At 34.0% G+C, this 57,671-nt stretch carries 52 protein-coding genes and 1 other RNA gene (2 of these 53 only partly in view); 9 read left to right on the forward strand and 44 right to left on the reverse strand.

The features are described from left to right. The 3 genes from C1638_RS01075 to C1638_RS01085 all read right to left on the reverse strand — a co-directional run. Nucleotides 1-171, reverse strand: the 5' portion of a protein-coding gene (locus C1638_RS01075) for a YybH family protein (protein WP_165826483.1). The gene continues 324 nt to the left of window position 1, outside the view; only the first 171 of its 495 coding nucleotides appear in the window; its start codon is at nt 169-171; the stop codon falls past the left edge of the window. A 10-nt stretch (nt 172-181) separates the two neighbouring features. Next, entirely contained in the window at nt 182-832 is a 651-nt protein-coding gene (locus tag C1638_RS01080; protein ID WP_109617402.1) for an NADPH-dependent F420 reductase, read from the reverse strand. Between the two features lie 136 nt (nt 833-968). Beyond that, complete coding sequence (locus C1638_RS01085; protein ID WP_109617404.1) at nt 969-1,556, reverse strand: Crp/Fnr family transcriptional regulator; 588 nt, start codon at nt 1,554-1,556, stop codon at nt 969-971. A 386-nt stretch (nt 1,557-1,942) separates the two neighbouring features. On the opposite strand from C1638_RS01085, the gene C1638_RS01090 reads away from it, so the two are divergent. Together C1638_RS01090 and C1638_RS01095 are read left to right on the forward strand one after the other, a co-directional pair. Next, the gene (locus C1638_RS01090) at nt 1,943-2,692 is read left to right on the forward strand and encodes a polymer-forming cytoskeletal protein (protein ID WP_123838304.1); all 750 of its coding nucleotides are present in this window, start codon (nt 1,943-1,945) and stop codon (nt 2,690-2,692) included. A 104-nt stretch (nt 2,693-2,796) separates the two neighbouring features. After that, nucleotides 2,797-4,986 (forward strand): B12-binding domain-containing radical SAM protein, encoded by a 2,190-nt coding sequence (locus C1638_RS01095; RefSeq protein ID WP_109617408.1) that lies wholly within the window; start codon nt 2,797-2,799, stop codon nt 4,984-4,986. A gap of 211 nt (nt 4,987-5,197) precedes the next feature. Here the strand turns inward: C1638_RS01095 and C1638_RS01100 are convergent, their stop codons facing one another. From C1638_RS01100 to C1638_RS01115, 4 genes are all read right to left on the reverse strand, one after another. Continuing rightward, nucleotides 5,198-6,016 (reverse strand): hypothetical protein, encoded by an 819-nt coding sequence (locus C1638_RS01100; RefSeq protein WP_109617410.1) that lies wholly within the window; start codon nt 6,014-6,016, stop codon nt 5,198-5,200. Between the two features lie 80 nt (nt 6,017-6,096). Next, nucleotides 6,097-6,378, reverse strand: a complete 282-nt coding sequence (locus C1638_RS01105) for a FoF1 ATP synthase subunit delta/epsilon (RefSeq protein WP_076351811.1) — start codon at nt 6,376-6,378, stop codon at nt 6,097-6,099. 89 nt (nt 6,379-6,467) lie between these two features. Then, on the reverse strand, nt 6,468-7,976 hold the full coding sequence (gene atpD, locus C1638_RS01110; RefSeq protein ID WP_109617412.1) for a F0F1 ATP synthase subunit beta: 1,509 nt from the start codon (nt 7,974-7,976) through the stop codon (nt 6,468-6,470). 179 nt (nt 7,977-8,155) lie between these two features. Next, nucleotides 8,156-8,950 (reverse strand): T9SS-dependent choice-of-anchor J family protein, encoded by a 795-nt coding sequence (locus tag C1638_RS01115; protein ID WP_109617414.1) that lies wholly within the window; start codon nt 8,948-8,950, stop codon nt 8,156-8,158. A gap of 171 nt (nt 8,951-9,121) precedes the next feature. On the opposite strand from C1638_RS01115, the gene C1638_RS01120 reads away from it, so the two are divergent. Further along, the gene (locus C1638_RS01120) at nt 9,122-10,042 is read left to right on the forward strand and encodes a bifunctional riboflavin kinase/FAD synthetase (RefSeq protein ID WP_109617416.1); all 921 of its coding nucleotides are present in this window, start codon (nt 9,122-9,124) and stop codon (nt 10,040-10,042) included. 45 nt (nt 10,043-10,087) lie between these two features. Here the strand turns inward: C1638_RS01120 and C1638_RS01125 are convergent, their stop codons facing one another. The 3 genes from C1638_RS01125 to C1638_RS01135 form a co-directional block, all read right to left on the reverse strand. Beyond that, entirely contained in the window at nt 10,088-10,570 is a 483-nt protein-coding gene (locus C1638_RS01125; protein WP_228427975.1) for a hypothetical protein, read from the reverse strand. A gap of 219 nt (nt 10,571-10,789) precedes the next feature. Then, a complete protein-coding gene (locus C1638_RS01130; protein WP_109617419.1) occupies nt 10,790-14,545 on the reverse strand; it encodes a DUF3857 domain-containing protein in 3,756 nt (1,251 codons plus the stop codon). 18 nt (nt 14,546-14,563) lie between these two features. Then, nucleotides 14,564-14,917, reverse strand: a complete 354-nt coding sequence (locus C1638_RS01135) for an MmcQ/YjbR family DNA-binding protein (protein WP_109617421.1) — start codon at nt 14,915-14,917, stop codon at nt 14,564-14,566. A 175-nt stretch (nt 14,918-15,092) separates the two neighbouring features. Here C1638_RS01135 and C1638_RS01140 point away from each other — a divergent pair, with 175 nt between their 5' ends. Then, nucleotides 15,093-15,752, forward strand: coding sequence for an NAD(P)H-binding protein (locus tag C1638_RS01140; RefSeq protein ID WP_109617423.1), 660 nt, complete (start codon nt 15,093-15,095; stop codon nt 15,750-15,752). A gap of 66 nt (nt 15,753-15,818) precedes the next feature. Here C1638_RS01140 and C1638_RS01145 read toward each other — a convergent pair whose 3' ends face one another. The 10 genes from C1638_RS01145 to C1638_RS01190 form a co-directional block, all read right to left on the reverse strand. After that, a complete protein-coding gene (locus C1638_RS01145; RefSeq protein ID WP_109617425.1) occupies nt 15,819-16,394 on the reverse strand; it encodes a glutathione peroxidase in 576 nt (191 codons plus the stop codon). A 37-nt stretch (nt 16,395-16,431) separates the two neighbouring features. Further along, nucleotides 16,432-17,094: a histidine kinase gene (locus C1638_RS01150; protein ID WP_109617427.1), complete on the reverse strand. Its 663-nt coding sequence runs from the start codon at nt 17,092-17,094 to the stop codon at nt 16,432-16,434. A gap of 114 nt (nt 17,095-17,208) precedes the next feature. Beyond that, nucleotides 17,209-17,931: a 3-deoxy-manno-octulosonate cytidylyltransferase gene (kdsB, locus tag C1638_RS01155; RefSeq protein ID WP_109617429.1), complete on the reverse strand. Its 723-nt coding sequence runs from the start codon at nt 17,929-17,931 to the stop codon at nt 17,209-17,211. Between the two features lie 143 nt (nt 17,932-18,074). After that, nucleotides 18,075-19,061 (reverse strand): phosphatase PAP2 family protein, encoded by a 987-nt coding sequence (locus tag C1638_RS01160; protein ID WP_109617431.1) that lies wholly within the window; start codon nt 19,059-19,061, stop codon nt 18,075-18,077. A 280-nt stretch (nt 19,062-19,341) separates the two neighbouring features. After that, nucleotides 19,342-20,595 carry a pyridoxal phosphate-dependent aminotransferase gene (locus C1638_RS01165; RefSeq protein WP_109617433.1) on the reverse strand — a complete coding sequence of 418 codons (1,254 nt, stop codon included), beginning with the start codon at nt 20,593-20,595 and terminating at the stop codon, nt 19,342-19,344. 27 nt (nt 20,596-20,622) lie between these two features. Then, nucleotides 20,623-21,522, reverse strand: a complete 900-nt coding sequence (locus tag C1638_RS01170) for a hypothetical protein (protein ID WP_109617435.1) — start codon at nt 21,520-21,522, stop codon at nt 20,623-20,625. Between the two features lie 17 nt (nt 21,523-21,539). Next, nucleotides 21,540-23,255: a phospho-sugar mutase gene (locus C1638_RS01175; RefSeq protein ID WP_109617448.1), complete on the reverse strand. Its 1,716-nt coding sequence runs from the start codon at nt 23,253-23,255 to the stop codon at nt 21,540-21,542. Nucleotides 23,256-23,335: 80 nt separating this feature from the next. Next, nucleotides 23,336-24,037: a GIN domain-containing protein gene (locus tag C1638_RS01180; protein ID WP_076351788.1), complete on the reverse strand. Its 702-nt coding sequence runs from the start codon at nt 24,035-24,037 to the stop codon at nt 23,336-23,338. A 417-nt stretch (nt 24,038-24,454) separates the two neighbouring features. Next, nucleotides 24,455-25,405: a glycosyltransferase family 2 protein gene (locus C1638_RS01185; protein ID WP_109617450.1), complete on the reverse strand. Its 951-nt coding sequence runs from the start codon at nt 25,403-25,405 to the stop codon at nt 24,455-24,457. A 16-nt stretch (nt 25,406-25,421) separates the two neighbouring features. Next, on the reverse strand, nt 25,422-26,024 hold the full coding sequence (locus C1638_RS01190; protein ID WP_076351784.1) for a DUF4199 domain-containing protein: 603 nt from the start codon (nt 26,022-26,024) through the stop codon (nt 25,422-25,424). Between the two features lie 131 nt (nt 26,025-26,155). Here C1638_RS01190 and ffs point away from each other — a divergent pair. After that, nucleotides 26,156-26,253: signal recognition particle sRNA small type (gene ffs / locus C1638_RS01195), an RNA gene on the forward strand. Between the two features lie 116 nt (nt 26,254-26,369). Here the strand turns inward: ffs and C1638_RS01200 are convergent. From C1638_RS01200 to gyrA, 6 genes are all read right to left on the reverse strand, one after another. Next, complete coding sequence (locus C1638_RS01200) at nt 26,370-27,056, reverse strand: metal-dependent hydrolase (protein ID WP_109617452.1); 687 nt, start codon at nt 27,054-27,056, stop codon at nt 26,370-26,372. Between the two features lie 136 nt (nt 27,057-27,192). After that, nucleotides 27,193-27,639 carry an SRPBCC family protein gene (locus tag C1638_RS01205; protein ID WP_109617454.1) on the reverse strand — a complete coding sequence of 149 codons (447 nt, stop codon included), beginning with the start codon at nt 27,637-27,639 and terminating at the stop codon, nt 27,193-27,195. Nucleotides 27,640-27,656: 17 nt separating this feature from the next. Further along, nucleotides 27,657-28,586, reverse strand: coding sequence for a 1,4-dihydroxy-2-naphthoate octaprenyltransferase (gene menA / locus C1638_RS01210; protein WP_109617456.1), 930 nt, complete (start codon nt 28,584-28,586; stop codon nt 27,657-27,659). A 99-nt stretch (nt 28,587-28,685) separates the two neighbouring features. After that, nucleotides 28,686-29,522 (reverse strand): 1,4-dihydroxy-2-naphthoyl-CoA synthase, encoded by an 837-nt coding sequence (locus tag C1638_RS01215; RefSeq protein ID WP_109617458.1) that lies wholly within the window; start codon nt 29,520-29,522, stop codon nt 28,686-28,688. 158 nt (nt 29,523-29,680) lie between these two features. After that, the gene (locus tag C1638_RS01220) at nt 29,681-30,706 is read right to left on the reverse strand and encodes a tetratricopeptide repeat protein (RefSeq protein ID WP_109617459.1); all 1,026 of its coding nucleotides are present in this window, start codon (nt 30,704-30,706) and stop codon (nt 29,681-29,683) included. Between the two features lie 27 nt (nt 30,707-30,733). After that, nucleotides 30,734-33,319 carry a DNA gyrase subunit A gene (gene gyrA / locus C1638_RS01225; protein ID WP_109617461.1) on the reverse strand — a complete coding sequence of 862 codons (2,586 nt, stop codon included), beginning with the start codon at nt 33,317-33,319 and terminating at the stop codon, nt 30,734-30,736. Between the two features lie 148 nt (nt 33,320-33,467). Between gyrA and C1638_RS01230 the strand changes: the two genes are divergently transcribed. After that, a complete protein-coding gene (locus C1638_RS01230; RefSeq protein WP_109617463.1) occupies nt 33,468-33,782 on the forward strand; it encodes a DUF4286 family protein in 315 nt (104 codons plus the stop codon). A 59-nt stretch (nt 33,783-33,841) separates the two neighbouring features. On the opposite strand, the gene C1638_RS01235 is transcribed toward C1638_RS01230, so the two are convergent. The 3 genes from C1638_RS01235 to C1638_RS01245 all read right to left on the reverse strand — a co-directional run bounded on the left by C1638_RS01235 (nt 33,842) and on the right by C1638_RS01245 (nt 35,168). Further along, complete coding sequence (locus C1638_RS01235; RefSeq protein WP_109617465.1) at nt 33,842-34,027, reverse strand: quinol oxidase subunit 4; 186 nt, start codon at nt 34,025-34,027, stop codon at nt 33,842-33,844. Nucleotides 34,028-34,158: 131 nt separating this feature from the next. Next, nucleotides 34,159-34,650: a GNAT family N-acetyltransferase gene (locus C1638_RS01240; RefSeq protein ID WP_109617467.1), complete on the reverse strand. Its 492-nt coding sequence runs from the start codon at nt 34,648-34,650 to the stop codon at nt 34,159-34,161. A 5-nt stretch (nt 34,651-34,655) separates the two neighbouring features. Then, nucleotides 34,656-35,168, reverse strand: coding sequence for a DUF421 domain-containing protein (locus C1638_RS01245; RefSeq protein ID WP_109617469.1), 513 nt, complete (start codon nt 35,166-35,168; stop codon nt 34,656-34,658). Nucleotides 35,169-35,310: 142 nt separating this feature from the next. Between C1638_RS01245 and C1638_RS01250 the strand changes: the two genes are divergently transcribed. Further along, nucleotides 35,311-35,859: a DUF3828 domain-containing protein gene (locus C1638_RS01250; RefSeq protein WP_109617471.1), complete on the forward strand. Its 549-nt coding sequence runs from the start codon at nt 35,311-35,313 to the stop codon at nt 35,857-35,859. A 33-nt stretch (nt 35,860-35,892) separates the two neighbouring features. Here C1638_RS01250 and C1638_RS01255 read toward each other — a convergent pair whose 3' ends face one another. The 9 genes from C1638_RS01255 to C1638_RS01295 all read right to left on the reverse strand — a co-directional run bounded on the left by C1638_RS01255 (nt 35,893) and on the right by C1638_RS01295 (nt 48,692). Continuing rightward, nucleotides 35,893-36,027, reverse strand: coding sequence for a bacteriocin-like protein (locus tag C1638_RS01255; protein WP_109617473.1), 135 nt, complete (start codon nt 36,025-36,027; stop codon nt 35,893-35,895). Between the two features lie 171 nt (nt 36,028-36,198). Beyond that, nucleotides 36,199-36,603 (reverse strand): hypothetical protein, encoded by a 405-nt coding sequence (locus C1638_RS01260; RefSeq protein ID WP_109617475.1) that lies wholly within the window; start codon nt 36,601-36,603, stop codon nt 36,199-36,201. Nucleotides 36,604-36,850: 247 nt separating this feature from the next. After that, nucleotides 36,851-37,255: a hypothetical protein gene (locus C1638_RS01265; protein WP_109617477.1), complete on the reverse strand. Its 405-nt coding sequence runs from the start codon at nt 37,253-37,255 to the stop codon at nt 36,851-36,853. A gap of 5 nt (nt 37,256-37,260) precedes the next feature. After that, nucleotides 37,261-40,635, reverse strand: coding sequence for a leucine-rich repeat domain-containing protein (locus C1638_RS01270; protein ID WP_109617479.1), 3,375 nt, complete (start codon nt 40,633-40,635; stop codon nt 37,261-37,263). 75 nt (nt 40,636-40,710) lie between these two features. Next, nucleotides 40,711-43,542, reverse strand: coding sequence for an excinuclease ABC subunit UvrA (uvrA, locus tag C1638_RS01275; RefSeq protein WP_109617481.1), 2,832 nt, complete (start codon nt 43,540-43,542; stop codon nt 40,711-40,713). A gap of 237 nt (nt 43,543-43,779) precedes the next feature. Further along, entirely contained in the window at nt 43,780-44,670 is an 891-nt protein-coding gene (gene bla, locus C1638_RS01280; protein WP_109617483.1) for a class A beta-lactamase, subclass A2, read from the reverse strand. A gap of 91 nt (nt 44,671-44,761) precedes the next feature. Further along, nucleotides 44,762-46,645: a type VI secretion system baseplate subunit TssF gene (locus tag C1638_RS01285; RefSeq protein ID WP_109617484.1), complete on the reverse strand. Its 1,884-nt coding sequence runs from the start codon at nt 46,643-46,645 to the stop codon at nt 44,762-44,764. A gap of 23 nt (nt 46,646-46,668) precedes the next feature. Further along, the gene (locus C1638_RS01290) at nt 46,669-47,109 is read right to left on the reverse strand and encodes a GPW/gp25 family protein (protein WP_045497241.1); all 441 of its coding nucleotides are present in this window, start codon (nt 47,107-47,109) and stop codon (nt 46,669-46,671) included. 170 nt (nt 47,110-47,279) lie between these two features. Further along, nucleotides 47,280-48,692, reverse strand: a complete 1,413-nt coding sequence (locus C1638_RS01295) for an APC family permease (protein ID WP_109617487.1) — start codon at nt 48,690-48,692, stop codon at nt 47,280-47,282. Nucleotides 48,693-48,834: 142 nt separating this feature from the next. On the opposite strand from C1638_RS01295, the gene C1638_RS01300 reads away from it, so the two are divergent. Beyond that, on the forward strand, nt 48,835-49,350 hold the full coding sequence (locus C1638_RS01300; RefSeq protein ID WP_109617489.1) for a DUF4920 domain-containing protein: 516 nt from the start codon (nt 48,835-48,837) through the stop codon (nt 49,348-49,350). A gap of 96 nt (nt 49,351-49,446) precedes the next feature. On the opposite strand, the gene C1638_RS01305 is transcribed toward C1638_RS01300, so the two are convergent. Next, on the reverse strand, nt 49,447-50,556 hold the full coding sequence (locus C1638_RS01305) for a M14 family zinc carboxypeptidase (RefSeq protein WP_109619021.1): 1,110 nt from the start codon (nt 50,554-50,556) through the stop codon (nt 49,447-49,449). 948 nt (nt 50,557-51,504) lie between these two features. Here C1638_RS01305 and C1638_RS01310 point away from each other — a divergent pair. After that, nucleotides 51,505-52,041, forward strand: a complete 537-nt coding sequence (locus tag C1638_RS01310; RefSeq protein ID WP_109617491.1) for a helix-turn-helix domain-containing protein — start codon at nt 51,505-51,507, stop codon at nt 52,039-52,041. 476 nt (nt 52,042-52,517) lie between these two features. Here the strand turns inward: C1638_RS01310 and C1638_RS01315 are convergent, their stop codons facing one another. The 5 genes from C1638_RS01315 to C1638_RS01335 form a co-directional block, all read right to left on the reverse strand. Beyond that, a complete protein-coding gene (locus tag C1638_RS01315; RefSeq protein ID WP_109617492.1) occupies nt 52,518-53,684 on the reverse strand; it encodes a proline dehydrogenase family protein in 1,167 nt (388 codons plus the stop codon). Between the two features lie 63 nt (nt 53,685-53,747). Next, nucleotides 53,748-54,677, reverse strand: a complete 930-nt coding sequence (locus tag C1638_RS01320; RefSeq protein WP_109617495.1) for a UbiA family prenyltransferase — start codon at nt 54,675-54,677, stop codon at nt 53,748-53,750. A gap of 10 nt (nt 54,678-54,687) precedes the next feature. Then, on the reverse strand, nt 54,688-55,614 hold the full coding sequence (locus C1638_RS01325) for a mevalonate kinase family protein (RefSeq protein ID WP_109617497.1): 927 nt from the start codon (nt 55,612-55,614) through the stop codon (nt 54,688-54,690). 202 nt (nt 55,615-55,816) lie between these two features. Continuing rightward, nucleotides 55,817-57,307, reverse strand: coding sequence for an MFS transporter (locus C1638_RS01330; RefSeq protein ID WP_109617499.1), 1,491 nt, complete (start codon nt 57,305-57,307; stop codon nt 55,817-55,819). A 106-nt stretch (nt 57,308-57,413) separates the two neighbouring features. Continuing rightward, nucleotides 57,414-57,671: the final stretch of an acetyl-CoA C-acyltransferase gene (locus C1638_RS01335; protein ID WP_109617502.1), read on the reverse strand. Its footprint extends 921 nt past the window's final position; 258 of the gene's 1,179 nt are visible here — the last part of the coding sequence; its start codon lies off the right edge, out of view; its stop codon occupies nt 57,414-57,416.

The raw sequence follows: 57,671 nt of genomic DNA on the forward strand, positions 1-57,671 counted from the left end.
CTCATTAAGTGCATTTTGATAGGTATAAAGTACCGTTTCTATATCTTTTTTTATCGTTGTTTCCATTGTGTTTTTCTCGTTAGTTATATTGACTGTATTATTTTTTTCCTGCTTTCCCGAACACGACGCTAGTATCGCAAAAGTCTGAATCAGGATGAGAATATTTTTCATCTGTTTTATTTTAAAGTTTTGATTTTGCTTCTGTAAGGTTAACCGTTTTTCCCAACGCTCCGAATTCATGTAAATCTCCAAAAACTTCTATACGGATGGACTGATCAATCCCTCCTACTCTTAGCGGATCAAATCCTGCATTCTTAATAACTTCTTCCACATCATGATTCACTTCCATATCATCTGATGCATAAAATAATACAGATTTCTCAGGACTTCCATTTGATGCTCCTGCAAGAGTTCCTGCCCCAAGTGTACCGAATGCTTTTACCAGTTTAGACCCCTTAGGAAGAATCGCTTTGTTAAGTTCTCCTGCAGATTCTCGCTCTCCAATAATTTTTTTGAATCCGCCATTGCCATCAGGAGCAATAGGATTGGATACATCAATAATAGTTTTGTCTTTCAAAATATCACCATAATCATTAAAGAAATCCTTAAAGGAACCAAACCATATTGCTGGGATAACAAGATCCACCGTATTGATTGCCTCTTTAATACTCATGCTTTGGGCAAGTCCGCCGGATTGCTCAGCAAAGTTACTGGCCTCTTCACTATTTCTTGAAGCAACAATTACTTCATGATTATTTTTAATCAGATCATTAGCAATTGCTTTTCCGATATTTCCTAAGCCAATTACAGCTACTTTTTTCAATGTTTCCATTTCTTTTAATTTTAATATTTATTTAAGTCAAAATTACTTGGAAAGGCCATAAAAAAACAGCAAACTAGTTTAAGAAATCATCTTGATATTTGGTAAGATCAATTCTTAAACTAGTTTCATATGTAAAGGAAGAAAATTAGTTCTTTATTCTTTTTTGACGGATTTTACTAAGGAATTGTGGGGTTATTCCAAGATAGGAAGCAATTTCCACATTAGAAATACGATTAGCCAACTGAGGATATTGTCTGAGAAAAAATTCGTATTTCTCTTCACCTGCTGCACTTATATTCTGCAATACTCTATTTTGAAGTTCAATAAATTTGTTTTCAATAATTACCCTAAAGTTTCTGTCAAACTTTGGATAATAGGTATAAAGGTACCACAAGTCATTTTTTTCAATTTGTAGTACAATAGAGTTTTCCAGGGCAATGATATGTAATTTGCTGGGATTTCTATTATGAAAACTATCAATGTCTACAATCCAGTCATTTTCTGATGCAAACTGAAGATTATGCTCTTCTCCATGCTGATCTATACTGTACATCTTGAAGCATCCGGAAACTACAAATGTATAGTACTGGCATATTTCATTTTCCTGTAAAATAAATTGCTTCCGTTTGATCCTCCTTTCTATGATGCGTTCATCCAATACTTCAATTTCTTCTTTTGAAAGAGGAATGAAACTTTTAAAATAGCTGATAAGTGGAGTCGTTTCTTTTGACATTACAAATAAGATGTGTGTTTTTATTTGGTTTTCAAATTTTCAAAGAAAGCCATGAAAAAATAGATAAGACAAGATATCAAAAAAAACCGAATAAGTATAATTTTCAAGTTGCATAAAACTCTCTTTTCCCAATTCTTATATTAGAGAATAGTGATTAAAAAAGTCTGCAAAGTAATATTCTGGCTAACTATCATCTTAAACAGTGATTAGTTTTTTTCTTGTTATCTGTTGTTGTAAATATTACTCTATTTACTCTAGTAAAAATATTTAAAAATAAATTTAACTTTCTGAGATAGCACGATTTATCTCCTTATATTGCATCTATCTATTTTAAATAATAATACACCTTTTTCTACAGAAATTTATAGGTGCAATATAGTACACAAATGATGAATGAACTGCAACAACTCACAAAAGATCAATTATATAATAAGCTTAAAAACAGGTCTGAAAACTTCAATGCCACTGTTTGTACTGCCTTAGAAAATTCCTTGTTTGATGAGCATACGCTAAATGATGAAGATCTTTCAGAGTTCCTTCAAATGCTGGATGAAGAAACAGCAGAAAAGATAAAAGAAGCTTCAACACAGGTAAATGATGAAGACGATTCTCCCAACATTGTTCTTGCAGAAAGCAAAGGTGTAACAACCTCTCTTGAAGTAACAACAAAAAATGGAGAAGGATATAAGATCGTTCTCATTGAACATGATATTAATCTATCCGGAAACTTATTTATTGAAGAATATGTTGTCCTTATTATAACGGGAAATATAAAAGCTAAAAATATTATAGTCAATGGCTCACTTTACTGCTCAGGAAACATTACCTGTAATGTTTTGTTTGGAGCTTCTTCCAATGACAACGAAACCCATGTTGAAAGAAATATTTCTTCTGTACTTATTGCAGAAAACGGTCACTATACTGTTGCGAAAGGAAACATTCATTCAAAATATTTGGTCAGTTTTCATAACGAAATAGAAGGAAAATCAGGCCGATTTATTGAAAATCCAAGCTTGGAAAGAGCAGATGACATTGAAATGTTAAGTTCTGAAATGATAGATGAACATGGACATTTTGATGAAGATTCTTTCTTAAATCTTATCAATAATCATCCTATAGAAACCTTATTTAAGTAACAACAAATCCATATACTTGAAAGACCTGTTTTCTCTCAGCTTATAATCAATGCAAAAAATTTTTTTCTGAAAAAACTTTAGAATAACTTTGCAAAAAATTTCTGTTGAAAGACCTGCTTCTTATTACCCCGCCTTTTACCCAACTAAACACTCCTTACCCTGCAACTGCTTATATTAAAGGATTTTTAAATACTAAAAATATTTCCAGTTATCAAATAGATTTAGGGATAGATGTTATTTTGGAATTATTTTCAAAAGACGGACTTCAAAAGGTTTTCAATCAAGAAATTGACCTTCAGAATATATCCGAAAATTCCCAAAGAATATTTGCCTTAAGAGAAGAATATTTAAAAACCATAGATCAGGTTATTCCTTTTCTGCAAGGTAAAAATCCTACACTCGCAAGACAGATCTGCAGTATGAATTTTCTTCCGGAAGCTTCCCGTTTTAATCAGTTGGATGACATGGAATTTGCTTTCGGGAATATGGGTTTGCAGGATAAGGCAAAACATTTGGTAACCCTTTATTTAGAAGATCTATCAGATTATATTGTTGAAAATGTAGATTCAGATTTTGGGTTTAGCAGATATGCAGAACGCCTTGGGAAAAGTGCCAATTCCTTTGATGAATTGTACTCAAAATTAGCCGATCAACAGACCTTTATTGATGAATTTACATTGAAAATTCTTCATGAAAAAATAAAGATAGTACAACCGAAATTAGTTTGTTTTTCAATCCCTTTTCCTGGAAATTTATACTCCGCTTTCCGATGTGCACAATTTATAAAAAAGAATTTCCCACACATTAAAATAGCAATGGGCGGTGGATTTCCCAATACAGAATTAAGGGAAATTAAAGATCAGAGAGTATTTGAGTTTTTTGATTTTATCACCCTTGATGATGGTGAATTACCCATTGAACTTCTTTGCCAAAACCTAGGAGTACAGCAGGAAACAGCAGAATATAAAAGAACATTTCTAATTGAAAATAAAGAAGTTACTTATAAAAATAATTCCAAGAGACACGATTACAAACAGGCAGATATCGGAACACCTGATTATACTGATCTACAATTAGATCAATATATTTCTGTAATTGAAATTGCCAATCCCATGCACAGCTTATGGAGCGATGGAAGATGGAATAAACTGACAATGGCTCATGGATGCTACTGGGGAAAATGTACTTTCTGTGATATTTCCTTAGATTACATTAAAATATATGAACCCATTTCAGCAAAAATTCTGGTAGACAGAATGGAAGAACTGATCCAGACAACTGGTGAAACCGGATTCCACTTTGTGGATGAAGCTGCTCCGCCTGCTTTGATGCGTGAAGTTGCGCTGGAAATTCTCCGAAGAAATCTTGTTGTTACCTGGTGGACCAATATTCGTTTTGAAAAAAGCTTCACTAAAGATTTATGCTTTTTATTAAAACTTTCAGGCTGCGTTGCAGTTTCCGGAGGGTTGGAAGTGGCAAGTGATCGTTTATTAAAGTTAATCGATAAAGGAATTTCTGTAGAACAAGTTGCAAAGGTGACAAGAAATTTTACTGAAGCCGGAATTATGATCCATGCTTATTTGATGTATGGCTACCCTACGCAAACCGTTCAGGAAACTATTGATTCTATGGAAATGATTCGTCAGTTATTTGAGATGGGAATTTTACAAAGTGGTTTTTGGCATCAGTTTGCGATGACCGCTCATTCGCCTGTTGGATTGAATCCAGAAGAATTTGGAGTTACTCCAATTAAGCAGGAAATTCTATTTGCCAATAATGACATTGATTTTACAGACAAAACCGGAATCAATCATGGTAAGTTTAGTTCAGGTTTAAAGAAATCCTTGTTTAATTATATGCACGGAATTAATTTCGAACTTCCCCTTCAGGAATGGTTTGATTTTAAAATTCCGAGAACAACTATTCATCCCGATTATATTCACGACAGTTTACTGGAAGATGAAGATTTTAAATTTAAAGGAAATTCAAAAGTTATCTTTTTGACCAAAAATGTAATCGCTGAGAATCGCGTAAAAAATAAAAAGAAATACTCTGGTACATATACGCTTCTTACATTCCACTTAAAAACCAATATTGTAAAGGTTGAACTGGAAGAAGATAAGGCAACATGGCTAATGAATGTTTTAGAGGAAAACGCTATAGAAAATCAGAAAAAACCTACAGTTCAGCAACTTAAGATTCAATTTGAAGAAAATTTCGAGGATTTTGAACTATTTTGGTTCTCAAAACCGATGCAACAATTAAAGGAAAATGGGATCATTTTGAGCTTATAAAAATGTTCTGATTTTTTTCAGAGATTTGAAAGATTCTGATAATTTCTATTAAAAATAAGAAATAACTCTGCATTTTATCATTCCGAAAGAATCTAACTGATGATTTTCCGGAGATGTTACAATACAAAAGAAAACCCTTGAAAAATTATTTCAAGGGTTTTCTTTTTAAGTTTAGGCTAAATTATTCTATTCTTATTGAATATTTTATTTATTAATTAGGAGTATCTTTTGAAACAGGCCCTACTGTTACTTTTTCCTGTATTTTAATAAAATTAGGATCCATCATCGCCATACGTTCAGCAATAGCCTTATAAGTTGGATATTTCAAAATAGATGCTCTTCCAGACATTTCTTTGTACACCACGAAAGATTTACCTCCGGCTGTTTTCAGTTGCTTTGTTGTTGTAATATATCTTCCGATATATTTACTTTTAGCATCATAGATCTCAATATCGATAAAGGTTTTATCTATTATTTTATCATCTGATCCAAAACTGACTGGTAAATTGGTAAAATATCCTACCGGAACACCATTGCTTAAGATTTCTCCAACCTTATTTACCTCAAGATTAAGTTTATCTATCTTTTTTCTGGTTGTATAAGCATCCTTAGTTTTATTATCCAGCTTTCTTTTCGGTGCATTTGAAAATAGTTCATCAAGGGTTTTCACATTGATTCCTTTATTGTCAATGACTTTAAGGCCTTTCACGGAGGTATATACTGCAGATTTTTCTTCACCTGAAAAGGCAGAGGGTGAAATATAATCAAGCTCTATGGTCTTATCTCTGTTATATACTCTGTTAATTTGTATATAGCTGTCTCTCACTGAGTCTACGATACTTTTATCAATAAACTTTATGGTATACAGCGGCGTTTCCTTTAAATCCATAAAAGTATATTCATTAGATTTATTGGAAATTTTGGCAACCGGAATTCCGTCTAAATTGATAATCCCTCTTTTGGTCTTAATATTCTGGGCATTAAGTAAAAGGCCCAGTATTGTAAAGAATATGATTGTACTTCTCTTCATAGAATCAAATTTTTACATGAAATAAAAAAAGTGTAACCAAAGTTACACTTTTTTGAAAATATATTTAGCTTTTCATTTAATTATTCACAAAGGATAATTCCTTTATTATGATTAAATTCTACAACACCGCTTTTAATAGAATAAGAAAAAACAGAGTCTTTATCGTTTTCTTTGGTTAAGTTTTTAGCATAAGCTTCATCTACAGAATTAGCAAATAACTTTACTTTACCACCGATTAAAGAAGAAACGATTCCTGCGTGGTTTTTCATGATGTGGAATTCACCATTTTTTCCAGGCAATAATACAGAGTTTACCTCTCCTTCAAAAACTACGTATTCTGGTGTTAAAATTTTTATATTCATTTTAATTTAGATTTGAAGATTTCAGATTTCAGATTTCAGACAACCTTAAAGTCTCATGTCTAGTATCTGCTATCTTTATGTCTAATTTATTAAGCGTTTTCAGCTAACATTTTTTGTCCTGCTTCGATAGCTTCCTCGATAGTTCCTTTCAAGTTGAAAGCAGCTTCTGGTAAGTGATCTAATTCACCATCCATAATCATTGTAAATCCTTTGATAGTATCTTTGATATCTACCAATGATCCTGGAATACCTGTAAACTGTTCTGCTACGTGGAAAGGCTGAGATAAGAATCTCTGAACTTTTCTTGCACGGTAAACAACAGACTTATCTTCTTCAGAAAGTTCTTCCATACCAAGGATTGCGATGATATCTTGAAGAGCTTTGTATCTTTGAAGAATTTCTTTTACTCTTTGAGCACAGTCATAGTGTTCTTGACCAATAATTTCTGGAGCAAGGATTCTTGAAGTAGAAGCCAATGGATCTACCGCTGGGTAAATACCTAATGAAGCAATCTTTCTGTCAAGTACTGTAGTTGCATCTAAGTGAGCAAACGTAGTTGCAGGAGCCGGGTCAGTTAAGTCATCCGCAGGTACGTATACCGCTTGTACTGAAGTAATTGAACCATTTTTAGTTGAAGTAATTCTTTCCTGCATCGCCCCCATTTCAGAAGCAAGAGTTGGTTGGTAACCTACTGCTGATGGCATACGACCAAGAAGTGCAGATACCTCAGAACCAGCTTGAGTAAAACGGAAGATGTTGTCTACGAAGAAAAGTACGTCTCTACCTTGTCCGCTTTCACCACCATCTCTATAGTACTCCGCTAATGTAAGACCAGAAAGTGCTACTCTCGCTCTTGCACCTGGCGGCTCGTTCATCTGTCCGAAAACGAATGCTGCTTTTGAATCTTTCATAACCTCTAGGTCAACTTTAGAAAGATCCCAACCTCCATTTTCCATAGAGTGCATGAAATCATCACCATACTTGATAATACCTGATTCCAACATCTCTCTCAAAAGGTCATTTCCTTCTCTCGTTCTTTCACCTACTCCGGCGAATACTGAAAGACCTCCGTGTCCTTTTGCAATATTGTTAATCAACTCCTGGATCAATACTGTTTTACCTACACCAGCACCACCGAACAAACCAATTTTACCCCCTTTTGCGTAAGGCTCAACTAAGTCGATTACTTTAATACCTGTAAATAAAACTTCTGCAGAAGTTGAAAGTTGATCAAATTTTGGAGCTGGTCTGTGAATTGGAAGACCACCTTCCTTAGAAATATCTTGAAGTCCGTCGATAGCATCACCAACAACGTTGAATAGTCTTCCGTTTACAGCCTCTCCGATTGGCATAGTAATAGGATTTCCGTATCCGATTACATCTTGACCTCTCTTAAGACCATCAGTAGCGTCCATTGCAATACATCTTACTGTATCTTCGCCAATATGTTGTTCTACCTCTAAAACTACTTTTTCACCGTTTTCTTTTGTAATTTCTAACGCGTCATAGATTGCTGGAATTACTTCCACATCATTGAAGACAACGTCGATTACCGGACCAATAATTTGAGAAATTTTACCTTTAATTTGGTTTGCCATTGCTAAATTTTTTCTTGGTGCAAATATAGTGATTCTTCGTAAACCCGCAATTAGTAAAAAAAAGATTTTTATCATGCTTTTTCACAAAAGAACCAAAGAAGAAAAACTCCTTTGGTTCTAATCTATAAATATCTTTTTATAATAATAACCTGTAATTTTCAGATCACAGAAAATAATTTTTAATTTTTAATAATCTTTATAACTTTTTGCGATCCGTCTTTCATTTCTAGCTTCAACATGTATAATCCTGGACCTAACTCCTTTAAATATAGTTCTGTTGATGGCTTATCAACAGTTTTTAGTAGTTTTCCAGAAATATCAGTAACCGAAACAGATCTTACATCTTCAACCTTATTGATATGAATCATGTCTACAAATGGGTTTGGATATATTTTAACTGCATTATTTCTATTCATCACTTCTGATGTACTCAGTTGTGAAGCTATCACATTAATATCATCAACTTGTAAAAAAAACTGGTCTGCAACAGAATAGCAGTTAAATCCCATATAATATACTCCAGTAGCTGATGGTGTAAATGTAACACTTTCTGTATGAGCTTCTTCATCTATAATATCAGGATAATCTGCCAATTGATTAGTCATAGAGGTGCTGCTGTTACTTGTTCCGTATGCTATCTTTAGCTTTTCCTCAAATCCGCTTCCAGAATACGTATATGTTAACTTATATTCTACTCCACCTGTAAGATTTAAGCCGGGAGTAAAAAACCAAGCATTAGCATCATTTGAAGAATCATACCTGTAAGTCAATGCTTTACTATCAATTCCGGTAAATGCTCCCTGTCTAGTAACCCAGTTACTCCCTGTTCCCGCATTTTGAATTGTAGTACAGGCTGGTAAGGCAGGAGTAGTTACACTTTCAAAATCTTCGGTGTATGGTAAAGTCAAAGAATTGCACTGTGCACTTATTTGGATTCCTAATACAACTGCACAAATAGATAATTTTTTATTCATAATGTTATTTTTCTCTAAAATAGAAAAATAAATAACATTAAGCAACTTTCATTAAAGAATAAATCATAAAATAGCGAAATCGTTTAAATATAAATAATACTACAAATAATTAGATTATATCATTATGAATAATTTTAAAGGTTTTATATTTGCAATCAAATTTTTTCCGTTTTGAAAGTTTTCAAGAATTTTAAAGATTATTCCTCTCAGAAGCCTCTAGCATTGTCTTTAGGTATGTTTGACGGAGTACATCTTGGGCATAAAAGTATTATAGATGAACTCATTAAGGTAGGTACAGAAAACAATCTGGAAACTGCCATTCTTACTTTTTGGCCTCATCCAAGATTTGTTTTTAATCCTAATGAAGATTTAAAACTTCTGAATACCATAGAGGAAAAGAAAGAACTGGTTGAAAAATACAATATTGACAACTTATTCCTGAAAGAATTTGATGAAGAATTCAGGAATTTAACCGGAGAAGAATTTGTTCGCCAGATTTTAATTGATAAACTCAATGTAAAATACCTCATTATAGGCTACGACCATTCTTTTGGAAAAAATAAAAGTGGAAATTTTGAACTTCTTCAAAAGCTTTCTAAGGAACTTGATTTTGAGGTTGAACAAATGGAAGCCATTAATATTCATGAAAATAACATCAGTTCTACCAAGGTTCGTAATGCACTTTTAACCGGAAATATTAAAGAGGCCAATGAAATGTTGGGATATCCTTTCCCTGTTTCAGGCACGGTTGTTCATGGCAAGAAGATAGGAAGAACAATTGGTTATCCAACTGCTAATATTGATACAGAGTCCATTAAACTTTTACCTAAAAAAGGAGCTTATATTGTTGAAGTTGAAGTAAAAGGGCAGCTATATAAAGGAATGCTGAGCATTGGAACCAATCCTACAGTAAATGGAGAAAAATTAACAGTTGAAGTGTATATCCTTGATTTTGATGGAGATATTTATGATGAAAAGATTACAGTAAAATTCAGAGATTTTCTTCATGATGAAATCAAGTTTGAAGGACTTGAAAAACTCATTGAAAGACTAGATGAAGATAAAAGACTCACAGAAGAGTTTAATTTTTAAGATATAAAAAAGGGCTATTCATTTGATGAGTAGCCCTTTTTATGTTTATTTTAATACCTTTAAATAGATCTTCTGTGTTTCAGTGTTCAGTTTCACATTAGGAAATTGCTTGTCATAATCAATAAATATATCTCCTTTTTGATCTGCTTTCCCGTTTCCGTCAGAATCCCAGCTCACAGTAACATAATATTTAACAGGCCCCATAGGTTTAGGTGTGATTTTAGTATCAGCATCTTTGGGTACAGGCAAATCTATGGTAAATGGCACAGATTTTTGCTCGTACTCTTTTTCGGTAATGAGAGTGGCCGGAGCATCTGCCAGTCTTTCATCGGCTCCATATAAACTTACCTTAAGCTTTGGGTTCTTAATCGTAAAGTTTTCTGTTCCGGAAAATTCTATTTTAAGGTTGTCAGAAGAACTGCTATCTGCCACCGAAGTAGAAGCAGGCGCCGTTTTTTGATCTGCCTTATTACAGCTTGATAGCATTAATGTACCCGCTGCCATGAATAATAAAAGGTGATTTCTCATGTGTTCTCTATTATGTTACTATTAATTGATTTATTTCACTCATAATTGATAACAAAATCTATACCCAGATTATTCAGTTATTATTTTATGATGAATAATTTCAATATTTACATCTATTTTGTGCAAAAAAAATAAAGCCAGATTATAGAATCTGACTTTAAGTTTAAGAATTGTATTGATTTTTAAACCTTATCATGATAAAATTTTCAATGTATTTCATTATTTATATCCTAAAATCTGATTTTCTGCATTGATGGCGTCTTCTACAAATTTTTTAAATTCCGGATATTGTTCTTTTTTGATGTTATCCCAAGGTGTTTTAGATTTTCTGGTTATTTTTAATCTATTATTTTTTTCAAGTTCGTAATTGATTGAATAATTAAAATTATTGTACACAAGGGCTTTATTTTCAGGAATTTCAATAAACTTCATTCCGTCAGGGATATTAAGGTATACTTCTTCAAAATACTCATTCTGTCGCTCATACTGCGTGTATAAAATATCTGTATTCCTGTTTTCGGTTGCCACCACATCTTTTGTGAATGGTTTTGTGATAAAAGGAATCTTCATAATTTTCAGACTGCCTACAGACTGTGGTTTATCATTGATATTAAACTGAACTTCATACGATAAAGGATTTACAGTAAGGTCTTTTCCATCCAATAATTTCACTGATTTTACATTAATTACTTTATCTAAAATACCGCCATACTCTTTCTCCATACTTTTTTTACGGTTTTCTTCCGTCTGTGAATTCTGAAAGAAAGTATTATAATAGCTTTTGGTCTCACCCATTGTATATTGTTTGGTCACAAAGTTTTGATCATCGCCGTTAATCTGAACTTCACTCACTGATTTGAACAGATTTTTTGTATTATTATTTGCTAGTATATCAATAAGTTGAACTGTATTTTCATTATTTTTATCTGTATAAATTACCAACCCTTTTGCTTTATAATTTCCTTTCACAATTGCATTAAACGGTAAATATTTGTCTGTCATTTCAAGAAAGGTTTCCTTTCCATCAAGATTTACCTTTACAATACAGTGATTGAAACTTAAATTTGGTAAAAGAAGGCGCTGTGGAGAGTTATCATTGGTTTGTACTAACACAAGATTAGACTTTAACCCTGCCTGATTTCCAAGAATTAAAAATAAGGTTGACAAATCCTTACAATCACCCAATTTTGTCACCAATGTTTTGGATGGTTTTTGAGGAATAAATCCACTTTGGCGAAAGTCTACAGAGCTATAGGTTACATTTTTTTCAATATAATTATAAATTTTCTCGGCTTTTTCAGTATCATTCATTCCTGAAGTTCCATCGGGAAATATTTCTTTGAATGCTTTTTCAACCACTCTGTCTGAAACCAGGCTTTTTCTTGTAAGATCAGAATACCAATTGGAAATTTCCTGCCAGGTTTTTATAGAATTAGCTGTTACTGAAATGGTTGCGTCATAATACGTGGGGCCATAGTTTTCATCCAGATTTACCTCCGGAAGATTATTAAGTTTCCATGTTTGAAAAAGTTTATTCCCAACTTTTTTCTTTGTGGAAGCTACTTCTGCATTATTACTTTTTACCTGATATGGCATATTTTCAGGAGTAATAACGGTAAATACAGATTCTACTACAGGATATTCGGAATTAAAATAAGAACTGAGGTTAAAGTCTTTATAGAAACGTCCACCTTTTCTTTCCAAACTTTCTTTTTGGATAAGAACTACATCACCTACCTCAAGATTGGTAAAAACAATCTGGTCCTCAGATTTCTCTCCCGGAACGATACTGCCGTTTGGCTTTATTATTTCAGATTTTAAAACGTCATCATAGTAGTTAATATAATATTCTTTAAGCTCTTCAATTCCGCTTTCTGAGGTAATTTCATAGACATAAGTCGTTCTTTTTTTGAACCCTCCTTCAGGATATACATTTACAATATATTCATCCAATAATGTGGTAACTCCTTTTTTACCTTTTGTACTTTTATTTCTTCTTTCCGAAGCCAGTTTTTTCAAATCCTTTACAGAAACCTGGTCAATTTCATCTTCAGTTTGCCCCAAATCTCTGATCAACTTATACATACGCTCGTTCTCTGCAAAATGAGAAAGGGATTCTTTTGCGTATTTTACCGCTTCATCCTTATTTTTCTGCAGTGCTAAGATTTCAGCCTTTAATGCCATCAGTGAATAGGAATAGGGAAAGTTTTCAAGTCCTTCATTAATCTGCTTCATAATTTCCGGATCTTTGGGATCTTCCTGTAAAAGAGATACATATTTAGTTCTCAGAACATTTAAAGATGGATATAGTTCAATGAACTTTCTAAGAAGCTTTTTTTCATCTTCTACCCTGTTGGATTTTTCGTAATACTCAAATAATGAAGACATGATATCCAGATTATTTCTTGTAGCAGTAAAATCTTCAAGTTTTTTAATGATACCGCTCTGATCTTTTTTATCAGCTTCTTCAAGAGAAGTTAAAAGAACAGTATATTTTTCATTATTGGCAAAAGTTTTTTTGATGTTAGAAACATGAGATTTCATTTTTTCTACATCATGGTTTCTGGCGGATATGATCATATCAAAAAGATCCACCATGGCCCGAGCTTTTGTTTTATTGAGAATCCCCTTGTATTTTTCAAGTTCCTGAATACTCATGCTTTTGGTGGCATTGTCATCAGCAATTTTCATGACAGGGACCTGGTAATATTCAGGGTCGTTTACCTCTATGTTTTTAAGAATCTCTGTAATCTTTCCCTGATCTTCTATATTAGCGTAATATTTGGAAAGAAGAACCTGAATCAGCGAGGATTTAGGATATTTTTGAGTAAAAATGTCTATTTTTTCCTTTGCTTTATCATTCTGTTGGTTATTCAGATAGCCTAGTGTCAAGAGATAATCATAAATAAAATCATTGGGAGACTGTACAATTTTCTCTTTAAGTTTTTTTTCAAATTTTAACTCTAATTCTTTAGGTTGAAGTTGAGTAATTGTACTTTTTTTATAATCACGATAAGTATCAAAATAGTTCAGGTTACTGATTTTATTGTAGTTTGTATCGAAAGGAACGATCATAAAACCGGCCATCTTATTGGCTTGTGAATCATTTTTAACAAGTAATCGGTTCATCCCTTTAGGCAATATCACTTCTACAAGATGCGACCCTGTAGAGGTATATCCGTCTTTTGTACTTGATAGTATTTCTGCATCATTCAAGAACACCTTAAGCTCACTGCTTGCATTCACTTCAAACCATACTTTTCTTTCTTCCGGATTGTCTATGAATGTCTGTGCGTAGACAATTCCTCTTCCATACTCCAGTTCATTGAAGAAAAAATTGAATCCGTCATTATCTTTAAATTTTTTGTTGTACCAGCCAATATTACCAAAGTTTCCGGTATTGAAGAGTTTATCATTTTTAGCATAAGTTTCCGGCTCATATTCATTGTCCATGCCACTTCCATTCAGGTTTTCAAATACTCCGGCATATTGCCATTTATCAATTTTCCCGAGCTTTGAAAGCGCCTCTGCAGATCCTGTAAAATTACCTCTCAGATAATCAAAATAAGTTTTAAATTCTATTATTCCGTTTAAATGGCCAAAGTTTTTACTCCCGTATAAAACATCTACTTTTTTATAGGTATGATCATCAATTCCGCTTTCTTCGAGATCATTCAGCATAAATTTTTCCCTGAAAACAGGATATAAATAAGCTTCTTCATCTGTAATATTTACAAAATTTTTGACAAAGGTTTCATCAAAAATAAATTGACCCATTTCCTGATCGATCATTGCATCCAGAAAAAGGCTTTCAAAGTTTTTAAGTTTTTGGGACTGTAATGTTTTATCGTAAAAAGTTCTTGCTTCATCTCTTTTGTTGTTCAGCAAAAGTTCCCAGGTTTTGGAGTGATCCTTTGACTGGGCAAATGCTCCGACTGATAAGAAATACACAGCCGAAATCAATATTTTTTTCATGTTATTAGTTTCGTTTTTTTAAGAATTATGTATTGTGTTTTGAATTTTTTTGGTTAAAGATTTAAATACTAATTCATAGGAATGGTCAATTAATTTTAAGATGAGTTCTCTTCTTAAACCATCTATTGAAACCGAGTTCCAATGGGTTTTATTCATATGATAAGCTCCTGTAATCTGAGGATATTGCTCACGTAGTTCTGCACTCCACTCCGGATCCGTTTTTACATTAATAGACAACGGCTGCCTTTCGAGGCTCATCAGCAGAAACATTTTAGTGTCCACTTTCATCACAAGAGTTTCATTATCAAAGGGAAAATTTTCTGTAACTGCTTTTTTAGCAAGACAATAGTCTAAAATTTCGTTAGCATCCATGTTTATCGTTTATAAGTAAGCAATATAGTAAAAATGATGATTGAGTAGAGTTCAAAAATATGATGTCCTGAGATGTAATTGTTATACTATTTAATCCCATAAAAAATACATAAACTTTAAATCAAATTTAGTAAATTTAAGAAAGGAAAATATCATCACCTCAAAATACATTGTTATGAAAGCTCTAGTAATCGGTGCTACAGGCGCTACAGGAAAAGATTTAGTCAATCAGTTACTCAATGACAAGGACTTTGAGGAAGTAGATATTTTTGTAAGAAAACCTGTTGATATTGAAAATGAAAGACTTAGAGTTCATATTGTCAATTTTGAAAAACCTGAGGAATGGAAAGAAATGGTGAAAGGAGATGTAGCATTTTCCTGTCTGGGAACCACTTTAAAGGATGCCGGAAGCAAGGAAGCCCAGAAAAAGGTAGATTTTGATTACCAATATGAGTTTGCCAAGGCCGCCAAGGAAAATAATGTGGAGGATTATATTTTGGTTTCAGCTTATGGAGCAAGTCCTAAATCTAAAATCTTCTATTCTAAAATGAAAGGAGAACTGGAAGAAGCTGTAAGGCAATTACATTTCAATAAAATTACCATCTTTAAGCCTGGAATGCTTGAAAGAAAAGATTCAGGAAGAACGGGCGAAGTTTTGGGTAGCAGAATTATAAAGTTTGCCAATAAACTCGGATTATTAGAAAGCCAAAAACCTTTACCTACTGATATTTTAGCAAAAGCAATGATTAATTCTTCCAAAATAAAAAGCAATGGTTACTCTAGTATCAAGCTGGGAAATATTTTTTGCTTTGCAGAGAAAGTGTTTGATCATTAATATTTTTTAGACATAAAAAAAGTGGGTTCTTATGACCCACTTTCAATATATAAATTTCTTTATTTTTTATTTTAAATGCTTTGTAATCGACTCACTAGTTGGTTTCGTAGTACTTACATAAGTATCAATCAATTTTCCGTTTTCATCAATTAAGAATTTGGTAAAATTCCAAAGAATACTTGTATTTTTTACTCCGTTTAACTCTTGTTCTGTTAAGTATTTAAAAATAGGTGCGATATCGTCTCCTTTTACGGAAACTTTAGCAGCCATTGGGAATGTTACCCCATAGTTTTTCTGGCAAAAAGTTCCAATTTCAGTATTGGTACCCGGTTCTTGTCCTCCGAAGTTGTTGGCTGGGAAACCTACTACAACTAATTTGTCCTTATACTCTTCATATACTTTTTCAAGATCTGCATACTGAGGGGTAAATCCGCATTCTGAAGCAGTATTGACAATAAGAATTTTCTTTCCTTTGAAATCTGCAAAGTTGATTTCCTTTCCGTCAAGGCTTTCTACTTTAAAATCATATATTGTTTTTCCCATAAGTTCTTTGGTTTTAGCTTTAGAAATTTCACTTTTTTGATTGGTACAGCTTTGCAAAATAGCAACGAATGAAAGCAGTAGTAAAAAAATATTTTTCATTTCTTATAAATTTTATGCAGGATGAACTGCAGTTGAATTAAAACTTAAAAATATTGGCAGGAAAAACTTTGTTGATGTCGATTCTGTTAAGCAACATTACATAGTCCCCGTCTTTCTTTGAGCTTGAAGATTCAATTCTGAATGGCATGGTAAGGTTTCCTACTTTTTTATAGTCAGAATATACCACTGTTTCATCTTTTTTAATCTCCTTTAGCAGCATATAAGTCTTTGTATCAAAATAATACATGTTCTTATTAACATTCTTTGTAAGTTCTACTTTATGGCAATAGATCTCTCCTACTTTTTCTTTTCCAAGATATTTGGCAGCAAAACCTTTGCTTTCCCAATCAATGAAGTCATTATCAAAGCTTTCTGAAACATATTCAGGATATTCCTGAAGTTTATTGGCAGCATAGTTCATGGCATACCCCTTGGTTCCGTCAAAGCCTTCAATAGCCGTTTCCTTTCCGCTAATTGTAATAATTGTTTTGGTAAGGTTGGGGCGTTGTTGGTATATTTTTATAGGATATTCATCCTTTATTCCCAACACTACTTTTCCTTGCAGCAATACTGAGTTTAAAAGCTTCCAACTGGTTAAGCCTCCCGATAACTCAATATTTTTATCTATAATTTCTTTGGCTGTCTGGGCAAAGGTTAAGTGTGAAAATATCAGGGCAAATACTAAAAATAATCTCTTCATTAATTTTATTTATAAATTCAAATATAAGGGGATTTGGGCGAAATAGCAAAAAGGATAGGAAAGCAAAAGGGCGAAAGGATAAAATTCCAAATCTATTGATTGCTTTATCTTATTTTAAATCAGCTTCCTTGCTTTTTCCAAATCTTCTGGTGTATCAATACCTACTCCAATGAAATTGGTTTCTATCATTTTGATCTTCATTCCGTATTCCAGATATCGGATACACTCAATTTTCTCAGAGATTTCCAATGGTTTCATTTCCAATTTCGAGAATTGCAAGAGTGCTTCTTTTCGGAATGCATACACCCCAATATGTTTAAAATAACTTATATCGTAAGAAACTTCCCTGTGAAAAGGAATTACAGAACGGCTAAAATATAAGGCAAAACCGTTATTATCAGTAATTACTTTTACGTTATTGGGATTTTCAACTTCTTCTTTTTCTGATAATTTTATTTTCAAAGAAGCCAGTGAAATCTCTTTATGATCATCTTTTTTGAAAACCTCGATTAGCTGTTGTAAAGGTTCCAGCTTAAGGAAAGGTTCATCTCCCTGAACATTGATAACGATATCGCAATCTATATTCTCTACGGCTTCAGCAATACGGTCACTTCCTGTTTCATGCTGTCCTGTCATTACAGCTTTACCGCCATTTTTCACAATTTCATCAAGAATAATTTCAGAATCTGTTGCTACAAAAACTTCATCAAAAAGTCCGGTTTCTACTACATTCTGATAGGTGGTGGTAATAACGGTTTTTTCTCCTAAAGTCTGCATAAGTTTCCCCGGAAAACGGCTTGCTTCGTAACGAGCAGGGATGACAGCGATTATTTTCATTTAATAAAAATATTAATTAAGTCTTTTTAATTCAATAGGTTTTCATTCCGGCATTTAAAAATGCAATACTGATCCTTATTATATTTAGATCAAATGTAGTGAAAACTATCTTATTTACTACACAAAACAAAGATTTCAGGAGGTTAAAAAGAGAGTTTTACCCCCACCATATTATATTCCCATTGGCGGGATGCAACAAAGTTTAGGTTATATTTTGTCTTTCCAATGGTTCCCTCTGATGAAGTATATCTGCTTTTTGAAATGGTTTTTCCTATAAAATATCCCATTAATAAGGCTAGCGGATAATCTGAAGCCCAGTGAACTTTACTTTGCATCATTTGAAAGCATAAAGCTCCTGCTAAGGTATATCCTACCGGTTTTATCCATCTTGCGTCCGGGTAATTGTCTGCAATTACGGTAATACCTGCCATAAACGTGGTTAAGTGTCCGGATGGCATCGCATCATAATTTGAGGTATTTTTTCCAAATTCTGAAAAACTTGGGAAAGGATTCCATGCCCCTCCTTTATTGCCATTTATCTCTGCAATAAACGGACTTTCTCTTCCGGTAATTCTTTTAATAGTCTGGGTGAAAACTCCGGAAAGAATTAAACTTTCCATTAATCCGCTTGCTGTGGCTTGTGCTCTGTAATCATTTTTAATTAAACCATACGTTCCAAAACCGATTCCCAAAAGGACTAATGTAGAGCCATTCCCAATCAGATATAGGGTTGATCCGATATCTTTAGGTATTTTAAAGACACCTCCAACTTTATGGTAGTTGTTATCTTTATCCATTCCCCATCTTTCTCCCAATTCTCGTGAATTGTCTATTAATTTCTGATCAAATGGTATAAGGATCAACGTTGATGCAACTGCTCCTCCTAAATAATAAGCATGATCCTTTGCTACAAAATCTTTATTGGTGTTGATAAAGTTTCTAGGCAATTTGGTTACAAAATCTAATAATTTAGGTTTTGGGTACGTTCTGACAGATCCGTCTTTTAGGGTGTAAGTCTGTACTTTGGGCGATTCAAGTTCCTTTGGAAGTTCTTTTACTTTCAGCGTATCAATCTCTTGTGAGCATACCAATATTGAAACTGGTAAGAGTAGAAATCTCAGTTTTTTCATCGTGTAATTTTCGACTTTATTATATTTAGGTGTGTAAAAGCCCAAAGGTAATTCCTAGTTCAGGTTACTACAAAATATTTATCTAATTTTTAATGTTTATTTAATTTTTTTCGTAAAATAATAATCTTCTGTTAATTGATAAACTTAATCAGAAAAATAATTCTATATATCCGAGGAATGGGTAGAAAAAACTTCGACTCCATTCGGTATGACACTGTTAATTATAAAGTTTTAACGATGTCATGCTGAACAGAGTCGAAGCATATATTTTATGTAAAGATTACTTTAATTTGTTCAAAGCGCTCTCCAATTTTGGAAGCATTCCTTTGATCTCATCCACAGCTAATCCTCCAACGGAAGCACGGAACCAAGGTTCGGATTTGTCTTCTCCGAATGCTGAGAATGGTACTAAAGCTACTCCAGCTTCATTGATTAAATAGAATACCAAATCAGAAGAGTTTTCAATGACAGCTCCATCAGGTTTTGTTTTTCCGATATAGTCTAACTTAATCGTAAGATAAAGTGCTCCCATAGGCTCTATACTGTCTACAGAAAGTCCTTTTACTTTTAAATCCTGAACTCCTCCGTGAAGAACTTTTAAGCTTTCTTCCAGTTTTCCTTTGAAGTCTTCTACAAATACATTTACGTTTTCAGGGTTTTCATAGAATTTGGCAGTAGCTTCCTGCTCAGGTTTTGGTGCCCAAGCTCCCACGTGGGTAAGAAGCGCTTTCATTTTATCTATGATATGAGCCGGACCGAATCCCCATCCTACACGTACTCCTGTTGCAGCAAGACATTTAGAAATCCCATCGATATAGATGGTATATTCTTTCATTTCAGGGAAAAGAGAAACCGGATCTACGTGTTCTGCTCCAAAAGTAAGGTTAGAATAAATCTGGTCATACATTAGGTATAACGGCTTTTCATCTGCTCCTCTTTTTTTGTTCTCAGCGATCACCAATTCACAAATCTCTGAAAGCTGGTCTTTTGTAAACATTGTTCCTGTAGGGTTCAATGGAGAACAAAGTGCTAATAAAACAGCTCCATCCAAATGAGGTCTTAGATCATCTGCTGTTGGAAGGAAGTTGGTTTCAGGCTTCGTTTTTACTTCTACAGCATTGGCTGAAGTAAGGTAAGCATAGTGATTATTGTTCCAAGATGGTGTAGGATATATTACCTTATCTCCTTCATCTACAATTGTTTTGTATACAGCATAGATCAAAGGTCTTGAACCTGCTGTAATCAGGATGTCGTTAGGTGAATAATCCAGATTCCATCTGTTTTTCAGATCCTTGGAAACTTCCTTTCTTAAAGATAAAAGTCCGTTTGCAGGTGGATAGTTTGTCAGATTATTCTGATAGGCTTTCTGAATTTCTTCCTTCAGCAATGCCGGAATAGGATAGATATTAGAATTCAGGTCACCAATAGTAAGATTGGCAATTTCTGCTCCCTTTGCTTTTAGATCATTTACCTCGTTACCAATTTTTACAATTTCAGAACCGATCAGGTTCGCTGCTAATTTTGAAACTTTCACTTTTTTCTTATTTAAAATTTACTAATATTATCTTCTCAAATTGATTCTGTCTTCTATCTGATCCACAGGTACATGGGCATCATAAGCGGCTATTAGTTCTTTAGTTTTTTTCGCAGTAATAGAATTTGGATATTTTTTGATGATTCTGTTATATTCTTCTCTTTTATCATCATAAATTTTGCCTTCTTCGCTGTCATAAATTCGATCACTGTCCATTCCCAGAAGGTAATCCAACAAATAATTATGATAATCCTCTTTTACCACTTTTATCAGTGGGCTTTTAGGGTATTTATTCATAAAATTTTCCCAGACGATCAATCTGTCACCCAATTCCTCCCAAGTAATCAACAAGCCTCCATTCACAGCATAGTTTTCCTTGTTGTCTTTTGCTATCTGTGAGATATAGGCATCATAATCAGGAGTTACCTTATTCTTAAAAACAGATACATAATATTCCGGCAATGAGTGGATTTCAGTAAGTCCCTCTCCCATTACACGGAATTCAAGACCGGCCTTATTCAGTTCGGTTGCAATTTTCTTTATATTATCTGGTAGATTATAGGTGTCCGAGTCTCTTGTATGATAATCAACATATTTATCCAATATATCGATATGCAAATCATTCAGACAACTGGTATACTTATTTCTGATTTTCACATAATCTTCATATACCTTATCATTCTGCTCTGGGCTATTTCCTGCAATCTCTTTATCAATTTTGGTACGATACCATTGAAGAGCCGTGATGTAATCCTCTGTTTTATAATTGGGAGAACAAGTTGTATCAATAGGTTTATACTGGTCTTCCTTGGTTTCGTTTTTAGCAATCGAATCATTTGCCGGCTTTACATCTGAAACTGTAGCTTCCTTTTTACAGGAAACTACGGCTGCAGAAAGCAGGCAAGCTGCTATAATTTTTTTTATCATCTACTATTACCTTAGAATTAATCCAGTTTTAAATCTGTTTTAACTGCTTCGATTTTAGCTTCCAATGATTTTAATTTATCTTTAAAATCAGCTTCAGACTTAATAACGTCTTTTACTGAAACATAGAATTTAATTTTGGGTTCTGTTCCGGAAGGTCTTACACAAACTTTGGTTCCATCCTGTGTATAGTAAATTAATACATTGGATTTTGGAATATCGTTCATTACTTTTTTGTCACCTGTTGAAACAGTAAGACTGGTTTGTTCTTTAAAGTCTTTAACTTCTTCCACTAATGAACCTGCCAATTCTTTTGGAGGATTTTCACGGAAGTTTTTCATCATATTCTGAATTTCTTCAGCCCCTTCTTTTCCTTTTCTTACAATGTTTACCAGTCCTTCATAGTACATTCCAAGATCTTCATAGATCTCAATCATGTACTGATACATTGTTTTTCCGTTGGCTTTACACCAAGCAGCAATTTCACAAGCCAGAACGATACTACCACAAGAGTCTTTATCACGAACAAAGTCTCCTGTCATAAAACCGAAACTTTCTTCACCACCACATACAAATTTCTGTGTTCCTTCTGCTTCACGGATCATTTTCCCGATCCATTTGAATCCTGTAAGACCTACTTTGCACTCAACACCGAATTTTTGTGCAATATCATAGAAAACATCTGAAGTTACAATCGTAGAACCGATGAATTCTTTTCCTGTAATTCTTCCTTGTTTTTGCCATTCGTGCAAAATATAGTAAGTAAGGATGGTATTGGTCTGGTTTCCATTCAATAACTGCATTTCTCCATCAAGGTTTCTTACAGCAATTCCCAGTCTGTCTCCATCCGGATCTGTTCCGATAACGATATCAGCATTGGTAATTTTCGCAAGATCCATTGCCATTTCCAATGCGGCAGGCTCTTCCGGATTTGGAGAATCTACCGTTGGGAAGTTTCCGCTTGGGATCATTTGCTCTTTTACAAGATCTACTTTTTTAAAGCCTGCTTTTGCTAAAGCTTTTGGAATTGTTGTATATGTTGTTCCGTGGATGGATGTAAAGACAATATTTAAATTTTCTTTTCCAACGTTCTGATAAGTAGAGTTTTCAATACAAGTATCGATATAAACATCGTCCTGTTCCTCTCCGATCCATTCAATCAAATCATCATTTCCGTTGAATTTAATTTCTTCAAATTTTACAGAATATACTTCATTGATGATGGCTTCATCATTTGGCGGAACAATCTGCGCTCCGTCATTCCAATATACTTTGTAACCGTTATATTCCGGTGGGTTGTGGGAAGCCGTTAATACGATTCCTCCATTACATTTTTTATCACGAACCGTGAAAGACAATTCAGGTGTAGGTCTGTGATCTTTGAAAAGCAATACTTTAATTCCATTAGCAGTTAAAACATCTGCTACCAATTTTCCGAATTCCTTTGAGTTATGACGAACGTCATAGGCAATGGCCACTTTAATTTCCTCTCCCTTGAACTGCTCCAGCATATAGTTTGCTAATCCCTGAGTAGCCTGTCCTAATGTATATTTGTTTAAGCGGTTGGTTCCTACTCCCATAATCCCACGCATTCCTCCTGTCCCGAATTCCAGTTCTCTGTAGAAAGAATCTTCCAGATCTGGGGAATTGCTGTCAATCAAAGATTGTACAGCATCTCTCGTTTCTTTATCGAATGTATCACTTAACCAAAGTTTCGCTTTTTCTAATGTTGTCATATTTATATCTAGTTTGGAAGCTGAAAGCTTGAAAACGAACTTACTTTTGCAGCCATTTTCAACATTCAGCTGATGGTTTTTTAATTTAATTTCTTATTCTCTACTCTCGTCGTTTTATCCACTTTAAACGCTCGGATCGGGTCGTTATAATAGATAAATTTTGCTGTATTCTGAATATTTCCTTTTAAAGAATCTTTTACATTTACCTCAGCATAATTTCCATTTTTAGAATCGATATTCAGGTTGGTAATTTTCCAGTAAGGAGCAATTAAACTCGCTGTATCTGAAATCTTTATAACAGCATCCTTGGATAATCCTAAAAAGTTAGCACGGCTTCTATTCTGCATTTCTACCTCTGCTCTTCTCGTATTAACAGATCCCATAAATGTAGCATAGTTTTTCATATTAAGCTTGAAATTATCAGTTTTAATTTCGCTTGAAATATTCATTTCTACGGAGTCCGCAACGGCTACTTTTTCAAGATTATATTTTGAATAAATGGTTACATTATAAAAATCCACCCCCTTTGTGCCTCTTTTTTCTTTAATGAAAAGCGTTTTGTCTTTTACATCTACATCAAGGTTACTCGCAACATTGGGATAGGTTTCTATTTCCACAAAGTTTTTAGGGCCTCTGGCATAGAATACACGAAATTTCCCGGTAAGATCCAGATTAACAAACTCCGGAACTTCCACATCTTTCTTTTCAATATTTCCTTTTGGAGAAACTTTTCCACAGGAAACCACCGCAACCAGCATTAATGTGTATAATACTTTTTTCATATTTAATTTTAAATATTCTACTAACGATCATAGGGATCTACTCTATTGAAAATTTCCGGAATCTTTTATACATCCGTCATGAAACTTTCAACAATATCTTTTAACAAAAATAGGATTAAAATTTCTAAAAAACTTTGTCATTTGACAATAAAAAACCTGATAATTTTCAATTTCTTGCTTTTTTTAGCAGATCTAAGAAAACAATAACAGCTCAAATAAAATTAAAATCAATTAATACCCTTTAAAATCACCAAGTTCATGTAGTGATTTAATTAATTATGTTGTTAAAGTTGTCTGATTTTGTTTAGTAGCTAGTATAAAATAATATTGGAAAAAGGATGAAATAAAAATACCTCAGAAAGATGTACTTCCTGAGGTATTTATTTGATTTAAACTTAGTTAATAGGGTTTAAAACCTTATATCACCTCGTCAATATTATAATTTTTATGCTCGCGGTTGGTTCTGATAATCATTTCTCCAAGGAATCCTGCTACAAACAGTAATGTTCCCATAATCATCATTGTTAAAGCAATAAAGAACCAAGGGTTATTCGTGATTAAATGCCCATAAATACCTCTTGCAACATCAATGAGCTTTGAAATTCCCAACCAAAGCGCTGAAAGGAAACCGAAGATAAACATCAATGTCCCTACTGCTCCGAAGAAATGCATAGGTCTTCCTCCAAAACGACTTACAAACCAAAGAGTTACTAAATCCAGAAATCCTCTAATGAATCTTTCTGTTCCGAATTTTGAAGTTCCATAAGGTCTTGCCTGATGCTTAACTTCTTTCTCAGTAATTCTTCTGAATCCTGCATTAGCTGCCAGTACCGGAATATAACGGTGCATATCACCATATACATCCACCGATTTTACAACCTGTTTTTTGTAAGCTTTCAAACCACAATTGAAATCATGAAGCTCAACTCCTGAAACCTTTCTGGCTGCAGCATTGAATAGTTTTGACGGAACATTTTTCGTCATTACATTATCAAAACGTTTCTTCTTCCAGCCTGAAACAATATCATAATTATCATTAACTACCATATTGTACAATTCAGGAATTTCTTCCGGAAAGTCTTGTAAGTCGGCATCCATGGTAATTACCACATCTCCGTTTGTTCTTGAAAAGGCAGCATGAAGTGCCTGTGATTTTCCATAATTTCTGGAAAATTTAATACCGTGGATCTGAGGATGCTGTACTTTTAAGTTCTCAATAATGCTCCACGATAAATCCGTACTTCCATCATCTACAAACCAAATTTCGTAAGACAAACTACTGGTTCTGCAGACGTTATCAATTCTTGAAAAAAGTTCTTCCAGAGAATCTTCCTCGTTCAGTAACGGAATAACTATAGATAAATTCATTTAATTTTAATAAAAATTAGGCTTGTTCTGTTTCTTCGGGCTGATATATCGTTCTTGTTCTGAAAAATGCTCCGAAAAACACTGACAAAACTACGTAAAATATAAGAATTGCTGCAAAATATCCTGAAAAATGACTTGCGGTAAGCATATCTTTTCCTTTTACAGCCTCTGGAGTGAAGCTTTGTAGCCTCTCTTTATACTTCTGATCCAGCTCATCAATGTCTTTTTGATGTTTCATAATCTTTCTTGCTGAAGTATATTCCGTATCCAATTCCGACTTCTGTCTTTGAACATATTGATAGTTCAAAAGCTTCTTGGCATCCGTATCTGCAAAGTTTAAAAAAGCATAAATACTGAAAATAGAAAGAATTCCTCCGATAAACATCGGAACGAAAGCTCTCTTGAAAGCTTCTTTAAAACTTACCACTCTATGGTTGTTCCAGTATAATTTTACAGACCAGAATGCGGCTCCTGCATACAAGAGAGGTAAAACAAACGCATTGGCTTTCAGTGATATATCAAAATAATTGATTCCTGAAAAAAAAGTATATACTACAAAGAAAACGATCATTGTAGCTATAAAAAGTATAATTCCTAGTGTTGATGGACTTTTCGTCATATTTAAATTTTTAGAAAAAAGTTGAAAAATTATTCCTCTAAATGTCAGCTGTTTAGCTTTACCACTGCATTTTTTCGACTAATTTTCTTTAATAAAGTTTTGAAGTTTACAAATATTTCCTACCTTTGCAACGGCAAGTCCTAAACAACCAGCTCCTGAGAATCCTCCAGGGTGGGAACGCAGCAAAGGTAATTGGTCGTAGCGGTGTGATTTAGGTAGCTTGCCATTTTTTTTTGGTTTAAAGTGAGAAGAGAGGTAATTTGATAATTATCTTTTTTTGTTTTTAATACCTTACGCATCATTTTCATTTTTCTAATTTTAGATTACCTCAGTCTTAATTCTCTATTAAAATTCGAACGTTTCTCCCAGTTTTGGTAAAACAAGTTCTACATTTTTATCTGCGAAATGCTTTAATGCACTTTCATGATTGATCTCAATGGCAGGGAAAGTATCAAAGTGGCATCCAATTACCTTTGGAGTTTTCAATAATTCTGCTGCTGCAAAAGATGCTTTTCTCGGACACATTGTGTAGTGGCTTCCGATAGGAAGAATAGAAAGATCGATGTTACCATACAATCTTGGGAATAATTCCATATCTACCATTACTCCTGTATCTCCAGCTAAATAAACATTCTTCCCTTCAGGAAGTCTGAAAATATACCCTACAGGAACGCCCCCATAGCTCCCATCAGGAAAAGAACTCGTGTGGTGAGCCGGAACCATGGAAATCTTAAGATCGTCGATTTTTGCCGATCCTCCTAGGTTCACATCGTCTGTATTCTTCGCTGATTTGAAATAACCACATACTTCAGGCACTCCAATGATGGTTGCCTCAGGATAATGCTGTAATACTTCCCCTACATCAGCAATATGATCACCATGTGCATGGGTCAACAGGATGTAGTCGATTTTTTGAGCGGTAATATCAAAACCTGATTCCGCTTTTTTGTAATTGTAAAAAGGGTCACTCAAAATGGTCTTGTCCTTATAGGTGAACAAGAAACAATTTTGCCCTAAGAATTGTATTTTCATTTTAAATTTAATTTTAAAATCTTTAAACACAAATGACTCAAATGGTTTCACAATGAGATTTGTAAAAGCATTTGTGTTATTTGTGTTTTAATTGAACGCAACTGCGTTGTTTACTTTAAATATTTCCCGAAACGGATTATTTCTGTGGGAATTTATCCTCAATTAAGTTGAGTTTAATTCCATGTTCCAGATAGGCTTTACAACCGTCTAAAACTGTCGTAAAACCACCTGTATTGTCATTAACCTGTCTTAAAAGATCTTCACCAGTTTGGCTGAATCCATAGCTTTTAATAACAACAAGGGTTCCTTTTTCCATTGTTTTAAACTCATAGTCCACATTTGTTGAAGGCGATCCCCACTCTGTTCTGATTAGTTCATTTGGAATAATCTGATGCACTTTCACTTCAGATTTTACTCCATACATTTCCCATTCCCAGGTTACCGTTTTACCCTCTTCTAATTTTCCGGTAGATTTTGTAAACCAGAAATTAGTAGTTACTTCAGGATTGATGAATGCTTCAAAAACATCTTCAATCGGTTTTCTGATAAGCATTTGCGCTTCAACATAGATTGTAGGACTCATGATATAATATTTTAGATTTAGTTAAATAAATTAAGTCCGGCTGCTGTAAGAATTGCCATTATAAATGTCATAATTCCAACCTGCTTTAAATATTGATCTAATTCTTTCGGCTCTTTAACTGACATGATACTTCTTCTCAGTTTTGCTAATGGAAACAACAGAATCATGACGATGAAAGCATAATAGTCTTGCGCTTGTATAAATCCGTTTACCCCTAAAAAGATAAGGATCAGTACCAATGGAAGCTGTAACAGGATCATTTCATAGATCATTGCATTTTTGAATCCTATTCTTAATGCAAAACTGTTTTTTCCTGATAGTTTATCACTTTCAATATCCCTCATATTATTAAGGTTTAAAACGGCCATACTCATCATTCCTACTGCGGTTCCCGGTAATAGCATATCCCAGCTGAAAGTTTTTGTAAATAGGAAATAGCTACCACATACAGAAACAAGTCCAAAGAAGATAAACACAAAGATATCTCCCAGCCCCATGTATCCGTAAGGCTTTTTCCCTACTGTATATCCAATCGCTGCCAAAATACTTGCCACTCCTAAACCTATGAAAATGTAAAATTCATTCATATAGTTTGGAATGAAAGCAACATATAATAGTGCAATGGTAGCAATGAAAGATAATGCCGAGAACAAAATCACTGCATTTTTCATTTGCTTGGCAGTAATTTTTCCTGATGCTACTGCTCTTGCTTCAGCTTCATTAATTCTTTTGGCATCGGTTCCTTTTACTCCATCACCATAATCGTTGGCATAGTTTGATAAAATTTGGTACAATAGTGTTACCAGAAGTGCCAGAGCAAAGATTTTCCAGTCCCAGATCCCTCCTTCTCTGTACAATCTCCACTTTGCAATGAATGCTCCCATTATAATTCCGCTAAGGGAAAGCGGTAGAGTTCTTAGCCTTGCGGCTTTTATCCAATCAGTCATATTATTTTCATGTATTCATGTAAAATGTATTCATGTAAAATGATAAAAAACGACACCTATGCCATTAATACTTTTTACATGAATACATCCTTACAATATTTACGATATCCATTTATCTTCTCCGAAGTTTGGCTTTCTTTTTTCAAGGAATGCATTTCTTCCTTCTTGAGCTTCTTCTGTCATATAAGCCAAACGGGTTGCTTCTCCTGCGAAAACCTGCTGTCCTACCATGCCATCATCGGTAAGGTTCATAGCGAACTTCAGCATTCTGATTGACATTGGAGATTTTGCTAATATTTCTTGTGCCCACTCATAGGCTGTATCTTCTAATTCTGCGTGAGGAACTACTTTGTTTACCATTCCCATTTCAAAAGCTTCCTGAGCGGAGTAGTTTCTTCCTAAAAAGAAAATTTCACGAGCTTTCTTCTGTCCAACCATTTTAGCAAGGTAAGCAGATCCGTACCCACCGTCAAAACTTGTAACATCAGCATCTGTTTGCTTGAAAATAGCATGTTCTTTACTTGCTAAAGTAAGATCGCAAACTACATGAAGTGAGTGTCCGCCACCAACTGCCCATCCTGGAACAACTGCAATCACTACTTTAGGCATAAAGCGTATCAAACGTTGAACTTCCAGAATATTTAAACGGTGTCTTCCATCTTCTCCTACATACCCCTGATGTCCTCTTGCCTTTTGGTCACCTCCACTACAGAAAGCCCAACCTCCATCTTTAGGACTTGGCCCTTCTCCGGAAAGTAAAACCACGCCTATTGAAGGATCTTCAGAGGCATCATAAAAAGCATCATACAATTCTGAAGTTGTTTTAGGTCTGAAAGCGTTACGTATTTCCGGTCTGTTGAAAGCAATTCTTGCTACACCATTACATTTTTTATAGGTAATATCTTCGTATTCCTTGACGGTTTTCCACTCGATCATCTTATTAAAATTTTTCTCAAAGATACGGAATTACAGAGAATTTTTGGGGTTAAATTTATGGATCCACCTCATAAAAAATACATACAAGTTTCATCTCTTAACACAAAAAACCGAAGCATTACTGCTTCGGTTTTTATTATTATTGAGTTACAAAATGATTATTTTGCTCCAGCGCTAAGCTCAGCTTCTTTAGCTTTCATTTCCTTAACTTTATCTATGTTTTTTGTTACAACATAGATTTCTTTAAGTGTAGTAACTGCATCAATGTTCTTTGGATCTACTTTATACCAGCTTTCTGCAAATGGTAAAGCTTTAGCAAATCTTTCTCTTCTTGCATCAATTAATTTGGAAGCAGCGTCCGGCTTATCTTTTCTTGTTGCATTAATCTCTGCTACCACCTTAGGATCATCTCCAATTGTTGTATACACTATATTCTGATAAGCATTAGCAAAGTCAGGTTTAAGTTCTATTGCTTTCTTGAAAGAAGCTATAGCCTCTTCAACAGTAGCAGGAGTTTTAGCCTGCATTACTCCAAGGTTATACCAGTTTGTAGCATCGTTAGGATTCTTAGCCAATTGCTCTTTCAAACCTGCAACAAATTTGTCCATGTTTCCAGACTGAAGATATGCATTGGTTTGAGCTTCCTTCAATTTTGTATTGTTAGGGAATTTAGCTAATCCTTTTTCAATGATTACAAGCGCTTCATTTCCTTTCTTTGCATTAATAAGCAAAGTGGTTAAAGTTTCATACAAATCTGGTTCTACACTTGGCGTCTGCTCAGTTTTGAAATCAGAATAATCTGCATTCTTCTTCATAAGATCCCAAGTAGCCTTATCTAAGTTTACTGTCTGTCCGGATTTTTTTTCTTTTGCAGTGTAAGTAGTCTCTACTCCTGTATATCCTGAGTTAATTAAATCTGTATATATTTTGATTGCTGCATCGTTGTTATTTGCCAATGCGTGGCTAAGACCTGCATAATACATATACATTTTATTATCCTGACCGTTTGTCTTCAGTAAGTCATAGATTTCTATAAACTTAGGTGCCGCTGCTGCATAATTTTTTGCGTTGTACGCATCCATAGCAGCCTTGTTAGTAGCCTGAAGCTGGGCATTTACATCGCCCTTTTGTCCGAAAGCAAAAGCGGAGGCTACGATAGCCATACCTAAAATTAGTTTCTTCATAATAACTATTTTATATTAATTGTACATTTATTCTTCAGAATCAGAATTCTCATTTCCCTCTGCTGTATTTTCGTTTTCAGCCTGAGGTAGTTCAGTGTTTTCCTCGTTATCAGTTATTACTTCTGTTCCTTCTTCATTTTCTTCAGAATCTTCTTCTACATCTTTATCCATGGCTACTTTTGCAATGGCTGCAATTTCGTCATTTTTCTTAAGGTTGATCAGTTTTACACCTTGTGTATTTCTTCCCATTACTCTCATTTCATCCATTCCCATTCTGATGGCAACACCGGATTTATTGATGATCATCAATCCATCTTCATCTGTTACGTTTTGAATAGCAATCAGATTTCCTGTTTTTTCAGTAATGTTTAGAGTGATTACTCCTTTTCCTCCTCTGTTCGTAATTCTGTAGTCTTCTACTGCTGTTCTCTTTCCATATCCTTTTTCAGATACAACAAGAACGGTTTCGTTTTCTACATCATTCACAACAATCATACCAATAGCCTCATCATTATCTTCCATTGCAATACCACGAACCCCGATAGAACCTCTACCTACTTCTCTTACTTTCTCTTCAGGGAAACGGATACATTTACCATTTTTGGTAGCAATCATAATCTCGGAAGTACCATTGGTAAGATAAGCTCCTAATAATTGGTCATTATCTCTAATTTCAATTGCATTCACCCCATTTACTCTTGGTCTTGAATAGGCTTCCAATGATGTTTTCTTGATTGTACCATTCTTGGTTACCATCACTACACTCATTTGATTTACATATTCGGAGTCCTTAAGGTTATTGGTTCTGATATACGCCTTAATTTTATCATCCGGTTCAATGTTGATTAGGTTTTGTACTGCTCTTCCTTTGGCCGTTCTTGAACCTTCAGGGATCTCAAATACTCTTAACCAATAACATCTTCCTTTTTCTGTAAAGAACAACATATACTGGTGGTTGGTTGCAGAAACAATGTACTCAAGGAAGTCGGAATCCCTTGTAGTTGCTGCTTTATTTCCTACACCACCTCTACTTTGAATCTTATATTCTGAAAGCGAAGTTCTCTTTACGTATCCTGCATGAGAAATGGTAAGAACCACTGCTTCGTTCGGAATGATGTCTTCGATAGACATTTCTCCTCCTGAATAATCAATTTCAGTTCTTCTTTCGTCGCCGTATTTTTCTTTGATTTCGATTAATTCATCTTTAATGATCTGGAATCTTCTTGGTTCATTAGCCAAGATATCTTCTAAATCACCAATCTCTCTCATAATAGCATCATACTCGTCACGGATCTTATCAAGCTCCATTCCTGTCAAACGAGCTAATCTAAGATCTAGAATCGCCTGAGCCTGAATTTCTGAAAGTTCAAATGCTTCGATCAAGCCTTCTTTTGCAGCCTGAGGGTTAGCACTGTGACGGATAATAGAAATAGCTCTATCTAATGAATCCTGAGATCCAATTACTTTCATGAACCCTTCAAGGATGTGTGCTCTTTCTTTTGCTTTTTTAAGCTCATACTGGGTTCTTCTTACAATTACCTCATGTCTGTGCTCTACAAAGTGATGAATGATATCCTTTAGGTTCAACTGCTCCGGTCTTCCATGTACCAGCGCAATATTATTAACGCTGAAAGAAGTCTGAAGTGATGTATATTTATATAAAAGGTTTAGAACAACATTTGGAATGGCGTCGTTTTTCAATTCGTAAACAACACGAAGTCCTTTTCTATCCGATTCGTCTCTGATCTCGTGGATACCAGGGATTTTCTCATCTTTAACAAGCTCGGCTGTTCTGGCAATCATTTCTGCCTTGTTTACCTGATAAGGAATTTCAGTAACGATAATTGCGTTTCTGTTTCCGATTTCATCAAAGTTAACCTTAGCTCTTAAGACTACTCTACCTCTACCGGTATGGAAAGCATCTCTTACTCCATCGTAACCATAGATAATACCTCCTGTAGGGAAATCCGGTGCTATAATGTGCTGCATTAGCTCATCAATCGTAATATCTTTATTATCGATATAAGCACAGATTGCATCTACAGACTCTGACAGGTTGTGAGGCGCCATATTGGTTGCCATACCTACCGCAATACCAGAAGTACCGTTTACCAAAAGGTTCGGAACCTTTGTAGGCATCACTGTTGGCTCTTGCAAGCTGTCGTCAAAGTTATTCTGGAAATCAACTGTTTCTTTGTCTAAATCAGAAAGAATCTCATCTGAGATTTTTTTCAATCTTGCTTCGGTGTAACGCATTGCTGCTGGTGGGTCACCATCCATAGATCCGAAGTTACCTTGCCCGTCTACCTGAGGATAACGTAAGCTCCAGTCCTGAGCCATTCTCACCATTGCATCATATACAGAGGAGTCTCCGTGCGGGTGATATTTACCCAAAACATCCCCAACAATTCTCGCAGATTTTAAATATTTTCTATTCGAAAAAACCCCTAGTCCATACATACCGTAAAGTACTCTTCTATGAACGGGCTTCAAGCCGTCTCTTACGTCAGGTAGCGCTCTTGAAACGATAACCGACATCGAATAATCGATATAAGACGACTTCATTTCATCAACAATGTTGATAGGAATTAGTCTTTCTCCTTCTTTTTGCATAAACAAATTTTATTATAATGATTGTCAGACCCTTAGCTGAAAGTCTGAAAATTATTCATTTTGAATTTTTATTAACGGGCTAATTTACGAAAAAAATGCCGATTTTTGCGCTAGAATTTATCCACAAAATCTTAAAAATTCTTAAAATATGAGCCTATTAAGTATAACTTTCCACTGTACGAAAAATAATCTGGAAGAATGGGAAAATTATATTGATGATACATTGGTTTTAATGACCGAAAATCTAATGGATGTCAGCAAGTATATTCTTTCTGAAGTACACAGTGATTTTATTGATGAGGGTAAAAATTACAACCTCCTTCTTATGTTTGATAATGATGAGCTGAGAAATGATTTTATTGAGAGTGAGCTAAAAAATATAGCTGAACATGTTGAGAATAAATTCGGGCAGGAAGTAATGATCTTCAATACTTTTTTAAATCCTAAGAAAAGCAGACTTTAAAATAGAGAACCCCTGAAATTTCAGGGGTTTTTATTTATATAGCAATACACTCCGTACTGCTAGTATCTATTTCTTTTCTTAACCTGCCCAGGTGCATAATCTTTGGCGCTACCTCCATATATTTTCTTCGCCTGTCCCGGCGGAAGTGGTTTAGATCCATTTCCACGTCCGTTATCATGAACAACACATGACGCCAACATAAATACCACAATAAGGGCTCCTGTAATTTTAAACATACTTTTCATTATTTTCCTTTTTCAAACTTAGGTATGAAATAGAACAATGTTGATGCCAAATAATTTAAAGCTCAAGATTCAAGGTTAATAATCTATGGTTAAATCCTTTTAGTAGCTCACTACTTTTTATTTGTTACTGATCAGATGATTTCGCTTCTCCTTTCCATCATAACAAGATCTTTCCATCCATCGTTGAGTTTTCCAATTTTTTTGCGGACACCTACTATTTTGAAACCATTTTTTTGATGAGCTTTGATTGCAATTTCATTTTCCGGAAAAATATTGGTCTGTAAAGTCCAGAATCCGTGATCCTCGCTATCCAAAATCAGCTTTTTAAGCAGAACTGAACCCAAACCCTTGCCCTGGTATTCATTATCAAAATAAATACTCACTTCTGCCACTCCTTTGAAGCATTCTCTTTTACTCACCGGTTTTAGGGCACACCATCCTACTACTTCATTGCTTTCGTTTTCAAGGACCCAACGGCAATCATTGAAATAAGCCATACTCCAGGCTTCAACCGTAGGAACTTCTGTTTCTAAAGTGGCAATACCACCGTCTACTCCCTGCCTGAAAATTTCCAGCACCCTCGCCTCGTCATTAGGAAGCATTTCTCTTAATTCGTAATTCATTGTATTTAATGGTATTTTCGTTTACTTTTTCTCTTAATTCTTGAATAATGGGTCTGCTTGCTTTTTTCGTCTTCAGAAACCACACTGATATTCCCATCTACCTCCAGAACGGATAGTTTTACATTCTTAATTTGTTCTATCCCATGCTCCCTGATTGCCTCCTCCAGTTCACCCTGTGTAATCTTTACTCTGTTCAATGCTGCCTGATCCGCGACACCATCTCTTATCAAAATCACAGGATCATCTTCCAAAAACGATTCAAAGGAACGATTGGAAAACATTAATCTTTTTAAGATAAAGTTAGCTGCAAACAAAACTAATGCCGCTACAATCCCGCCCTGCAATGAAGTATCAGGACCTACCATAGCATTCTGTACAGCATTGGAAATAAGGAGCAGTAAAACCACATCTCCTGCATTAAGTTGCGAAAGCTGATTTTTACCAAATAAACGAATAGCAATCACCATGAAAAGGTAAACGCAAAGGGAACGAACCGCGACATTAAGAATAGGATCCACAATTTTTTTTATCTAATTCAAATGTATTGATTTTTTGCTATTGTATTGATGTGTTCATATAAAATGTATAATGCTTCTATATCTCATTAATAAATCCCGATTCTTGGTATAAGATTTGCCACTTATCCCAAAAAACCTGTTAATGAAAAAACTACTGTTCTTATGTCTTGGTATTGTACTGTTTTTTGTTTCTTGTGAAAAAAATAAATCCCAGAGTACCCCATCCTCCAATACCGCAATTGATATCAAAGTAAAGGAGCTTTACACAAAATATGGTAAGTCTAATGAAGCTGTTTACAATCAGCCTATTCCAGACGATTTATTTTCTCAAGACCTAAAAAAGGCTTTAGAAAATGCTATCAACACCTCAAAAAATGATATTGAAAAAGTAAAAAACAGTGATCACCCTGATGAAAAACCTCTCATATTTGAAGGCGCTATTTTTTCCAGTTTATACGAGGGATATACAAGTTATAAAATTCAGTCCATTACAGTGAATGGAAAAACAGCAGATGCAATGGTTCATTTTGAATATAATATGGCTTCTCCGAAAGTATCATGGGTAGATACAGTACATCTTATTGACTCCGATAAAGGATGGAAAATAGATAACATTACTTTTGATTCCATTGGGAATTCCAAGGATCTTAAAGCAAGTCTGATTGAATTTACGAAAAGTATACATGAATAGAAAAGACCGCTTATAATAAGCGGTCTTAATTTTTTATGGACATTGAACGATTGGAATTTCGCTGCAAAAAACTTTGTCTGCCCATTCGCAATACGTACAATATTGTTTTGGTTGTCCTCCGTACACTGACTTCAAATCTGCCTTAGCCAGTTTCTTTAAATTTTTCATATAGTTTTAATTTATGGTTTGATAAAATTAAAACGAATTCTTTCCTGATTCATTATAAATTTGCTCATTAATTTTACAGAATTTTCATTTATAATATAAAATTAAAACAGATTTAAATATGCAACTCTATCAATTAAAGCGAAATATGATTTTTTAAAGCTTTTCTGAGGATTATCTGTTATGGATTTCCACAGTTACAGGCATTACATAGGTATAAGCAACCATGTTGTCACTCATTTTTCTTTGATCTACTCTATAATCAAGTTCACTTAAAACCGCTTCAATTTCTTTGCTTACGGTTTTGCAATCACCCGTTGAATGAACATTCACAATTTTCCCGTTTTTAGCGATATCAAATTTCACTACGGAATTGACTGTTCCTTGTCTATATTCAGGATTATCCAAATCAAAGTTTGACATCAATCGAGTTCTGATATCGTTAAAAGTCTCGCTCTTATTCAGTTGAATTTCCTGGATGGTATTATGATCTGTAGTTTGTGCCTGAGTTGTATTCATTACAGTAGCAAATCCAACAACAAAAAGTGACGCCAATAATATTTGAATTCTATTTTCCATAACTACTTGGTTTTAAATGTTATACTAACCTTATTTTGTATCTCTTACCCAAAGTTATTAAAAATAATTCATATTAAATTCACTTTCGGTTAACATTGAGTTAACATTAAAATATAAAATATTGATAATCAGAATAATATATATTAAAAATAATTGAAAATTTAATATTGGAAGCTATAATTGGGCATAAAAAATGGCTAAACCCGATCAGTTTAGCCATTGATAATTATATTTAATGACTTAGTGATTAAAATACAACTTTCGCAATATGATGCATTAATTCTAAAAGTTTAGGCGTTTTATCTGCAAATTCAACTCCTAAAAAAGTAATATTTTTCCAGTCATTAAGTCTTTTTCCTAAATCAAAAACAGTATCATGCCATTTTCTTAAAGTTGTTTTAGCCTCTTTAACTTTATTTTCGCTTTCAGCTTGTTTTAATTCCATCAGATCTTTCATGCCATCCATGAAAATATTTTTCCATTCTACATTTTCTATTTTCAATTCTTGAAACTCTTTTATTATTTGTTCAGCTTTTAAAACATCTGAATCCGTAGAATAGGAATTAAAATAATTCGTTTGAGTATTATTTTGCCCACCAAATTGATTTCCGCTAAATGTTGATTTTTCTCCAAAGTTAAATTGATCTCCCATAGTTATTAGTTTTCTTGTTTATTATGTTTACCTCCTATTTGATTTTTTTCTAATATTGATCCATCACCAAAGTCATAAACATCACCAACATTAAAATTTTTTATATTAAAGCTTGGTAAAATTTTCATTTTTTGCATTTCTTCTCTGGTATAAAATTCAATAATTTTTTTATCATATACAGCCCCTAAAAGAGGTATAATTTCAACATGATCATCAGATTTACGACATTCAATTTTTAATTTGCCTTTTTTTGTTTTTCTTATTAAATCCTTTTCTCTATCATACAACTGAGGTAGGCTAGATTCTTTACACTCATTACAATTACAAGGAATTAATTCTACCACTTCTAGATTATTAAACCAACTTTTCTGTACTTTAAGTAACTCTGTTCTTATCTCTTGTAAAAGTTCAACTTGATTTTCACCTTTGGTTGTTATTTTGATATATCGATTAGCATCATTTTTTTCAAAATGCTCAGTAATCTTAGCCCAAGTGCTTCCTGATAATAAAACACCAGCATTGCTACAAATTAAATTATTATGAATATATTCACTTTTTCTAACTAAAACCCTAGGTATAAGCCCTTTAGGCATTATTTCATACTTGAAAATAACTTGTAATCCATCAGAAAAATCTATATCATTGTTCGGTAATTCGTTAGGCATCAATAAAGGAATCAGATAATCACTATCATTAAGTGTATAACAGATATCATAATGATTTTTTAGCATTAACCGAAGTATATTATCTATTTCACTCTTAGAATAAGTTTTAGATCTTTTTTTATTTGAACTTCCTAGATAATCATTTAACCATTCTTTAGTAAATTTTCCATTTTTACCCTCTAACTCTTTACTAGTAATGATTCCATATATAGCATCAATTAACCAATGTGGGTTAAGAATAATGAGATGACTCAAAGAAGTATCTTCTTCATAATAAATAATCTTTCCTATTAGATCTAAATATTCTAAAGTTTTTTGGATGATTTTAGGTTCATTATAATTTAATTCTGAACATAAAGATTCAAAATCTTGAATTGTCATATAATCTAGATTATCAGTTTCCTTTTTTTTATCTATTTTATCTGATATGGCTTTACAATACTTAGGGTATTCTTCACCGATATGTGGAAGCTGTAAAATTGACTTATCAATATAATTTTTGAATTCAAAAAAACGATCAGCATCTTTTGATAAATCTTGATGAAATTCTTTAAAAAGAAAACCTAATTTTTCATATTGCTTTGAATTGAAGTTAGTACTTTCTGTTGTCCTATTTATTTGATTAAAAAGGATTAAAATCTTATTCTCATTACCTGTAAATAGTTTTAGTTTAGACATCCAATAATCAAAATTTGGATTATCCTTTCTATTATCTGAAACTAATATATATACCGCATTCTTTTTTAGGAAATATTGATGTAAATAATATTGCTTTTCTTGCCCTCCAAAATCCCAAATGTTTACTAATATATGTTCTTTTTTCTCTGGAATTTGCACTACATAATCAGAATGTATTTCTACGCCTAAAGTCTCTTCTAAATATTGATCAGGAATTTTATACTCATTATCTAATAATTTTTTTCTAAGCGATGATTTTCCATGTCTTGGCTCTCCTACTATAAGCAATTTAGCTTCATACAAAGGTTCAGTACCATAGTTTTCCGCTTCTTCAAACCATTCTATAATCTTTTCTTTCCCTTGCTGTACAACCGCCATTGGGGGCTTTATCAAAGGGTTATCTTCAAGAAATATTCCGTAAAAAAAATACTTATCATTTACAATATCTAATCCTTTTCTAAAATAGGGTAACAAAGAACTAATATTATAAATTAGATTTTTTGATAAGTTAATACTTGAAAGTTGTTTTAGTCCCTCTAAATTCTTAATTTCTGCAATTTTGTTTCCAGATAAATTAAGTATTGAAAGTTTTTTTAGTCCCTCTAAATTTTTAATTTCTGTGATTTGATTTTCAGACAAATAAAGTACCGAAAGCTCTTTTAATGACTCTAAGTTCTTAATTTCTGTAATTCGATTTTCAGATAAATTAAGTCCTGAAAGCTGTTCTAATTTTTTCAAGTTTTTAATCTCTATAATTTGGTTTCCATAAAAGTTAAGTACTAAAACATGTTTTAATTCTTCCAAATTTTTAATTTCTGTGATTTGATTTCTAGATAAATCAAGTTCTGAAAGTTGCTTTAACTCTTCAAGGTTCTTAATTTTAGATATTTGATTTTCAGATAAGTTAAGTGTAGAAAGTAGCTTTAATTCTTCAAGATTCTTAATATCAGTAATTTGATTATCAGATAAGTTAAGTTGAGAAAGCAACTTCAATCTTTCTAAATTCTTAATCTCAGAAATTTGATTATCAGATAAGTTAAGTTGAGAAAGCAACTTCAATCTTTCTAAATTCTTAATCTCAGAAATTTGATTATCAGATAAATAAAGTAATGATAACTCTTTTAATTCTTCAAGATTTTTAAGCTCTGTAATTTGATTCCTAGATAAGTTAAGTTGGGAAAGCAGCTTTAATCTTTCTAAATTCTTAATCTCAGAAATTTGATTATCAGATAAATAAAGTAATGATAACTCTTTTAATTCTTCAAGATTTTTAAGCTCAGATATTTTATTATCAGATAGGTTAAGTTGGGAAAGCAACTTCAATCTTTCTAAATTCTTAATCTCGGCAATTTGATTTTCAGATAGGTTAAGTTCTGAGAGTAACTTTAACTCTTCCAGGTTCTTAATCTCAGTAATTTGATTCTCAGATATGTCAAGTTTTGAGAGTAACTTTAACTCTTCCAGACGCTTAAGTTCATAAATTTGATTTCTTGACAAATTAAGTTCTGAAAGTAGCTTTAAGTCTTGCAGATTCTTAATCTCAGTAATTTGATTTCTTGACAAATTAAGTTCTGAAAGTAATTTTAACTCTTCCAGGTTCTTAATCTCAGTAATTTGATTTCTTGACAAATTAAGTTCTGAAAGTAATTTTAACTCTTCCAGGTTCTTAATCTCAGTAATTTGATTCTCAGATAGGTTAAGTTTTGAAAGTAGATTTAATTCTTCCAAATTATTAATCTCAATAATTTGATTATCAGATAGGTTAAGTTCTGAAAGTAACTTTAATTCTTTCAGATTCTTAATCTCTGTAATTTGATTTCCTGACAAATTAAGTTTTGATAGAAATTTCAGGCATTTTATACTTTCTATTTCAAATATCTCATTATTACATAAACTAATGCCTATTATTTGTCTTTCTTTATTAATTTCATAATGATTTTTATATTCATATAACATTATATTTTTTTCTTCAGGTAGCTCATTTAATTCTAAATTGTAGATGCTTTCTAATTCAACAATTTCTTGTGGTTTATTCATTTACTAGTTTTCGCCAAAAATAAATAAAAAAACCACAATTTTCATTGTGGTTTTCCGTAATATCTTTACATAATTTTACTCCAATTCTCTCTTCAAAAACTTCCCTGTTAAGCTTTTCTTAGATTTTATAATTTCCTCAGGAGTTCCTTGTGCTACGATCTGTCCACCGTATTTTCCTCCTTCCGGGCCTACATCAATGATATGGTCTGCCAGCTTGATGACATCCATATTATGTTCAATAATAATGAATGAGTTTCCTAGTTCTACCAATTGATTGATGGCATCCATCAGGATTTTTACATCTTCAAAGTGAAGTCCTGTGGTAGGTTCATCCAGAATATATAAGGTGTTTCCGGTTTGTCTTTTTGATAATTCTGTTGCCAGCTTAATACGCTGCGCTTCTCCTCCTGAAAGCGTTGTTGACTGCTGTCCCAATGTAATGTACCCTAATCCTACATCCTGCAATGTTTTTACCTTTGCAAAAATCTTAGGAATAGGTTGGAAGAAGTCTACTGATTCATCAATAGTCATATCCAATACATCGGAAATGGATTTTCCTTTGTAACGTACTTCCAGCGTTTCTCTGTTGAAACGTTTTCCGTTGCAGGTTTCACAATGAACATATACATCAGGTAGGAAATTCATCTCGATTACCTTTAATCCTCCACCCTGGCAGGTTTCACATCTTCCTCCTTTTACGTTGAAAGAGAATCTTCCAGGTTTGTATCCACGAATTTTACTTTCCGGTAATTCTGCAAAAAGGTTTCTAATGTCTGTAAACATACCTGTATAGGTTGCCGGATTTGAACGGGGAGTTCTTCCGATCGGAGCCTGATCTACGTCTACAATTTTATCTATATTATCAAGTCCTTCAATCTTTTTATAAGGTAAAGGCTCCTGAACTGCTCTATAGAAATGTTTATTAAGAATTGGATATAAAGTTCCGTTAATCAGGGAAGATTTTCCACTTCCTGAAATTCCGGTTACTACAACCAGTTTTCCCAAAGGAATATCCAGCGTAACGTTTTTAAGATTGTTTCCTGTAGCACCTTTTAATAGGATATTTTTTCCGCTACCAACTCTTCTTTCGGCAGGAACTTCAATTTTTCTTTTTCCGTTAATATATTGAGCTGTAATAGTATCTGCCTTTAAAAGATCTTTCGGCTTCCCTTGCCAAAGGATCTCGCCTCCAAATTTTCCGGCTCTTGGGCCGATATCCAGAACCTCATCGGCTTCCAGAATCATATCCTTATCATGTTCTACCACTAACACTGAGTTTCCTATATCTCTAAGATTCTTCAATGAATGAATCAGTCTTTCGTTATCTCTTTGGTGAAGTCCGATACTTGGCTCATCCAAAATGTACAGTACGTTTACCAGCTGAGATCCGATCTGCGTTGCCAAACGAATTCTTTGAGATTCTCCTCCTGAAAGGGTTTTTGAACTTCTGCTCAAACTCAGATAATCTAAACCAACGTCCAATAGGAACTGAAGTCTTGTTTCAATTTCCTTTAATATTTCGTGGGCAATGATTTTATTTTTCTCTGAAAACTTATCTTTAACATCAGCCAACCAGTCTTTTAGATCTGCCAAGCTTAATCCATTAACCTCAGCAATATTTTTTCCATCGATTTTAAAACTTAAACTTGATGGCTGAAGACGGGTTCCATTACATTCAGGGCATGTTTCTTCTGTTGTAAAGTGTCTTTCCAGCAAAATAGCTTCGTAGGATTCTTTTTCATCAATAATTTCTTCCATGAAAGCGATCAAACCATCGAAACTAATTTTTATTTTCTTGGTAATTCCTGCGTATTTCAGGTCTTTATTGAATTCTTTGTGACATCCGTTATAGATGTAATCCAAAGCTTCTTCGGGAATATCCTGCAATGGTGTAGTCATTCCCAGTCCGAAGATCTCCAAAATATTTTTTATCTGTGCAAGGATCCATTTATTGGACTTGATATCTTCCAACGGCAATAACCCTCCCTGATTGATGGATAATTTTGGATTGTCGATAAAGTAGTCTGTATTGATCTTTTTGATGGTTCCCAATCCTTTACAATTCGGGCAGCTTCCTTTTGGAGAGTTGAAAGAGAATGTATTCGGTTCGGGTAACGCTAGTGAATGCCCTGTTTCTGCATCCATCAGGTTTTTGGAGAAATATTCAATCTCTGTACTTCCCAACTTCTGAATTCCGATGATTCCTTCTCCCATTTCCATGGCAGTTCGTAAGGATTTTTCCATTCTGCCTTCGGAAGCGCTTTCCCCGATAATCCAACGATCGATGACAATGTCAATATCGTGGGTTTTATAACGGTCAAGTTTCAAATCATATTCAATATCCTGCAGCTCACCATCAATTCTTGCCTGTCCGTATCCTTTTTTGGCCATCTGTACGAAAAGTTCGTGGTAATGCCCCTTTCTGGAACGTACAACGGGAGCCAATAGCATGATCTTTTCTCCTTTATAGTTTCCCTTAATGGTATCAAGGATCTGATCTTCCGTATAACTTACCAGTTTTTGTCCGGTAGACAAAGAGTAAGCATCTGAAACTCTCGCATATAAAAGACGTAGGAAATCGTATAATTCTGTAACAGTTCCTACGGTAGAACGAGGATTTTTATTGGTTGTTTTCTGCTCGATGGCAATAACGGGCGAAAGTCCTTCAATTTTATCTACATCAGGACGTTCCAATCCACCCAAAAACTGACGTGCATAGGCAGAAAAGGTTTCTATATAACGACGTTGGCCTTCTGCAAAAATGGTATCGAATGCCAGTGAAGACTTTCCACTTCCGGAAAGTCCGGTAATTACTACCAGTTCGTTACGCGGAATTTTAACATTAATATTCTTTAGATTGTGCTCTCGTGCTCCGTAAACTTCTATATATTCTGTTGATTTGCTCATAATTTGGAATGACTTTGCCTGAAAATCACAACGTGCAAAATTACGGAATTTTATGGAATTTTTTTTATTATAAGAGCTATAAAAATTTCATAAAAAAGACTTTCCTTTTCCCAAGGGGAATTTTTTTAACCTTTATTTTTATAGAGGGTTATCTGTAGGGCTTGCTAGTAGGTTTTGGCATAAGCCAATGGATTCTTTCTATATAAAAAAACGGGCTTTAGCCCGTTTCTATTGAATTTATTTTTTGTTTGTATAATATTCCCAAACTGCATTACTAATGTCTGCAATAATTTTTTCTGTGACTGCCATTTCTTCATTGATATTTTTAAGATAGATTGAAAGAATAAAATGCTTTCCGTTAGGTAACTTTACAATTCCTACGTCATTCATTGCTGCTCGCAAATTATTTTCATTTCTACTGGAAATTCCTGTTCGGTGTGCCAGTTCTGTTCCGGCAGGCAGCCCAGCTTTCATCCAGGTCAACCCTCTTGAGGTTTCTACCATGATCTGATATAGATATTTTGTGGTTTCTTTTCTCAAAACCTTTCCATTATAGAATTTCTCTAAAAGTGCTGTTGTTGCTAAAGGAGTTGTAGTGTTCAGATAAAACTTGTCAAAGGAAGACATTTGCTGTTCGTTCACTTTTATAGTAAAATCCTTTATTCCTTGTTGATTAATGAATTTTTGAACAGAGTCTGTTCCTCCAATAATATTGAGCAAAATGTCACAACCATTATTATCACTGTGAGAAACTGTATATCTTAATAACTGATCTAGTGTCAGGTACATATTCCCCTCAGGATATTCTTCTCTGATTGGACTCCATGTTTCGGGTATCAAATCTTCTTTTTTAATGAAAAACTTCTGATTAAGCTTTAATTTTCCTTTATCAACCCTATTTAAGACTGCTAATGCAATATGAAATTTGAAAACACTCATCAGCGGAGTTTCCTTGTTTCCGTTAATGCTAAGCGTGTCTTTATCTTCTATTCCTTTTACAGATATTCCTACGGTGGCGTTTTTTGTTGATGTAATTGTATTGATCTTATTTCTTAAATCTTGTATTGTCTGGCTTTTTACATGAAGACTAAAAAGACAAATTGATATAAAAAGTGAGGCTTTTTTCATCGAAATAGTAAAGTTGTTTGTATGAGTTGTGATGTACTAAAAATGCCGTATTTCCTACGGCATTTTATATTTTAAATTATTTATTGAAGTCCTACATATCCTGGAATTCAATATCCTCGTTACTTACTTTCACAAGATATTCTATACCATCTATAGCTTTGGCAATAATCTGATTTCTTGTAATATTCGCCATGTTTTCCCAGTAAGCTCTTCCATAGAAAGAATAGTTCTGTGGAATGATCTCTACCTCAACGGTTCTTACAAAACCTTCCTTAGGCCTGTTGCTGATCATGGTTCCTCTTCTTACTCTTACTTCTCTTAATTCATCTTTCAGAACCATTCGGCAATAATTTTTAACGTCTTCAAGGGAAATGATTTTATCTCTTGTCGTTAAAGCATATTTATAAGCCTGTATACTGTCTGTACCTTTCTGTTCTTCGGCTCCCCCCAAGGTTTCGGTAAGCAGAACAACGGTCTGTGACTTCAACTGGTTGGAAAGCTCTGTTCCGGGACGCATATGATTGGCCAGCGTACAATGAGTGATCCAGAAAGCAGCGTAGGTATGGTCTGTTTTTTCTACAGGTTCCATAATTACGTAGTTCAGCTCCTGTCTGATGTTTCTTTTGGCATTGTTTACTTTCTGCACCATAGATTTCATCTTGTCGGACATTTCGCTAAGAACACCTTTTACATTATCTCTGTTTAAAAGAGAGAATGCTGCAATTTCGTCTCTTGTCAGCTCCAAAACATTGGCGATCATATCTACCGCATTTCTGTTGGTGAAACGTTCCATTCCTCCTTTTCTTACGGTGTACAATCCTTTTTTAAGATCATCGGCCGGAGTAAATGGTATTTCAGTATATCTTCTTCCATCCCCATCCTGCACCTCATCTACGTATAGGAAATGTTCTCCTTCGTCAGTGACTAAAGGAATATTATTTCCCATAATATCAAGGCTGTATTCTGTTTTTTTCCAACCTCTGTTGTAGACTGGGAAAGCATTCAATACGAATGAGAAGTTATCAAGAATTTCTGCTGAGAACTGTGGTGGAAATTCAAAGGTAAGCCATAGGTAACGCTTGTTATCTAGATATTTTACGATCTCTTCTTTTCCTACAAGGAAATCCAGATTCTGCGGAAGCTGTCCGGGTTCTGAAAACAAACTGCTGGAAAGCCCTGTGATTTCAATAAATTTATGACGATAGATACTTTTAATATCTTCAATAACCTTGTTTCTGATAGATTGTTCCTTGAACATCTGCTCATATCCATCCGGATTGCTTTCTGTAAGATAACTTAATCCTTCTCTTACAAATAAAGGATTCCCGTTACTTGATACGGTAATGTAAGGCAATAATTTATATACAAAATCCAAATGTTCAAAAGCAGGATTGGAACAAAATACACTCATGTATTTAGGAAAGTTCTCACTTGCATATTTACTTACATCAATTCCTACCGTTATCTTTCTGTAATCTTCAGGTCTACCGTTAAATCTAGCAATAGGAATTTTATTAAACCTATCATCAATACTGTAACAGGTATTTCCTACGAACATTACTGAAGTATGAACTTTATTAATTCTTACATTCCCAACAGGAGTGAAAGGAATATTCACTTGTTTATCTGATTCTGATTTTACGGTGGAGGTCATTTGCTTACGGAAGAAAAACTCCGTATGCTCCAATAATACTTCGGTAGACTCATAAGGCTGTGTAAAGGCAACAGCATGAGCAGGAATAGGATGAGTATAAATGGATGGGGTCAACAGTTTTGCCAGTTTCTCTAAAATTCGGGCGTTCACTGTTTGTATTTCATTATTCGCTTTAAAAACTTCTGTACTGAATGCGTCTATCAACAGTTTTACAAACGGATCTAAAGACTGTGGACTCTTCAATCCCCAGACTTTTGTAGCATTCTGTAACATTCTTGCTTTTACAGATTCTTTAGAATAAATATTCTGATCTAAATTCATAATTTCTTTTGCTGTTAAAAATATTAATCAATAGACATCGGGCTCAGGAACAGTTCCGTTGAAAAACTGAAACGCTCTCCTGTTTCCTCCATCTTAGCATTGATGGCAATTCTTACTTTCTTTTTGATTTCGGTGTGTTCTTTGGTATCGTAGCTGTGTTCTACAAATTGTATGTTGGCGTCTATTTGTGGTTGTACAATGCGAGGTTCATATTCCTGAATCTGTCTTCTAAGACTTTTGACAAAAACGTTTTCCCAGATGGCACTTGTTACTCCATTATCAAATTCCAAGTTCCAAACATCGTTTCCATAGTTTTCGTCATATCTGTTTTCGCCTTTTTTAGTGGTGATCAGCAGCATAATATTGTGGGCAATACTTTCCCCCATATCGCAGGTATCGATACTTCCGCCTTCGGTCATTAGAGTAGATGGTACGAAAGGCATTCTGTAATTTGGTGTATCCATAGCTTATTGTTTTTACTTCATGGTTCCGTTTACTTAAAAACGAAATACCAAAATACACATTTTCACTAAATAATTGTCATAATAAATTAAAATATTATTCAAAGATCAGGGCTACCAAACCGAATTGATAGCCCTGAAATCATTATTTATCTTATATTCTTTATTCTACTTTATCCATCAGTATTTTTTCGATTAATAAAATAATATACCGGAAGTCCCAGTAGAACTAATACGAATCCGGGCCAAGTATATTGTTGCTTATATATTAAAAGTAAGATACAGAAACATGTTCCTATAATCAGGTAAATGATCGGAGTTACCGGATATAGCCAAGTTTTGTATGGTCTTTCTAGTGCAGGTTGTTTAATTCTTAAATAAATAACTCCAAAAACAGTAATCATATAGAATAGAACAATTACAAATGAGATCATATCCAGCAGGTTTCCGTATTGGCCGCTTAAACAGAGTAAAGAAGCCCAAACTCCCTGCATCCACAATGCATTTTCCGGAACTTCATTCTTATTGTTTTGTCCTGCAGATTTAAAGAACATTCCATCCTTTGCCATGGTTTGAAAAACCCTTGCTCCTGCTAGAATCAACCCGTTATTACATCCGAAAGTAGAAACCATTACCAATAAAGCAATGATAATTGTTCCTGCACTTCCAAAAATATTCTGTGAGGCTGCGACTGCTACCCTGTCGTTGGCAGCAAATGCAATCCCATCTCTATCTAAAGCATTTAAATAAACAAAGTTCACAGCTATATAAAGGATCATCACGGCAGAAGTACCATAGATCATTGATTTTACAACGTTTCTCTTCGGATTGTCAATTTCTCCGGATACAAACGTTACACTTTCCCAGGCTACAGAACTAAAAACAGATCCTACCATTGCGGCAGCAATACCTCCTAATAAGGTCATTCCTCCAATGGGTTCCCACCCTTCTTTAAGGAAGTTTCCGCTCAGATCCTTTTTAAGATTACTAAAAGCCTCTGTTCCTAGGCTAAAGTTTTCGGATAAATGCGAGAAATCCACCAGTATAAAACCCAATGCAATTAAACCTAATAAAGCTATGATTTTGGATCCCGTGAATATATTCTGAAGAATTTTACCACTTTGTACTCCTCTGGTATTAATATAGGTAAGCAGTAGAATTACGGCTATAGCTAAAATTTGAATCCATGTAATTTTAAATTCCCCACTTTGAAAAATAGGGGTTGCATCATTAAGAGACGGTATCAGATATGCTGTAAATTTCCCAAAAGCCATTGCTACTGCGGCAATAGTCCCGGTCTGTATTACTGTAAAAAGTCCCCAACCGTAAAGAAAGCCCATTCTTCTTCCAAAGATCTCTTTCAGATAGGTATATTGTCCACCAGCCTTTGGAAACAATGCAGAAAGCTCTCCATAGCTTATTGCAGCAGCTACCGTCATTACACCTGTTATGACCCATACCACAATCATCCAATATCCGGAGCCCAGGTTACGCATCATATCAGCACTTACAATAAAGATCCCACTCCCAATCATAGACCCCATTACAAGCATAATGGCGTCCCATAGTTTCAGTTTTTTTTGCATAGTCAAGTATAGGCGTCAAATATAAACAAATCTCCCTTTCATTTTGAATTTTATTAAAAATTTACAGAAGCACCTGTTTATTATTAATTTTTATCGATTTATGATTCGATTTTAATTAGTATTTTTGGAAAAAATATTAACAATGAAATTCAAAGCTATATTATTTGCAGTTGCTGTAAGTGCTTCCAGTCTTGCTTTTGCTCAGGAAACATCTCAAAAGAAATTCTCCCCACCAGCAGGAAACGCCTTAGTAGGTGATACTTATGGAGCAGCTGTTGCTTCCAATACAGAATCTAAGGCCATCACGGTAGAAAAACTTGGGAAAAAGCTTAAAAAAGAGAATAAAAAGCTGGAAAATATTGCCATCAAAGGAAAGGTAACTGATGTATGTGAGAAAAAAGGATGTTGGCTTACCATCCAAACTGAAGATAATTCACAATTTTTCGTAAAAATGAAAGATTATGCATTCTTTGTTCCAACTGCTTTGAAAGGAAAAAATGTAGTATTGGAAGGAAATGCAGAGAGAAAAGTTATTTCTGTGGATGAACAAAAGCATTATGCAGAAGATGGAAAAAAGCCTCAATCTGAAATTGATGCCATTACACAACCTAAAGAAGAAATCAGATTCTTAGCAAGCGGAATTAAAGTCGTAAACTAAGCTTCAGATACTATTAAATATATGCTTATCGCAGATGATGTCGGTAATGCAGATTTAAAAAACAAATTTCGGCAATCCTTTGGATTGCCGAAATTTTTAATCTTCTATTGTAAAATCCACTACTGCATCAAGTTTTGGATATTTATTAGCAGAAACAAACTTCTTTCCCGTACAGTCTACTTCCAGCCAGCCTTTTCTTTTTTTCACATCTCCAGCTTCCATTACAAAAGGTATAAATGAAATTTCATCTTTCCCATCCTCTTTCATCTCTCTGTATTGAACAGCAATGTCCAAAATGCACTCATGCTCTGTATTCAGTTTTACATTTCTGTAAATAATATCATAATGTGTTTCCTTGTTTTCCGGAATTTCAAGATAGGTTTCCCATCCTGTAGTATCAGAATTCAGTTCACTGATAGCTTTTAATGCATAATAAAGAGCAATTGTATAATACTTTCTTGTTCCCTTTCTCGTATAATCATCTACAAAATGTCCACCCTCAAATAATATGGTAGGCATTCCTGCCTTAATAAAATTGTCGCCTGTAGAAGTTGGGTAGAATTCATCAGAATACCTTCCAATCTGATCAGGGATCATCTCCTTAAGATGATTATAAACACTCCCGATTACAGCCATACATTTTTTTCTGTTTTCAGTTACGGTTCGTTCTACGTTTTCAGAAGGAGCCAGAAAAGAAAGGGTAGCCGGATGAATACCATCGGTAGTAAAAATAGTTCTCTGCTCATGGAGATTTAGGGCATAATCATACTTCTTTGAAGATGCCGCATTCTTTAGAAATTTAATCTCCTTACTTGCCTCATTGTGAAAATCTCTGTTCAGATCTATATCGGCAGCATTCAGCCTCGTCCATCTTTCGGATCCGTCAGGGTTTAGCATAAAGATAAAGTCTAATTTGATTTTACTGAATAAATCTTCTTTCATTTCAGGAGCCTTATCAAGACTTGTCAAAAGATCGATCATTGCATGAGTAGCATTGGATTCATTCCCGTGCATTTGTGACCACGCCAGTACCTGAATGTTTCCGGTTCCGATGCTTAACTGATAAATAGGCTTATTTAAATATGATTTTCCGATCTCCTGAATATAATTGCCGAGATTCGTCTGTAAGTATGAAAATAATTTTTCAGGGGAAATATAGCGATTAGAGAAATCGGGGCTTGGAGAATAGATCTGTTCAAAATTCATTGTTGGAAATAATTTACAAGAATCAAATTTAACAATTTTAAGGCAAAAAATAAACATTAACAAATGTAAATAGTATCAAAACTATGTAAACTGCGTGAATTTTACGGTTAAGATTGTAATTTACATAAGTTAAACAAAGCGGTTATCCTTATCAGTATGTTATTAACATGCGTAACATTGCTAAACAGACTGAGCAGACAAGTTGTCTGTTGATAAAAATGTGGATTGCGAATAATTTAATTCAATATATTTAAATAACATAAATTCAATTAGTTATGAAATTTATCTCAATACTATTTGTAAGGATACTTGAAGTGATAAAAAGCCTGTTTTAAGCCAAATGAGCATATTTTTTTTAAACAATAATATTGTGGAGAAACTAGTTATTTACATGATTATACATATGTAAAGCGATGAAAATTTTGAGATTTAGCTATAATTTATTCCAAACTGATGTCTTTCTATTCAATTGTAAAATTTACAAAAAATTAATCTGTTTCAGAAAAGATATTGATCTATAAATATTGATTAGAAGGGTGTTTACAAGAGTAATTTACGTTTGTATACAGTAAAATTCTGTATTTAAATACATGTAAAACCGTTATTTATGTGATATATACCCTCCTATTCTGTTTTATTGCAGATTAAAGATGTAAACAGGGTTATTCAAGAGATTTTAGGGTTAAAAATAGCGTACATTCAGCCAAATTTACATTTATAATCAGTTTTAAAACTCCAAAAAAGACTAATATGGTCATTTGAAATTTAGTAAATCATATGAGTCTAAAATAATAGGTACAATTGTAATTTATTTTTAATTATTTGAATATTAGATACTTATTTACTATTTACAAATGTATTTTAATATTATTTACATTTGTTTACATTTGTGTTTTGCTTTTGTAAATTATATTATTTACATTTGTAAAATAATTAAAGGCTTATTTTATGAGTTTAAACGAAAGAATTTCAAAGGTTATAGAGTATTCTAATTTTACCCCATCTGAATTTGCAGATGAGATTGATGTACAGCGCTCCTCAATTTCGCATATTACGTCCGGAAGAAACAAACCCTCTCTGGAGTTTATCATAAAAATAAAATCTCGTTTCCCAGAACTTCTTTGGGATTGGTTGGTTACAGGTGAAGGTGAAATGCTTAAGCCCGAATTACCAGAAGTAGAGATTTTAGAGGGCCAAATGGAAGAAGATAAGGTAAGGCCTACCCCTCTGCCAGATCTTTTCACCATGATGAATAATGACGACGATTTTGGGGCAGAAGAAACAGAAATAGAACTTCCTCAATCTGGTTCTGGAGAATCTTTTATATTATCCCAAGATAAAGCTTCGGAAAAAATATCCGATTCTCAGCGATTAGGAAATTCGCCTGAAGAAATACTTAGTCAAGTAATTGGAAATCAAACAAATAAAATAAAACGCATCGTTCTGTTCTACGAAAACGGAAAGTTTGAGAGTTTTGAACCCTAAAACAGCAAAAACCCGGTCAAAGAAAATGGCCGGGCTAAAAAATATTTGAAGAAGAAAACTAAAGCTATTTGCTTTATTTGTTTTTTTAAAATTTATGTGAATTCATTATATGATTTTTACTTTCTCTATTTATCAACATAAGCATTTGAACATATTAAGGTATCTATGGCTTTTGATTTTATAAGAATAGTTATCCTCAATCAGGTCTGGAAATTTTTGTTACGTTATAGAAGAGGAATAGTAAGTGAAGATATTTCTCATGAATTAGTTTTTTATAGTTTTATCAAATATAAAAATTTAAAACCAAATCAACAATAAAAATCAAATTATTTTAACAAATAATTAATACTATAAATGAATAGGTTGAAAATCATTAATTCTTAGATTGTTTTAAAGATTGTAAAAACTATAGATTACCCCAAATAAAAAAACCTGCAAATTTTGCAGGTTTTACTCTTTATTTTATAGAAGTTTTATTATTTCTTTCTTCTTTCCAATTCCTTTTTAATCAATCCAAGCTCTCTTCCGGTTTGTCCGGCTACAGAAGTGTTTTCCTGAGCTCTTCTCGTAAGATATGGCACAACATCCTTTACAGGCCCATAAGGAAGATATTTAGCCACATTATAGCCCTTATCAGATAAGTAGAAAGTGATATTATCACTCATCCCGTAAAGCTGTCCAAAATAAATGTGTGGATTTCCGCTTTCCAGAGACTTAGTCTTCATCTTATCCATAATCAATTCTGAAGAGATCTCGTTATGGGTTCCAAAGAATGCAGATACTTTATCCAAATGGTTCATGACAAAGTCAATTCCTGCATTATAATTTTTATCTGAAGCATCTTTGCTAGGCTGTATTGGATCCGGATACCCTTTTTCAGCAGCTCTGGCTCTTTCTTTCTCCATATAAGCGCCACGAACAATCTTATATCCGATAAAATAATTCTTTTCTCTTGCTCTCTGAAGATTGGCTTCCATATATTCCAGTCTTCCTGTTCTGTACATCTGGATAGTATTCCAAACGATAGGCTTTTCCTGGTTATATTTCTCCATCATCTCTTCGCAAAGGTGATCTGCCGCATCCTGCATCCAGGTTTCTTCAGCATCTACCATTACTTTTTTATCATTTTCATGACAAAGACTGCATACTTCATCAAACCTTTTTACTACTCTTTCCCATTCTTCTTTTTGACTTGTAGTAAGTTCAGCTCCTTTTCCAACAGCTTCATAAAGATCAATTCTTCCGAATGCTGTAGGCTTAAATACGATAAAAGGAATTGCCGGATTTCCTACTGAGAATCTTACAATGTCTTTAATTTCTTTGCATACCGCATCAAAGGTTTCCTCATCTTCCTTACCCTCTATGGAATAATCAAAAATACTTCCAACTCCTCTTTTGAAAAGCTGTTTCACAACTTTCATACTTTCCTCACGGGTTTCTCCTCCGCAAAACTGTTCAAATAAGGTCTTTTTTACAATTCCTGTAACGAATGGAAAGTTATTATGTACTGTGAAATTAAGAACAGAGGTTCCTAGGCTTGTAAGAGCGGGCTGTTCAATCATTTTAAACATCCAGTAAGCCTTTCTCAATTGTGCATCTGACTTATCTGCAAACGCAACTTTTGTATCATTAAAAATGGGCATTCCTATTTATTAAATTTAGTTATGCAAAGGTAATAATAACCTCAGTTTATTTAAAGATTTTTTTTACAATTTATGCTCAATCCCATTGAGAAGCATTGCAATGATTCCAACGAAAACCCACAAACGTAATACACTCAGTATAAGAAAGTTATTTCGTCGAGAAGCTTTCAAAAAAAGAAAGACACAAAAAATCATTACAAATAACCCGCCGGCAAAGTAATAAGCCATAAAGCCTTCCACACCGGTTTTGGTAATAATCTTCATAGAAACAGTCATGGTTACAATCAGTAAAGAAATCAGAATAATCTTTGTATTTCTTGCTTTAAAGTAATTGGGAATAGTAGTATAGCCAAAAGTTTTATCTACACTTCTTGTAAGGGTATCCTTTACGATATCAATACATAAAAGGATAAGAAAAAGAAAGACAGCCATCAGAAAAACTTTTTTGGAAAAGGTCTCATAATACACCATCATTCCAAAGAACGGATAAAGGGTAAGGCTGACAAAAGTAAGGTTATTGACTATAAGTACCCGGCTTAATTTATGGCTGTAAAACCACATGAAAAACTGATAAACCACAAAAAAGATAAACACATTATGGGAAATCATCCATGCTACACCTAAGGAAATAGCACTAAGCCCCAAATAGGCATATAAAAAATACTTTTGTTTGATAAAACTCTGTACCCGGGTTCTGAAAGGTTTTACAACGGAATCTTTTTCAAGATCATAAAACTGGTTGATAATTCCACCTGCTAAAATGGTAAGAACGGTACAGAAAATAATGCCGTGCACCTTAAAGTCAAAGACAAAACTCTTGAAAGATTCATCCTGATTGAACAGGAAGAAAGTAGAAACATAAAGGGCAAATGTCAACAAGGCTGCTACAAAAAAGCGCGCGCCAAGCAGAAAGCCCACGAATTGTGAAAATCTATAAGATAGAGATTTCGAAATATAGTTTTTAGATTGGAAAGTTTCTTTTTCAGAATTCATTCCAATCTATTTAAAATCTGTAAATCACTTCTTTTTGGAAGCCTTCAAGCATTTTTTCTGCTTTTTCGTAATCTTGAGTAAAGCCCAGAATATAACCTCCACCCCCGCTTCCGCAGAGTTTTAAGTAGTATGCATTGGAATCCAAACCTTTTTTCCAGATCTTAAAAATACTTTCAGGAATCATGGGACGGAAATGTTCATAAGCCCAATGAGAAAGTTTTTTAAGGTTTCTAAAGAAAGGATTCATATCTTTTTTCAGGAAAGCCTCAATACAAGCATTGTTGTAACGGATAAACTCTTCCTTCAGTGTTTTACGGAATCCTTCGGTCTTCATTTTTTCAAAGAAGATTTGTATCATTGGACCGGTTTCTCCTGTTATTCCAGAATCGATAAGGAAGATCGCTCCTTTTCCTTCTTGTCCTTCAGGAATTGATACTCTGTCCAGATTTTCTTTATTTTCGATGAGAATAGGCAGATTCATGTAACAGATCAGTGGATCCATTCCAGAACTTTTACCATGGAAATAGCTTTCCATTTCACCGAAAATTGCTTTTAATTTTTTTAGATTTTCCTTTGAGATATTTTCAGGATTCAGTTTGCTTACTGAGTATTTTTCGAATATAGCAGCTACCAAAGCTCCTGAGCTTCCTACTCCATATCCCTGAGGAATATTAGAATCGAAGAAAAGTCCGTTTGAAATATCGCTTTTGAGGCTTTCAATATCCAATGTAAAATCATCAGAAAGATCAAGCGTTGTAAGAAAGTCTGAATATTTCTGCAGATGCCTGTTCGAGTTAAGTTCAAATTCAGAACTTAAATCTGAGAATTTCAAAGTTCCTTTATAGAAGCTGTAAGGTACTACAAGCCCCTGGGAATCTTCAATCATTCCATATTCTCCAAACAGAATTATTTTTGCATAAAATAGAGGGTTGGTCATTTTGACAATAAATCTTTTTGCAAAGTTAAAAATTATTCCGCTGAATATAAGCAAAAGCCAGGCCGAATTATCAACTGTTTTGCTTTTATTCTATTCAATTACTATTTAAAAATACAAAAAAAGCTTCATATTTCAATATTTATTTCTTAAAAATATCTAATACGACAAAAAAAAGACGTTAAAAATAACGTCTTTTAATTTTTTATAATGTTTCTCTGTCTTTTCGCATCGTAACTTTCAGGAATCGGATTAATACTAATCCTGCCCCAAAAAACACGGTCATGGATAAAGCCGCAATACGCATGTTATTAAAGTGCTCAATCAATGTTGCAAAGATAAATGTACCAATAATGATCGCTATCTTTTCCAATACATCATAGAAACTGAAATAGGTAGTGTTTTCCATGGAGTTTTCCGGAAGTAACTTTGAGTAAGTAGATCTGGACATAGCCTGAAGACCTCCCATTACCAATCCTACTACTGCAGCCACTCCATAGAATTGATATTCTACTGTAGGGTTTTCTTTATTTAAGAAATAAGCCCATAAACAAGCTACAATCCATAGAAAAATTGCTATTGAGATTACGTTTCTGTTTCCTATCTTTTTGGATAACCTTGAGAAAATAACAGCACCAATAATAGCTTCAATCTGAATCACCAAAAGGGTTCCAATCAATTTATCCTGCGCAAGGTTGATTTCGCTTTTCCCAAATAGGGTTGCCATAAGGAAGATTGTCTGCATTCCTACACTGTAGAAGAAAAAACTGGACAGGAAGAATTTCAGGTTTCTATCCTTGAAAAGCTCTCCACCTACTTTAAACAATTCATGGAAACTTTCTTTCGCAATATCCTTGTAGAAGCTCATGTTATCTTTTAGCACTTCAAAAAAGCCACCTTGTTCTTCATGTTTTTTAAAGATATTCTTGTAATTCAGTAACACAAGATCTTTCGGAAGCTTATCTTTTACATCCCCAAACTGAGGAAGATGCTTGAAAGTGTATTGTGAAAACCCAAACCACCATGCACCGGTCAACAGGAAGCTGATTCTTGTGAATAATAGCTGTTGTGCTGCTCCTTTAGCAAAAACCTGGATCAATATTAGACAAATTACTACTAAAACTACTGATCCTAGGTACCCATAAACATACCCTCTTGCAGAAAGTGCATCCTGCCTATCAGGTGTTGCAATATCCGGAAGAAACGAGTTGTAGAATACTAAACTTCCCCAGAATCCGACACTCGCCGTGATACTGAAAAGAAGCCCCAGAAATACGTTATGCATTCCCGTGAACATAGCCAATCCCATACAAGATGTTGCTCCCAAATAGCAGAAGAACTGTAGGAATGATTTTTTATTACCAATGGTATCCGCCAGGGAAGATAAAAATGGAGACAGCAATACAACAATAAAGAATGATATTGTTAATGAATACCCATATACCGCATCTGGTTGGTATTCATTTCCGAAGATCTTGATCATATGCCTCACCGGGACATCAATCCACTTTTTTGTTTCTGCTACATATTCCTTTTTCTCATACGCTGTGGTAAGGATAGAGTAATAAATAGGGAAAATGGTAGAGGTAATAACCAGGGAATACACGGAGTTTGCCCAGTCATATACAGCCCAAGCCTTCATAATCTTTGGATTATTCTTTATGTTTTTAGGCTGTCGATTCTCAGTTTCAGACATTTCAATTAAATATTAGTAGCACAAAAATAGAAAAACCATTAAGAAATGGGTTATTTTTTAAAAAAATTATACATTTCTTAATGGTAATATATTCTGAAACAGAATATTAGATATTTTCAATCACGATAGCAGAAGCTCCACCACCACCGTTGCAGATAGCTGCGGCACCGTATTTTGCATTATTTTGCTTCAATACGTTGATTAATGTAACAATGATTCTTGAACCTGAACTTCCTAGTGGATGTCCTAATGCTACAGCTCCTCCGTTTACATTAACTTTAGAAGCGTCTAATTTAAGGATTTGGTTGTTTGCCAATCCTACTACAGAGAAAGCTTCATTAAACTCAAAGAAATCGATATCTGA

Origin of the sequence: Chryseobacterium oncorhynchi (assembly GCF_002899895.1) — a bacterium.
Classification (GTDB): Bacteria; Bacteroidota; Bacteroidia; order Flavobacteriales; family Weeksellaceae; genus Chryseobacterium; species Chryseobacterium oncorhynchi.

Excerpts from the sequence above, each read along its gene's own strand:
- C1638_RS01080 (WP_109617402.1), bottom strand. The coding sequence starts at position 832 with ATGGAAACATTGAAAAAAGTAGCTGTAATTGGCTTAGGAAATATCGGA.
- C1638_RS01085 (WP_109617404.1), bottom strand. The coding sequence starts at position 1,556 with ATGTCAAAAGAAACGACTCCACTTATCAGCTATTTTAAAAGTTTCATT.
- C1638_RS01090 (WP_123838304.1), top strand. The coding sequence starts at position 1,943 with ATGATGAATGAACTGCAACAACTCACAAAAGATCAATTATATAATAAG.
- C1638_RS01100 (WP_109617410.1), bottom strand. The coding sequence starts at position 6,016 with ATGAAGAGAAGTACAATCATATTCTTTACAATACTGGGCCTTTTACTT.
- C1638_RS01105 (WP_076351811.1), bottom strand. The coding sequence starts at position 6,378 with ATGAATATAAAAATTTTAACACCAGAATACGTAGTTTTTGAAGGAGAG.
- atpD (WP_109617412.1), bottom strand. The coding sequence starts at position 7,976 with ATGGCAAACCAAATTAAAGGTAAAATTTCTCAAATTATTGGTCCGGTA.
- C1638_RS01115 (WP_109617414.1), bottom strand. The coding sequence starts at position 8,950 with ATGAATAAAAAATTATCTATTTGTGCAGTTGTATTAGGAATCCAAATA.
- C1638_RS01125 (WP_228427975.1), bottom strand. The coding sequence starts at position 10,570 with ATGAGAAATCACCTTTTATTATTCATGGCAGCGGGTACATTAATGCTA.
- C1638_RS01130 (WP_109617419.1), bottom strand. The coding sequence starts at position 14,545 with ATGAAAAAAATATTGATTTCGGCTGTGTATTTCTTATCAGTCGGAGCA.
- C1638_RS01135 (WP_109617421.1), bottom strand. The coding sequence starts at position 14,917 with ATGGATGCTAACGAAATTTTAGACTATTGTCTTGCTAAAAAAGCAGTT.
- C1638_RS01140 (WP_109617423.1), top strand. The coding sequence starts at position 15,093 with ATGAAAGCTCTAGTAATCGGTGCTACAGGCGCTACAGGAAAAGATTTA.
- C1638_RS01145 (WP_109617425.1), bottom strand. The coding sequence starts at position 16,394 with ATGAAAAATATTTTTTTACTACTGCTTTCATTCGTTGCTATTTTGCAA.
- C1638_RS01150 (WP_109617427.1), bottom strand. The coding sequence starts at position 17,094 with ATGAAGAGATTATTTTTAGTATTTGCCCTGATATTTTCACACTTAACC.
- kdsB (WP_109617429.1), bottom strand. The coding sequence starts at position 17,931 with ATGAAAATAATCGCTGTCATCCCTGCTCGTTACGAAGCAAGCCGTTTT.
- C1638_RS01160 (WP_109617431.1), bottom strand. The coding sequence starts at position 19,061 with ATGAAAAAACTGAGATTTCTACTCTTACCAGTTTCAATATTGGTATGC.
- C1638_RS01170 (WP_109617435.1), bottom strand. The coding sequence starts at position 21,522 with ATGATAAAAAAAATTATAGCAGCTTGCCTGCTTTCTGCAGCCGTAGTT.
- C1638_RS01175 (WP_109617448.1), bottom strand. The coding sequence starts at position 23,255 with ATGACAACATTAGAAAAAGCGAAACTTTGGTTAAGTGATACATTCGAT.
- C1638_RS01180 (WP_076351788.1), bottom strand. The coding sequence starts at position 24,037 with ATGAAAAAAGTATTATACACATTAATGCTGGTTGCGGTGGTTTCCTGT.
- C1638_RS01185 (WP_109617450.1), bottom strand. The coding sequence starts at position 25,405 with ATGAATTTATCTATAGTTATTCCGTTACTGAACGAGGAAGATTCTCTG.
- C1638_RS01190 (WP_076351784.1), bottom strand. The coding sequence starts at position 26,024 with ATGACGAAAAGTCCATCAACACTAGGAATTATACTTTTTATAGCTACA.
- C1638_RS01200 (WP_109617452.1), bottom strand. The coding sequence starts at position 27,056 with ATGAAAATACAATTCTTAGGGCAAAATTGTTTCTTGTTCACCTATAAG.
- C1638_RS01205 (WP_109617454.1), bottom strand. The coding sequence starts at position 27,639 with ATGAGTCCTACAATCTATGTTGAAGCGCAAATGCTTATCAGAAAACCG.
- menA (WP_109617456.1), bottom strand. The coding sequence starts at position 28,586 with ATGACTGATTGGATAAAAGCCGCAAGGCTAAGAACTCTACCGCTTTCC.
- C1638_RS01215 (WP_109617458.1), bottom strand. The coding sequence starts at position 29,522 with ATGATCGAGTGGAAAACCGTCAAGGAATACGAAGATATTACCTATAAA.
- C1638_RS01220 (WP_109617459.1), bottom strand. The coding sequence starts at position 30,706 with ATGAAGAAACTAATTTTAGGTATGGCTATCGTAGCCTCCGCTTTTGCT.
- gyrA (WP_109617461.1), bottom strand. The coding sequence starts at position 33,319 with ATGCAAAAAGAAGGAGAAAGACTAATTCCTATCAACATTGTTGATGAA.
- C1638_RS01230 (WP_109617463.1), top strand. The coding sequence starts at position 33,468 with ATGAGCCTATTAAGTATAACTTTCCACTGTACGAAAAATAATCTGGAA.
- C1638_RS01235 (WP_109617465.1), bottom strand. The coding sequence starts at position 34,027 with ATGAAAAGTATGTTTAAAATTACAGGAGCCCTTATTGTGGTATTTATG.
- C1638_RS01240 (WP_109617467.1), bottom strand. The coding sequence starts at position 34,650 with ATGAATTACGAATTAAGAGAAATGCTTCCTAATGACGAGGCGAGGGTG.
- C1638_RS01250 (WP_109617471.1), top strand. The coding sequence starts at position 35,311 with ATGAAAAAACTACTGTTCTTATGTCTTGGTATTGTACTGTTTTTTGTT.
- C1638_RS01255 (WP_109617473.1), bottom strand. The coding sequence starts at position 36,027 with ATGAAAAATTTAAAGAAACTGGCTAAGGCAGATTTGAAGTCAGTGTAC.
- C1638_RS01260 (WP_109617475.1), bottom strand. The coding sequence starts at position 36,603 with ATGGAAAATAGAATTCAAATATTATTGGCGTCACTTTTTGTTGTTGGA.
- C1638_RS01265 (WP_109617477.1), bottom strand. The coding sequence starts at position 37,255 with ATGGGAGATCAATTTAACTTTGGAGAAAAATCAACATTTAGCGGAAAT.
- C1638_RS01270 (WP_109617479.1), bottom strand. The coding sequence starts at position 40,635 with ATGAATAAACCACAAGAAATTGTTGAATTAGAAAGCATCTACAATTTA.
- uvrA (WP_109617481.1), bottom strand. The coding sequence starts at position 43,542 with ATGAGCAAATCAACAGAATATATAGAAGTTTACGGAGCACGAGAGCAC.
- bla (WP_109617483.1), bottom strand. The coding sequence starts at position 44,670 with ATGAAAAAAGCCTCACTTTTTATATCAATTTGTCTTTTTAGTCTTCAT.
- C1638_RS01285 (WP_109617484.1), bottom strand. The coding sequence starts at position 46,645 with ATGAATTTAGATCAGAATATTTATTCTAAAGAATCTGTAAAAGCAAGA.
- C1638_RS01290 (WP_045497241.1), bottom strand. The coding sequence starts at position 47,109 with ATGGATACACCAAATTACAGAATGCCTTTCGTACCATCTACTCTAATG.
- C1638_RS01295 (WP_109617487.1), bottom strand. The coding sequence starts at position 48,692 with ATGCAAAAAAAACTGAAACTATGGGACGCCATTATGCTTGTAATGGGG.
- C1638_RS01300 (WP_109617489.1), top strand. The coding sequence starts at position 48,835 with ATGAAATTCAAAGCTATATTATTTGCAGTTGCTGTAAGTGCTTCCAGT.
- C1638_RS01305 (WP_109619021.1), bottom strand. The coding sequence starts at position 50,556 with ATGAATTTTGAACAGATCTATTCTCCAAGCCCCGATTTCTCTAATCGC.
- C1638_RS01310 (WP_109617491.1), top strand. The coding sequence starts at position 51,505 with ATGAGTTTAAACGAAAGAATTTCAAAGGTTATAGAGTATTCTAATTTT.
- C1638_RS01315 (WP_109617492.1), bottom strand. The coding sequence starts at position 53,684 with ATGCCCATTTTTAATGATACAAAAGTTGCGTTTGCAGATAAGTCAGAT.
- C1638_RS01320 (WP_109617495.1), bottom strand. The coding sequence starts at position 54,677 with ATGAATTCTGAAAAAGAAACTTTCCAATCTAAAAACTATATTTCGAAA.
- C1638_RS01325 (WP_109617497.1), bottom strand. The coding sequence starts at position 55,614 with ATGACCAACCCTCTATTTTATGCAAAAATAATTCTGTTTGGAGAATAT.
- C1638_RS01330 (WP_109617499.1), bottom strand. The coding sequence starts at position 57,307 with ATGTCTGAAACTGAGAATCGACAGCCTAAAAACATAAAGAATAATCCA.